35 protein-coding genes, 2 pseudogenes and 1 riboswitch are annotated in these 44782 nt (G+C 62.9%); of the genes and pseudogenes, 11 read left to right on the forward strand and 26 right to left on the reverse strand.

The features are described 5' to 3' along the window. The 10 genes and pseudogenes from ASF22_RS12085 to ASF22_RS12130 form a co-directional block, all read right to left on the reverse strand. Positions 1–681 (reverse strand): annotated as a pseudogene (locus ASF22_RS12085) (undecaprenyl-phosphate glucose phosphotransferase); the annotation flags it as partial. A gap of 189 nt (positions 682–870) precedes the next feature. Next, entirely contained in the window at positions 871–2034 is a 1164-nt protein-coding gene (locus ASF22_RS12090) for a heparan-alpha-glucosaminide N-acetyltransferase domain-containing protein (protein ID WP_056264565.1), read from the reverse strand. After that, on the reverse strand, positions 2031–2294 hold the full coding sequence (locus ASF22_RS12095) for a hypothetical protein (RefSeq protein WP_244473711.1): 264 nt from the start codon (positions 2292–2294) through the stop codon (positions 2031–2033). Before ASF22_RS12095 ends, ASF22_RS12090 begins: the two co-directional genes overlap by 4 nt. A gap of 44 nt (positions 2295–2338) precedes the next feature. Next, positions 2339–3817, reverse strand: coding sequence for an ABC transporter permease subunit (locus ASF22_RS12100; protein ID WP_056264568.1), 1479 nt, complete (start codon positions 3815–3817; stop codon positions 2339–2341). 29 nt (positions 3818–3846) lie between these two features. Next, positions 3847–5235, reverse strand: coding sequence for a DUF3526 domain-containing protein (locus tag ASF22_RS12105; protein ID WP_056264572.1), 1389 nt, complete (start codon positions 5233–5235; stop codon positions 3847–3849). Next, positions 5232–5954 carry an ABC transporter ATP-binding protein gene (locus tag ASF22_RS12110; RefSeq protein ID WP_056264578.1) on the reverse strand — a complete coding sequence of 241 codons (723 nt, stop codon included), beginning with the start codon at positions 5952–5954 and terminating at the stop codon, positions 5232–5234. The genes ASF22_RS12105 and ASF22_RS12110 overlap by 4 nt, the downstream gene beginning before the upstream one ends. Further along, complete coding sequence (locus tag ASF22_RS12115; RefSeq protein ID WP_082483665.1) at positions 5954–8098, reverse strand: TonB-dependent siderophore receptor; 2145 nt, start codon at positions 8096–8098, stop codon at positions 5954–5956. The genes ASF22_RS12110 and ASF22_RS12115 overlap by 1 nt, the downstream gene beginning before the upstream one ends. A 349-nt stretch (positions 8099–8447) precedes the next feature. After that, positions 8448–8657, reverse strand: a riboswitch (cobalamin riboswitch). 197 nt (positions 8658–8854) lie between these two features. Then, a complete protein-coding gene (locus tag ASF22_RS12120) occupies positions 8855–10576 on the reverse strand; it encodes a response regulator (protein ID WP_056264580.1) in 1722 nt (573 codons plus the stop codon). Then, positions 10576–11037: a response regulator gene (locus tag ASF22_RS12125; protein ID WP_056169090.1), complete on the reverse strand. Its 462-nt coding sequence runs from the start codon at positions 11035–11037 to the stop codon at positions 10576–10578. Before ASF22_RS12125 ends, ASF22_RS12120 begins: the two co-directional genes overlap by 1 nt. A gap of 3 nt (positions 11038–11040) precedes the next feature. Further along, on the reverse strand, positions 11041–13272 hold the full coding sequence (locus tag ASF22_RS12130; protein ID WP_244472941.1) for an ATP-binding protein: 2232 nt from the start codon (positions 13270–13272) through the stop codon (positions 11041–11043). A 353-nt stretch (positions 13273–13625) separates the two neighbouring features. Here ASF22_RS12130 and ASF22_RS12135 point away from each other — a divergent pair, with 353 nt between their 5' ends. The 4 genes from ASF22_RS12135 to ASF22_RS12150 all read left to right on the forward strand — a co-directional run bounded on the left by ASF22_RS12135 (position 13626) and on the right by ASF22_RS12150 (position 22616). After that, positions 13626–14711, forward strand: coding sequence for an efflux RND transporter periplasmic adaptor subunit (locus ASF22_RS12135; protein WP_056264587.1), 1086 nt, complete (start codon positions 13626–13628; stop codon positions 14709–14711). Next, complete coding sequence (locus ASF22_RS12140) at positions 14708–17827, forward strand: efflux RND transporter permease subunit (protein ID WP_056264590.1); 3120 nt, start codon at positions 14708–14710, stop codon at positions 17825–17827. Before ASF22_RS12135 ends, ASF22_RS12140 begins: the two co-directional genes overlap by 4 nt. A 207-nt stretch (positions 17828–18034) precedes the next feature. Continuing rightward, on the forward strand, positions 18035–18577 hold the full coding sequence (locus tag ASF22_RS12145) for a TetR family transcriptional regulator (protein WP_056169100.1): 543 nt from the start codon (positions 18035–18037) through the stop codon (positions 18575–18577). A 1324-nt stretch (positions 18578–19901) separates the two neighbouring features. After that, positions 19902–22616 (forward strand): hypothetical protein, encoded by a 2715-nt coding sequence (locus tag ASF22_RS12150; protein WP_156647683.1) that lies wholly within the window; start codon positions 19902–19904, stop codon positions 22614–22616. 372 nt (positions 22617–22988) lie between these two features. Here ASF22_RS12150 and ASF22_RS12155 read toward each other — a convergent pair whose 3' ends face one another. The 3 genes from ASF22_RS12155 to ASF22_RS23795 all read right to left on the reverse strand — a co-directional run bounded on the left by ASF22_RS12155 (position 22989) and on the right by ASF22_RS23795 (position 26007). Next, positions 22989–25487, reverse strand: coding sequence for a CheR family methyltransferase (locus ASF22_RS12155; RefSeq protein ID WP_056264596.1), 2499 nt, complete (start codon positions 25485–25487; stop codon positions 22989–22991). 91 nt (positions 25488–25578) lie between these two features. Next, positions 25579–25830 (reverse strand): hypothetical protein, encoded by a 252-nt coding sequence (locus tag ASF22_RS12160; RefSeq protein ID WP_056264600.1) that lies wholly within the window; start codon positions 25828–25830, stop codon positions 25579–25581. 33 nt (positions 25831–25863) lie between these two features. After that, complete coding sequence (locus ASF22_RS23795; protein ID WP_156630122.1) at positions 25864–26007, reverse strand: hypothetical protein; 144 nt, start codon at positions 26005–26007, stop codon at positions 25864–25866. Between the two features lie 698 nt (positions 26008–26705). Between ASF22_RS23795 and ASF22_RS12165 the strand changes: the two genes are divergently transcribed. Both ASF22_RS12165 and ASF22_RS12170 read left to right on the forward strand, forming a co-directional pair. Beyond that, a protein-coding gene (locus tag ASF22_RS12165) for an IS5 family transposase (protein WP_156647684.1) occupies positions 26706–27475 on the forward strand; the annotation gives its coding sequence in 2 pieces (ribosomal slippage) (positions 26706–27021 and positions 27021–27475; 771 coding nt in all). A gap of 162 nt (positions 27476–27637) precedes the next feature. Then, the gene (locus ASF22_RS12170) at positions 27638–28552 is read left to right on the forward strand and encodes a hypothetical protein (RefSeq protein WP_056264603.1); all 915 of its coding nucleotides are present in this window, start codon (positions 27638–27640) and stop codon (positions 28550–28552) included. A gap of 43 nt (positions 28553–28595) precedes the next feature. Here ASF22_RS12170 and ASF22_RS23800 read toward each other — a convergent pair whose 3' ends face one another. Then, the gene (locus ASF22_RS23800; protein WP_156647686.1) at positions 28596–29111 is read right to left on the reverse strand and encodes a hypothetical protein; all 516 of its coding nucleotides are present in this window, start codon (positions 29109–29111) and stop codon (positions 28596–28598) included. Positions 29112–29163: 52 nt separating this feature from the next. On the opposite strand from ASF22_RS23800, the gene ASF22_RS23805 reads away from it, so the two are divergent. Further along, positions 29164–29616, forward strand: coding sequence for a hypothetical protein (locus ASF22_RS23805; RefSeq protein ID WP_156647687.1), 453 nt, complete (start codon positions 29164–29166; stop codon positions 29614–29616). Between the two features lie 53 nt (positions 29617–29669). After that, complete coding sequence (locus tag ASF22_RS12175) at positions 29670–30569, forward strand: 3'-5' exonuclease (protein ID WP_056264606.1); 900 nt, start codon at positions 29670–29672, stop codon at positions 30567–30569. Between the two features lie 25 nt (positions 30570–30594). On the opposite strand, the gene ASF22_RS12180 is transcribed toward ASF22_RS12175, so the two are convergent. Continuing rightward, positions 30595–31455 carry a hypothetical protein gene (locus tag ASF22_RS12180; protein ID WP_056264610.1) on the reverse strand — a complete coding sequence of 287 codons (861 nt, stop codon included), beginning with the start codon at positions 31453–31455 and terminating at the stop codon, positions 30595–30597. Positions 31456–31683: 228 nt separating this feature from the next. Here ASF22_RS12180 and ASF22_RS12185 point away from each other — a divergent pair, with 228 nt between their 5' ends. Beyond that, positions 31684–32517, forward strand: a complete 834-nt coding sequence (locus ASF22_RS12185; RefSeq protein WP_056264613.1) for a hypothetical protein — start codon at positions 31684–31686, stop codon at positions 32515–32517. A 234-nt stretch (positions 32518–32751) separates the two neighbouring features. Here the strand turns inward: ASF22_RS12185 and ASF22_RS12190 are convergent, their stop codons facing one another. The 9 genes from ASF22_RS12190 to ASF22_RS23080 form a co-directional block, all read right to left on the reverse strand. Beyond that, positions 32752–33216 (reverse strand): hypothetical protein, encoded by a 465-nt coding sequence (locus tag ASF22_RS12190; RefSeq protein ID WP_056264616.1) that lies wholly within the window; start codon positions 33214–33216, stop codon positions 32752–32754. Positions 33217–33920: 704 nt separating this feature from the next. Continuing rightward, positions 33921–34166 carry a phosphopantetheine-binding protein gene (locus ASF22_RS23045; protein ID WP_082483667.1) on the reverse strand — a complete coding sequence of 82 codons (246 nt, stop codon included), beginning with the start codon at positions 34164–34166 and terminating at the stop codon, positions 33921–33923. Between the two features lie 783 nt (positions 34167–34949). Further along, positions 34950–35690 (reverse strand): SDR family oxidoreductase, encoded by a 741-nt coding sequence (locus ASF22_RS12195; RefSeq protein WP_082483669.1) that lies wholly within the window; start codon positions 35688–35690, stop codon positions 34950–34952. Between the two features lie 9 nt (positions 35691–35699). Beyond that, a complete protein-coding gene (locus tag ASF22_RS23055; protein ID WP_082483670.1) occupies positions 35700–36992 on the reverse strand; it encodes a beta-ketoacyl-[acyl-carrier-protein] synthase family protein in 1293 nt (430 codons plus the stop codon). Then, entirely contained in the window at positions 36976–37509 is a 534-nt protein-coding gene (locus ASF22_RS23060) for a 3-hydroxyacyl-ACP dehydratase FabZ family protein (RefSeq protein WP_082483671.1), read from the reverse strand. Before ASF22_RS23060 ends, ASF22_RS23055 begins: the two co-directional genes overlap by 17 nt. Continuing rightward, positions 37499–38458: an ACP S-malonyltransferase gene (locus ASF22_RS23065; RefSeq protein ID WP_156647688.1), complete on the reverse strand. Its 960-nt coding sequence runs from the start codon at positions 38456–38458 to the stop codon at positions 37499–37501. Before ASF22_RS23065 ends, ASF22_RS23060 begins: the two co-directional genes overlap by 11 nt. Positions 38459–38485: 27 nt before the next feature. Beyond that, positions 38486–39451, reverse strand: a complete 966-nt coding sequence (locus ASF22_RS23070; protein ID WP_082483673.1) for a class I SAM-dependent methyltransferase — start codon at positions 39449–39451, stop codon at positions 38486–38488. Then, positions 39448–40539, reverse strand: coding sequence for a 2-oxo acid dehydrogenase subunit E2 (locus ASF22_RS23075; protein ID WP_082483674.1), 1092 nt, complete (start codon positions 40537–40539; stop codon positions 39448–39450). The genes ASF22_RS23070 and ASF22_RS23075 overlap by 4 nt, the downstream gene beginning before the upstream one ends. A gap of 1 nt (position 40540) precedes the next feature. Continuing rightward, on the reverse strand, positions 40541–42463 hold the full coding sequence (locus ASF22_RS23080; RefSeq protein WP_082483675.1) for an alpha-ketoacid dehydrogenase subunit alpha/beta: 1923 nt from the start codon (positions 42461–42463) through the stop codon (positions 40541–40543). Between the two features lie 704 nt (positions 42464–43167). On the opposite strand from ASF22_RS23080, the gene ASF22_RS12215 reads away from it, so the two are divergent. After that, a complete protein-coding gene (locus ASF22_RS12215) occupies positions 43168–43737 on the forward strand; it encodes a site-specific integrase (RefSeq protein ID WP_056264640.1) in 570 nt (189 codons plus the stop codon). Positions 43738–43780: 43 nt separating this feature from the next. Here the strand turns inward: ASF22_RS12215 and ASF22_RS12220 are convergent, their stop codons facing one another. Then, on the reverse strand, positions 43781–44062 hold the full coding sequence (locus ASF22_RS12220) for a DUF2312 domain-containing protein (protein ID WP_056264631.1): 282 nt from the start codon (positions 44060–44062) through the stop codon (positions 43781–43783). Between the two features lie 221 nt (positions 44063–44283). On the opposite strand from ASF22_RS12220, the gene ASF22_RS24890 reads away from it, so the two are divergent. Further along, positions 44284–44544 (forward strand): hypothetical protein, encoded by a 261-nt coding sequence (locus ASF22_RS24890; RefSeq protein ID WP_244474272.1) that lies wholly within the window; start codon positions 44284–44286, stop codon positions 44542–44544. Between the two features lie 151 nt (positions 44545–44695). On the opposite strand, the pseudogene ASF22_RS23810 reads toward ASF22_RS24890, so the two are convergent. Continuing rightward, positions 44696–44782: pseudogene (locus ASF22_RS23810) on the reverse strand (IS5/IS1182 family transposase); the annotation flags it as partial.

Consider the following 44782-nt stretch of genomic DNA (forward strand, 5'->3'; position numbering starts at 1 on the left):
CCCCGCCACGACGGTGTCGGAGCGCCGGTCGCCGCGGTCGTCGAACACGCCGACGATGCGGATGCCGGACTCGGCCTGGGCGTCGAGGGCGCGGATCAGGTCCTCGGCCACGGGCCCGCCGCCCACGATGGCCGTGCGCCGGTCGAACCGGCCACGCCGCATCCGCGTGCGGATGATGCGGGCGACGGCGAAGCGTTCGGCGAGGAGAAGGCCGAGGCCAAGGGCGAAGAGGTTCGCGAGCCAAGCCCGGGTGCATGGATCGTCGGCCTCGGCCAGGACGAGGCCGGTGCCGACGACGAGGACCGTCGCCGTCCAGGCCAGGCCCAGCCGCAGGCCCGTGCGCAGGCTGCGTACGGCGTCGATGCGGTAGGCGCCGGCAGCCTGGAACAGACCGACGGCCAGAACCGCGACACCGAAGGCGGCCGCGAATTGTCGAAACGAGAGTGGGGCGAGGCAGGTGGCGGACAGGTGCCGGACCGCGACGCCGAGGGCGAGGATGAGGAGAAACTCGCCGGCCCGCACGCAATCGACGAGCACCACCGGGGACAGCGGCTCCCCCCTCCCCGCATTCCCCCGTCCCTGCGCCTCGGTTGTCCCGATGGGCTGGGTCGTGGGAGCGGCGGCCTGCCGGTCCGTCTGACCCGCCGCCTCCAACAAATCGCGGACGTCGAAGGCAGGCATCGAAGCCTCCAGATCTCAGGGCATGCGGCGTGCCCCGCGCCACGCCCGGTTCTGAAACCGGACAACAGGGCGCAGGGGGCGTTTCACGAGGGGAAACGCGACCCACAACCCCTGGCATGACCGCCTCACGGAACGTTTAACGCGATCCGCCGGATCGGCGCTCATCGCGTCGGATCTGGGGATACGCCCTCAGAAGTAGCTGACCCAGGGCGCGGTGCTGCGGCGCTTGAACCGGACCGCCCAGCGGCAGGCGGGGTAGAGCGCGAGGCTCAGGGCGGCGGCGATGAGCCAGAGATAGCCCGGACCCGGCGCCTCGATCCGTCCGGCGGAGCCGGCAAGGCCCGCCCAGAGGAGTCCGTCGTGGAGCAGGCGCAGGGCGTAGAGGTGCGTGACGTAGAAGAATAGCGGCACGCCGCCGAAGGTACAGAGCCAGGCGAGCCGACGCGGCGGAACCGCCTCCAGGCATGCCAGCAGAATCAGGCCAGGGCCGAGGGTCGCCAGGAGAAAATCGGCCGAGGGCGGGTACTTCGTCAGGTTCAGGAACGCCCTGAGCGTCGCGTCCCAGGAGGCGCCGGCTTGCCACGGCACCGGTTCGCCGTAGCCGTTGAGGCCGCGCAGGATCGCGAAGCCCGCGAGCGCCACCGCCCCGAGGCCGAGGAGCCGGCGCGTCGGCCCCGGCATCGTTCCGACGAACCACGGCCCGAGAGCGTAGCCGGCCGCGATGACGCCGATCCAGGGCAGGACGGGGTAGGAGGTGCGCGCGACACCCCACGGCAGGTCGATGAAGCCGCGCTGGTGCAGGATCGTCCACAGGATGTAGCCGGTCTCACCCGGCACGAGGGCGAAGGACGTCAGCAGGTTGTGCCCGAGCATGATCGCCAGGGCGACGCCGATGAGTGCCGCGCGGGGTAGCCACAGCAGTCCGGCCAGGGCGATCATGCTGATGCCGATGGCCCAGATCACCTGGAGGTAGAGGATCGGCGGCAGGAGGCTGCGCGTCCAGGCGACGTTCACCAGGGTGACTTCGAGGAGCACCAGGATCAGGCCCCGCTTCAGCATGAAGGCCGAGGCTTTCGCACGATCCCCGTGCTTGCCGGTGTTTTGTTTGGCCGCGTAGAGGCTGGCGGACAGGCCGGTGAGCAGGACGAAGACCGGCGCGCAGATGTGCGAGGCCGCCCGGGTCCAGAACAAGCCGGGCTCCGTCGCCGCGAGATCCATGGGGTCGCGGACCTGGGCGTGCAGGAAGAAGAACTCCCGCACGTGATCGACGAGCATGAGCAGCATCACGAGCCCGCGCAGGGCGTCGATGGCGGCGATGCGCCCTGTCGGCCGCGCCGGACCGGAGATCGTCATCGTTCCGCTCCCTCCCCCAGTGTGCGCAGCAGCTTCTGCACGCAACTCGCCGCCCAGACGGTGCTGCCGCGCGGTTTGCGGACCCCGCGCCGGGTCATGGCCCGGGCGATGCCGCTCGGCGTCGTGAATCCCTCTGCCCGGATCTCCAGCAGGACCGGCGCGAGGCCGCGCGCGAATCCCCGTGCCCGGGCGATGGCGGCGCGCCGCCCGGCATCGCCGCAACGGCGTGGTCGCGGGCCGGCACCGGAGGTCTCGGGCATGGGGTCCATGGGGTGTGCGGGCAGGGAACGCCGGGCAGTCCGCTTCACGCCGGCCAGGCTTTCAGCCGGGCCCGGGCGGACAGCGCGAGACCGCCCGCGAGGACGATGAGCCAGGCCAGGGTCATGAGGGCGACCCGGCGCCCGGCTGTCAGATCGATGCTGGGCTGGAAGCGGGGCACGGCGTCGTAGGCGTCGAAATCGAGGCGGGCCTGGCAGCCGGCGCAGACCGGCACCGGGTTCAAGGCCTGCGCGACGATGCGCGGCTCGAAGAAAGCCCGCAGGGTCCGCCGGTAGGCAGCGGCCGAGGCGAGGAAGGCGGCGTGCCGCCCGGCATCGGTGCCGGCGGCCCGCTGGAGGGCGAAGTCGAAGGTGGTGACGGGCGAGGCCAGGGCGAGCCACCGGCTCAGCGCGGCGCTCTCCCGGTCGTGCGCGCGAAAACTCTCGCGACGCGCATCGAGTTGTACGTCGTAATGGGCGTCGCGGGCGAGACGCTTGATCTCGGGCGCCTCGACGAGGTCGGTGCGCCCCGCCGCACCGGGGATCCGGGCCAACCACTGGGCCGTGAGCCGCGGTCCCGCGCCGCCGTTGGCGAAGGCGTCCTGCACCTGCCGGCTCGCATCGATGGCGGCGATGCGCGAGGGCTTGTCCGTGAGACAATCGACCGCGATGGAGGCCGCTGCCGGGACCGCCACCGTGAACAGGGTCCAGGCAAGGACGAGGATCGACAGGGCGGCCACGGCGCCCCGCCACAGGGTCGCCACGAGGGCGCAGGCCGCGACCCACACGAGGATGTAGGCGGCGAGCGCGCCCGCCATCAGCCCCAGGGTGACGCCCGAGCCGGCGAGGGACCGGATCGCGCCGGTCAGCCATAGGGCGAGACCGGTTTGCCCGAGCACCGCCACCACGAGGATCCCGGCCACGGCCCCGAACTTCGCCCCCGCCACGGCACGCGGCCCGATGGGCTGGGCCGCGATGAGCCGGAGCGTGCCGGAATCCCGTTCCACCGAGAGGCGGGTGCCGGCGAGCGCGATGATGGCGAGCGGCACGAGCACGGCGAGTACGAAGGCGAGATCGAAGGCCCCGAGCTTCAGCCGCGCCGCCGACCCGAGTTCGTACGCGACATCGTCGAAGACGGTGCTCGACCCGAAACTCACGCGCATGAACGAGGGCTGCACGTCGGACTGCCCGGTGGCCAGGGCAGCGAGCGGGGTCGGCGGCTTCACGGCGTGGACGGTGAGGAACTGCGTCATGTAGCCGAAGGCGTTGGTCGGATCCTGCCAGTAGTTGATCTTCACCGGCGTCGCCCGTGCGTAGCGGGCGTAGGCCTCGCGGGCGGCGACGATGGCCCGCCCCTCTTCCGCGGCCAGCGTCGCGAGGGCGGCGCGCTCGGCCTCCACCCGTACGGCCCCCGTATGGGCGCCGAGCAGCAGGGCGGCGAACAGGGCCGCCAGCACCGCCCAGGTCAGCCGCTCGCGCAGAACCATGCCGGTCTCGGCGGCGAGGAGGCGAAGGGCGCGCCTCACGGCGTGATCCGTTCTCCATGGCGTCAGCTTCATGGCGTCAGCCGCCGGACCGCCAGGACGGCGGCTCCGCCCAGGACGGCGAGCCATGTCGCCAGGATGGCGAGGGGCACGGCCCAGGCCGCGTCTGCCAGGGGCATCGGGCCATGATCGAAGGGCGGCACCGTCTCCCAGAGGTCGTGGTCGGCGGTGTAGCGGCGCTCTCCGCCCTGCGGATTGTCGATGATCGCCTGGTTCATCCGCCGCGAGATGCCCCGGCGGTAATGCTCGGCGGCCCAGACGAAGCGGACATGCTGGGGAAAGTCCGTTCCCGCGAGGGCGGCGGAGAGCGCCTGGAGGGCGATGCGCGGGGACAGAAGCCCGGCCCAGGCATAGGCCCGCTCCTGGCGCAGCAGGCTGTCGAAGAAGGCGCCGAACGCGGCATCCAACACCGCGAAATTGTGCTGCTCGTTCTCGCTCATCATCAGGCCGCGCAGGTCGACGGGCAGGGCGTCCGGGTCGGTGACGCCGTAGCGGGCGAGGACGGCCTTGGCCCGGTCGTCGTTCGCTTCCGCGGTGCGGTGCCCCGGGAAGGTCTCCTCGATCCGGGCGCGGGTCTCGCCGTAGGAGAGCGCCGGTGTGGTGGCGTCCACCGCGACGGTGGCGAGGCGGGGAGCGGCCACGCAGACGAGCACCCAGGCCAGCAGCGATGCCGCCAGCGCCGAGCGGGCCGTGCGGGCCGTCAGCGACAGGGTCATGGCCAGAACGAGGAACAGGGCCGCATAGGTGAGCTGTGCGGCCACCCACGGGACGAGGCGCGGCCACACCTCCCAGCCGGGCGCGTCGAGGCTCACCGCAGCGAGGCCGCCGAGGACGAGCAACGGCAGGCCGACGAGGAGGGCCAGGGCGGCGAGGAGCGCGCCGAAGCGGGCCATGAACAGCCGGCCTGGCGCAGCGCCGTTGCCGAGTGCCAGCCGCAGGGTACCGCGCTCGCGGTCGGCGGCGAAGGCGGAGAAGCCGAGGAGGATCGCGGCCAGGGGCACGATGAGCTGGACGATGTCGGCGACGCTGCCGAGGCCCGCGCGCGCGAGCGGGTTGGCGTCCTGGACCGCCCGGAAGACCGCATCGTTGAACAGGTGGGCCTCGATGCGGACCATGCGGCCGGTATAGGGCTCGATGCCGGGATCCAGGATCGCGAGCGGCGCGGACGGCTTGAACACCCACAGCCCGTAATGATCGGCCGAATGCGGGTTCTTGGCGTCCTGGCCGAGCCAGCGTCCGCGCTCGGCCTGCGCGATCGCTCTCACATCGCCGGCATCGCGCACGGCCTGTCGCCAAGCTCCGGCGAGGGCCACGCCGAGGAGCACCACCAGGACGGCGCCGATCCAGCGCAGGCGGGCGTCGCTCAGGAGCTGACCGAGTTCGGCCCGGACCAGCCTCACGACGCGAGCCGCTCGATGTAGAGGCGCTCCAGCGCCGCATGGTCGAGGTGTACCGGGCTGATCTCCTCGACGATGCGTCCGGTCTGGAGCACGCCGACCCGGTCGGCGACCTCCTTGACCCGGTAGAGGTCGTGGGTCGCCATCAGCACGGTTGTGCCGCGGGCGGCGGCCGCCCGGACCACGGCCGAGAAATCCGCCGACGCGCTCGGATCGAGGCCCGAGGTCGGCTCGTCGAGGAGCAGCAGCCGGGCCCGGCGCGCCAGGGCGATGGCGATGCCGACCTTCTGGCGCATGCCCTTCGAATAGGTCGCGGCCTTGCGCGCGTGCGCCTCGGTCGCGAGACCGGCTTGCGCCAGCAGGCGGTCGGCCGCGTCGCGAGACAGGGCGAGGCCCGCCAGAGTCGTGAAGTAGCGCAGGTTCTCCCGGCCCGAGAGCATGGGATAGAGCGCCACCTGCTCGGGGATGTAGGCGATGGCCGCCCGCGCCGCGATGGGGGCGGCGCCCGCATCGATTCCACAGACCCGGACCGTCCCGCTCTCCGCTTTCAGGAAACCCAGGATGAGGTTGATGGTCGTGGTCTTGCCGGCCCCGTTGGGGCCGAGCAGGGCGAAGACTTCGCCCGCATGTAACGTCAGGGTCAGGCCGTCGAGGGCCCTGCGACCGCCGAAGGTCATGACGACGTCGCCGATCGCCAGGACCGGTTCGTGCGACTCCAGCATCAGAACCGCACCGAGACGGTGCCGGTGAAGCGTCGCGGTGCGCCGGGATAGACCCGGAACACGTTGAGCGAGCTCTCGTAGATCTCACTGTCGAAGATATTCTCGACGTTGAAGCCGAAGCGGATGTTCTCGTAGCGGTAATACGCCAGCGCGTCGGCGACCACGTAGGCCGGCAGGACGAAACCGGTGCCGCCCGCGTCGCCGGCGCGTTCGCCGACCCCACGCACGCCGCCCCCGATTCCGAGGCCCGCGTAGGGGCCGGACTGGACTTCGTAGACGGCGAGCAGGCTGCCGCTGTGCTTGGGGATGTTGATGAGGGGGGCACCCACGGGCAGGACGTTGTCCTTCGTCACTACGGCGTCGGCGTAGACGTAGCCGCCGATGAGGCGCAGCTCCGGCGAGATCTGGCCCGTGGCCGTGAGTTCGAAGCCCTGGCTGCGCACCCCGCCCGCCGCGAGGGAGAAGCCGCTGTTGTTGGGGTCGGGCGTCAGTACGTTCTCACGCTCGATATGGAACGCCGCACCGGTGAGGCCGAGCGCCCCGCCATAGAGGTCGAGCTTGGCGCCGACCTCGTAGCCGATGCCCGTCTCGGGGGCGAACGGCACCCCGCGCGAGGCCGCCGCCGCATCTGGGCCGATGTTCGGCCGGAAGCTCGTGCCGACATTGGTGTAGAGGGAGAGTTCGGGGAGCGGCTGATAGACGAGTCCGGCGCGGGGCGTCGCGGCGGCCCGCGACTGCTCGACGTCGCTGCGCGGAATGCGCTCGCGGAACGACTGCTCGAAGAAATCGAACCGGACGCCGAGCAGCGCCTTCCATTCGGGGCTGAGCGCGATCTGGTCCTGGGCGTAGAGGGCCGTATTGGTCACCCGCTCGAGGTTGTTGCGCGGGATGGCGTACGGCGGCAGGGGCTGGCCGTAGCGCGGGTTGTAGATGTCGATGGAAAACGGGTTCTGGCGAACATTCGAGCGCAGGTAGACCGTGCGGCTGTCGGTGCTCTCGCGCTCGAAGCCGAGGAGCAGGGTATGTGCCAGGGGGCCGGTGGCGAAGCGGCCCACCACCTCGGCCTGGCCGATGGCGGTGTCCCAGCGGTAGTCCCGGAAGTTGCGGTCGCGGGCAACGGTGCGGTTGTCGGCCGCGATGCTCCGGACCTCGGCGGATTCGCCCTCGAGTGTGCCGGTGTTGAAATGTGCGCCGAGCCGCATCTGCCAATCGGCGTCGAAGCGGTGCTCCAGGCGCACCTGCATCGTGTTCGAGGTCTGCTCGGTGCTCTGGCCCGGCTCGCCGAGGAAGCGCGAGATCGGCAGGAAGCCGAGTTGCCGGTTGATGGCGATCACGCCCCGGTCGAACACGATGCGGTTGCGCACGAACTCGGTCTCGACGGTGACCTTGGTGTCGGGCGTGATCTGCCAGCTGAGGGACGGCGCCACGAACAGCCGGTCGCCGTCGACGAAATCGCGAAAGCTGTTCTGGCGCCCACCCGCGAAGTTGAAGCGGTACTGGACCGTCTTGTCCTCGTTGAGGGCGCCGCCGGCATCCACGGTGCCGCGGAACTGCTCGAAGCTGCCCCACAGGCCACCCATCTCGACGAAGCGTTCGGCGGTCGGCTGCTTGGTGATGATGTTGACGACGCCGCCCGGATCGCTGCGCCCGAACAGGGCGCCGCCCGCGCCCTTCAGGACCTCGATGCGCTCGACGTTCTGGGTGTCGGGCGGCGGCGGGAAGCCCCGGTTGATGGCGAAGCCGTTCTTAAAGATCTCGGACGTGGTCACGCCGCGCACGGCGTAGCTGAACACGGTGAGGCCGCCGAAGTTGTTCTGCTGGGCGACGCCGGGGGTGTAGTTGAACACCCGGTCGACTCGCGTCGCGGCCAGATCGGTGATGACCTCGCGCGAGGCAACCGTGACGACCTGGGGCACGTCGCGCTGGGGCGTGTCGGTCTTGGTGCTGCTCACGGCGCGCGCCGCGCTGAAACCCGGGGTCGGGCCGATGAGTCCGATGGCGCCTTCCGGCACGTTGAGGCCGATGCCGGTGCCCTCCACCGTGAGGGTGTCCAGGGTGACCGCCGTCTCCTCGGCACGGACCGACGGCGTCAGGGACAGGGCCGCGAGGGCGACGCCGAGGCGCAGGCCGTTTTTCAGGAGCATCGTATCGGGTCTCGAACGGGATGAGCGCCGCTCCAGCCCGTCGCCCGATGACGGGACGCCCCCCGGCACCGGCTCAGGAGCCTGAATGGCGTTTGAAACATTATTACGTTGCGAAGCTTGACCATGCAAGCTGAAACCTTGCACGCCGAAACCAAGCAAGCCGAGTTCGGGCACGGGCTCCGTGTCGCCGGGCCGGTTCTGAGCGGGAACGCTTTCGGGAAAGGGGTGATCGATCGCGGCCATCAACACCATCCAAATGGTTCTGGACGTGTCAGGCCGAGCAGCACGGGCGCGCGCCGACCATGACGGGCCGACGTCGATCATGCGACCCACCGGAGCACCCCGCCCGAGAGACGTTCGTCGCCAAGGCAGGTCTCCTGGCTCACGGATCGACGCCTCTGCCTGGCCTTCCCGGTGCATGGCACCAGTGACCGTTCTCGGCAGCGGCTCACCGCTCACAGTTGCGGGGGCAGCTTCGGCATCGCCCCGATGGGCTCGACCGAATTCCCTCTTAGCTCGCGATCCGAGGACCGCGAGAACCTTGACGGCTGTACGGTTCCATCCGGGTCCGGAGAAGTCAAGGCCGAGCGCCCTCGGCCGCCGATCGGAACGTCACGGCGCGAGACCTGCCGGGCCGAGACACGCAGGATCGTGGCGAGCCCCGGCGCCGCGCACACCGAGGACGAAGGCGGCGAGGTCCAGGACGCCAGCCGGCTGTCTTCCTCGAAACCCGCGGATCCGGGGCGGACGATCGATTCAGCTGCCGGAGGAGCCGCCCGAGACTAGGCGCAGACCGGGCGCGGGTCGATTCACGATGGCCTCCCCGACCTTGCGTTCCAACTCGCCGTCCCGGAACGGTTTCTGAACGATACTGTCGGCGCCGACCGCGCCGACCTTCATCAGGGCCGTGGTGTCCGCATAGCCGGTGACGAACAGAATCGGCAGGCTGGGCCAGCGTTTGCGGATCTCGGTGGCGACCTCGGCCCCATTCATGCCCGGCATCGCGAAGTCCAGCACCACGAGATCGACGCAAGGGTCCGCCTCGAGGGACGCCAGTCCCGCGAGGCCCGAGCCCGCCTCGCGCACCGCGTGACCGGCCTCCGCGAGGCGGGTGGTGGTGACCTCGCGCACAGCCGTGTCGTCATCGACGACGAGCAGGACCGATTGTCCGCCCGGCAAGCGGCCAAGCCCGCATGCGGTCATGTGGGGGGCCTCGTGGACGGCGCTCGTTCCGTCCTCGACGCGGGGCAGGTAGACTCGGATCGAGGTCCCCTCCCCGACGATCGTGTCGATGCGGATGCCGCCGCCTGACTGCTTCACGAAGCCGTAGGCCTGGGCGAGCCCGAGCCCCGAACCCTTGCCCACCTCCTTGGTGGTGAAGAACGGCTCGAAGGCGCGCGCCACCACCTCCGGCGGCATGCCCGTTCCCGTGTCGCTGACGGCCACCATCACGTACTCGCCCGGCATCGGCTGCTCGGGGCGCGTCTGGGGGCCGGTGACCGTGACGTTGGCCGTCTCGATGGTCAGACATCCCCCGACCACCATGGCGTCGCGCGCGTTGATGGCGAGGTTGAGGATGACGAGTTCGATCTGGGTCGCATCCACCAAGGCCGGCCACAGGTCGGGCTGCAGGGTCGTCTCGATGCGCACCGCGCCGCCGATGGAGCTCTGGAGCAGGTCGCGCATGGAGGCGACGGTCTGGTTCAGACTGACCGGGGTGGGCTCCAGCCTCTGGCGGCGGGAGAAGGCGAGGAGCTGCGCCGTGAGATTCGCGCCCCGATCCGCCGCTCCCTTCATCATCGCGAGCCGACGCTTCGAGCGCTCGGTCGAGACTTCGCGCCCGAGGAACTCGATGTTGCCCGAGATGACGGTGAGCAGGTTGTTGAAGTCGTGCGCGACACCGCTCGTGAGCTGCCCGACGGCCTCCAGGCGCTGGGCGAGGCGCAGGGCCTCTTCCACCCGCTCGCGCTCGACGATCTGCATCTGCAATTCGGCGTTCGAGGTGGCGAGTTCCCGCGTCCGCTCGGCGATGCGGAGTTCCAGCGTATCGTTGAGCGCCTGAAGCGCGGCCTCCGCCCGACGCTTGTCGGCCTTCGCCTGGGCCTCCGCCAACGCCCGCAGGACGGTGCGTGGAAGACGCTCGAGGCGCTGCTTCGTGATGTAGTCGACGGCGCCGTTCTTCAACGCCTCGACGGCGGTCTCCTCGCCGAGGGTGCCGGACACGAAGACGAACGGCGTGTCCGGGCACTGCTCCCGGGCGACGGCGAGGGCGCTGATGCCGTCGAAGGTCGGCAGGACGAAATCCGCAAGGATCAAGTCATGACGGCCCGGTAGGGCGGCGGCGGCGAAATCGGGGCGGTCCATCACCCGATCGATCACGTAGGGGCGCCCCATGCCGTCGAGGGCGGCCTCCACCAGTTCGGCGTCGAGATCGCTGTCCTCCAGGTGGAGGATGCGGATCGCGTCGTCGGCGTCCATCAGGTGTTCGATGGCCAGCCTCCCTTGTGCGGCGGCGGCTCGTTCAGGACGGCCCAGAACACGCCGAGTTCCTGGATGGCCGAGAAGAATTCGTTGAACCCAACGGGCTTCACCACGAATGCGTTCACCCCGAGGTCGTAGGAGCGCACCACGTCGGTCTCTTCGCGCGAGGAGGTGAGCATCACCACCGGGATGGACCGGGTCTGCGGATCGCCCTTCACCTTGGCCAGGACCTCCAAGCCATCGACCTTGGGCAGCTTCAGGTCGAGCAGGATCACGGCCGGGTCCTGCAACGCTCGGTTCACGTGTGCGCCGCGCCTGTAGACGAAATCGAGGGCCTCCGCCCCGTCCCGGCAAATGACGATTTCGTTGGCGAGCTGACCCGCTTCCAGTGCCGCGAGCGTGAGCTCGATGTCGTTGGGATTGTCTTCGACGAGAAGGATCGGTTTCAGGTTGGCCATCTCTCAGGGTGCCTCGCCCCGCAAGGGCAGCGTGAAGTGGAAGGTCGCGCCCTCGCCGAGCCGGCCCTCGGCCCAGGTCCGGCCGCCATGGCGCTCGACGATGCGGCGCACGTTGGCGAGCCCGATGCCGGTGCCCTCGAACTCCTCGACTCGGTGCAGGCGCTGGAACACGCCGAAGAGCTTGTCGACATAGGTCATGTCGAAGCCGACCCCGTTGTCGCGGACGAAGAAGACGGCCTCGCCGTCTTTTGGGGGAAGCCGTCCGATCTCGATGACCGCCTCGGGTCGGTTCCGGCTGTACTTCAGCGCGTTCGAAAGCAGGTTCTCGATGACGAGGCGCAGCATGAACGGGTCGGCGTAGGCACGGCCCAGGGGCCCGATCTCCCAGCGCACGACGTGTGCGGGCGCCGCATCGCGCAGAACCTTGCGCCGGACCTCCTCAACCAGGGCGTTCATGTCGCCCGATACCCGGTTCAGGGCGTTGCGGCCCATCTGCGAGAAGGCCAACAGGTTGTCCACGAGGGTTCCGGCCGAGAACGCCGCCTCGATGATGGTGTCGACGTAGTGCCGGCCCTTGTCCGACAGGTTGGCGCCCTCGCGCGTCTTCAGGAGGTTCGAGTAGCCGACGATGTGGCGGAACGGGGCCCGCAGGTCGTGGCTGACCGAGTAGGAGAATGCCTCCAGCTCTTTGTTGGAGCGCTGGAGCTCCTCGCTCAGCGCGGCCAGTTCCTCCGCCCGGCGCAGCACGATCCCGAGGACCGAGGCGCGCAGATCCTTGGCCGCCTCGATCTCCGGGACACTCCAGGGGAGCGCGCGCCCCTTCAGCGTTTCCTTCCAGATCTCGAACGACTTTCGCGGATGCAGGCGGTCGGGGCCGCCCTCCGGATCGGGCGTCGCCGGCTTGACCGGATTGCCGCCCCACTTCACCGTCCGCACCACCTCCGGCCGGAACCAGAGGATGTAGCTCGCGTACTTCTTGGAAACCGAGATCGCGAGCAGGCCGCTGGCCTCGGTGGCGAAAGCCGCGGCCGCCGGCAGAAGCTCCGACAGCGACTCCGTGGCGAAGACCTCCGCCGCATCGCCCTCGACCGAGAGCCAGTCGTACAGGGTCCGGACCTCGGCCTCGGAAGGCGTCGTGCCGATGACGCGGCAATGGTCGCCCGTGACGATGGCGGCTCCCGCCGCGTTCACCAGCGCCAGGACGTCGTCGGGATGCTTCAACAAACCGTCGACGAAGCTGTCCTCCTCGGCCATGAACCCGAGGAGCCGCGCCTGGACCGCCCCGAGTGCCAAGCGCTGCTCGGCCTGGGCGCCCCGCTCGCGGGCGGAGAGTTGCAGGGCGAAGATCTGGGTGAGGACGTCGCAGGCGTTGCGCGCCTGCAGGGGCACCCGGTGCGGGGTGCGGTTGTGGCAGGAGATCAGGCCCCAGAGCGTGTCGTCGACGAGGATCGACACCGACATGGACGCCATCGTGCCCATGTTGCGCATGTACTCGACGTGCACGGGCGAGACGCTGCGCAGGACGGATTGACTGAGATCGAGGGGCGTACCCGCCGGCGTCAGGGGCGGCGTGATCGGGACCGCCGCGTATCCGGCATCCGGGATGATGCGCAGGCGGTTGCGGCGGTAGAGTTCACGCGCCTGGGCCGGGATGTCGGAGGCGGGAAAGCGCAGATCGAGGTAGGACGGCAGAACCCCGTTTCCGTTCTCGGCCAGCACGGTGCCGTGCCAGTCCCGGTCGAAACGGTAGACCAGCGCCCGATCGAAGCCGGTGATGTGCCGGATGTCCTCGGCAACGATGTCGCAGAGCTCCTCGATGGAGCGGGCCACCCGCAGACGCTGTACGAAGGCACGCAGCCGTGGCGTCAGGGCATCGAGCCCTTCCTCGACGGAAGCATCCGCCTCTTCGAGTTCGAGCACGACGAGGTCGTCGACCCGGTGTGCCGCGACCTCGTAGGTCTGCCGCGCACCCGCCGGGCCGAGCGTCACCGTGCGCAGGTAGTGGGCCCCGTCCTCGGCCGGCGCAGCGTCGAGGTAACGGCGCACCACCGCGACCAACTCGGGCAGGACAGCATCGAGGCTCGCGCCGGCGACGACCCGAGCCGGCGCGTTCGCACTGGCCTGCGCCACGACGAGGCTCGCTGCGTCCAGGGTCAGCAGGAAGCCGTGGGGCTGCACGCTGCCGACGATGTGGATGGGCTCGCGGTCGCAGGCCGTGAGGTCGATCCTCGGCATCGTGTCCATCCGTGGCTTCAACCGGAACAGTCTCCCGCGATGGCGGCTCGTCGGAGCCGGAGGTTTAGGATCATGTAACACTGCGTAACTTCCCCGCCTACGCGCCAACGCCACGGATCAGTCCGTTTGTGAGGGCTCAAAAGTCACATCCGTGCGATGGGCCCGACCGAGCTCGACCGGGACCGCCATCCGGTCGCTGCGATCGGAGGTTCCGGCTTTCGTGGGAGCACGCGCCGCGCCGCCGCTCCGTCGCAGTCCCGGAAGCGCGCGCAGCGACCATTGACGGCAGCGTCGCACCATAATAAATGTCGAACATAATTTAAAACGTGCCGGTTCGGTGCGAGGAGGCAGGCATGGATGCGAGATGGGTGCTTGGGCTGGGCGCATTGGCGCTCGCGGCCTGCTCGCCGGCCGAGACAGCCGTGTCTCCGGAGCCACCGCTGGTCCAGACCGTCGCGGTCGTGCCCGGGGTGGGGGGCGTCGCCCGCTACACCGGGGTGATCCGAGCCCGCACCGAGAGCAACCTCGGCTTCCGGGTCGGCGGCAAGATCTTCGAGCGCCTCGTCGATCCGGGCGACCGGGTGACGCGTGGCCAGCCGCTGATGCGCCTCGATCGGACCGACTTCACCCTCGCGCTCACTGCCGCGCGCGCCTCCGTCGAAGCGGCGCGTGCGCAGATGATCAAGGCCCGGGCCGACGAGGAGCGCAGCCGCAAGCTCGTATCGGACGGCTGGACCTCGAAGCAGACCTACGATCAGAACAAGGGTGCCGCCGATTCCGCCATCGCCCAGTTCGCCAATGCCCAGGCCCAGGCCGGCCAGATCGAGAACCAGGCCGGTTATTCCGAGCTCAAGGCCGATGCGGACGGCGTGGTGATGGAGGTACCCTCCGAGCCCGGCCAGGTGGTTGCGGCCGGTCAGACGGTGGTGAGGCTCGCCCGCGACGGATCCCGTGAGGCCGAGGTGTTCCTGCCCGAGGGCAGCCGGCGCCTGGCGCAGGGCGAGGCTTCCGCGACGCTCTATGCGGAGGGTGAAGCGACCTACCCGGCGCGACTGCGCGAGCTGTCGGCCACCGCCGATCCCGCCACACGCACCTACCGGGCGCGGTACATCCTGTCCGGCGGCGGCGAGGACGCGCCGCTCGGTGCCACCGTCACCCTGCAGCTCAAAGCCCTCAATGCGGTCCGTTCCGAGCGGGTGGAAGTTCCCTTGGGCGCGCTGTTCGACCAAGGGCACGGCACGGCGGTCTGGCGCTACGACGCCGCCACCGAGACGGTGCGCCCGCAGGCCGTCAAGGTCGCCCGCATGGGCGAGGAACGCGCGGAGATCGTCACGGGTCTGAGCGCCGGCGACCGGATCGTGGCGCTCGGCGCCCATCTCCTCAAAGCCGACCAGAAGGTGCGCCAAGCGCCCCCGAGCCTGACCGGAGCCGTGCGATGAACGGCCTCAACCTCTCCGCCCTGGCGGTCCGCGAGCGGGCGGTCACCCTGTTCCTGATCATCGCACTCACGGGGGCCGGCTTCTTCGCCTTCGGCAAGCTCGGGCGGGCGGAGGACCCGGCCTTCACCGTCAAGGTCATGACGGTCTCGGCCGCCTGGCCCGGCGCCACGGCGGAAGAGATGCAGCGTCAGGTCGCCGACCCCCTGGAGAAGCGCCTGCAGGAGCTCGTCTACTACGACCGGGCCGAGACCACGGTACGCCCCGGCCTGATGGTGACCAAGGTCATCTTCAAGGACAACATGCCCCCGGCCAAGCTCCAATCGGAGTTCTACCAGACCCGCAAGAAGCTTTCCGACCAGGCTTCGAGCCTGCCGCGCGGGGTGCTCGGGCCTCTGTTCAACGACGAGTTCTCGGACATCTACTTCGCTCTCTACGCCGTGCAGGCCCAGGGCCTGCCCCACCGCCAGCTGGTGCTGCGCGCCGAGGACCTGCGCCAGCGTCTGCTGCGCGTGAACGGCGTCGAAAAGATCAACATCCTGGGCGAGCAGGCGCAGAAGATCTTCGTCGAGATCTCCTACCAACGCCTCGCCACCCTCGGCATCACCGGCCAGCAACTCCTGGCGGCGCTCTCCAACCAGAACGACGTGACCCCGGCCGGCTTCGTCGAGGCGGCGGGTCCGCGCGTCTACCTGCGCCTCGACGGGGCCATCGACGGGCTCGACGCGATCCGCGACCTGCCGGTCGCGGCCGGCGACCGCAGCCTCAAGCTCGGCGACATCGCCGAGGTCAAGCGCGGCTACGAGGACCCGAAGAGCTTCGAGATCCGCAACGACGGCGAGCCCGCCCTGATGCTTGGACTCGTGATGAAGCCCGGCTTCAACGGCCTCAAGCTCGGCGCAGCCCTCAACGCCGAGGAGGTGGCGATCCATCACGAGACGCCTCTCGGCATCGGCTTCACCAAGATCACCGATCAGGCCAAGGTCATCGACGACGCGATCCACGAGTTCATGGTCAAGTTCTTCACGGCACTCGGCGTGGTGATCTTCGTATCCCTGGTGGCGCTCGGCTTCCGGGTCGGCATCGTGGTGGCGCTGGCCGTGCCGCTCACCCTCTCGGCCGTGTTCGTCGTCATGATGGTCACGGGCCGCGACTTCGACCGCATCACCCTCGGTGCGCTCATCATCTCGCTCGGCCTCCTCGTCGACGACGCCATCATCGCCATCGAGATGATGGTGGTGCGCATGGAGGAAGGCGCCGACCGCATCGAGGCGGCGACCCATGCCTGGAGCGCCACGGCCGCGCCGATGCTGACCGGCACCCTGGTCACCATCGCGGGCTTCCTGCCAGTCGGCTTCGCCGCTTCCACGGCGGGCGAGTACGCAGGCAACATCTTCTGGGTGGTGGCCTTCTCGCTGATCATCTCGTGGATCGTGGCCGTGACCTTCACGCCGTATCTCGGCGTCAAGCTGCTCCCGAATATCGAAAAGGTCGAAGGCGGCCACGACGCGATCTACGCCACGAAGAACTACGAGCGCCTGCGCCGCCTCGTGCGCCTGTCCGTCGACCACAAGTGGCTCGCCGCCGGCATCACGGTCGGGCTCTTCGCCCTGGCCGTGGTGGCCATGGGCCGTGTCGAGCAGCAGTTCTTCCCGAATTCCGAACGGCCCGAACTCATCGTCGAGGTGTCCCTGCCGGCCGGTTCGGCCTTCGCCACGACGGAAGCCAGCGTCAAGCGGATCGAGACGGCCGTGCGCGACCTGCCCGAGGCGGGTGAGATCACGAGCTACATCGGCCAAGGCATGCCGCGCTTCGTGCTCTCGTTCGATCCCGAGTTGCCGGACCCCGCCTACGCGCAGATCGTGGTGCAGACCGCCGACGCCGCCGCTCGCGATGCCCTGCGGGGCAAGGTGCGAAAGCTCGTCGAAGAGGGCCGCTTCCCCGAAGCCCGCGTGCGGGTGCAGCAGATCGTGTTCGGGCCGCCCATCCGCTTCCCCGTCGCCTTCCGGGTGGTCGGGCCCGACCTCGACGTCATCCGCGGCATCGCCGCCGAGGTGCGGGAGGTCATGGCGGCGAACGCCAACATGCGCCTCGTCCACCTCGACTGGGGCGACAGGACCCCGAGCCTGCACCTCGCCCTCGACCAGGAGCGCCTGCGCCTGATCGGTCTGACTCCGAAGGAGGCCGGTCAGCAATTGCAGAGCTACCTCAACGGTACGCCCGCCACCCAGGTGCGCGAGAACCTGCGCTCCGTCGATGTCCTGCTGCGCAGCCCCGGCCCCGAGCGGCGCTCCCTCGGCGAGATCGGCGACCTGACCCTGGCGACGAAGGACGGGCGCCAGGTGCCGGTCTCTCAGGTGGCGCGGCTGGAGACCCGCACCGAGGACGCTGTGCTGAAGCGCTACAACCGCGAGACCTACATCCGGGTCCAGGGCGACGTGCTCGACGGCCGTCAGCCCCCGGACATCCACGCCCAGGTCTTCCCCCTGTTGGCACCGATCAAGGCTAAGCTGCCGCCGGGCTACCGCATCGACACGGCGGGTGCGGTGGAGGAGAGCGAGAAGGCGATGCTGTCGCTGGTGGCGGTGTTCCCGATCATGCTGATCGTGACGCTCACCGTGATCATGATCCAGGTGCGCTCGTTCGCCACGATGTTCATGGTGTTCGCCACCGCGCCGCTCGGCCTCGTGGGAGCGGCGCCGACCCTGCTGCTCTTCCACCAGCCCTTCGGCTTCAACGCGATCCTCGGGCTGATCGCGCTGTCGGGCATCCTGATGCGCAACACCCTGATCCTGGTGGACCAGATCCACCACGACCGGGCGGCGGGCCTGTCGAACTACGACGCCATCGTGGAATCCACCGTGCGACGGGCGCGGCCCGTGATCCTGACGGCGGCGGCGGCCATGCTCGCCTTCATCCCGCTCACCCATTCGGTGTTCTGGGGGGCGCTCGCCTACGTGCTCATCGGCGGGGTCGGCGTCGGCACCCTGCTGACCCTGTTGTTCCTGCCCGCCCTGTACGCCCTGTGGTTCCGGGTTGCGCGGGAGCCGCGCCGCACCGTCGCATCGGGAGGCGTACGAGGCACAATTCAGGCCGAGGCCGCGGGCCCGGCCGGATGAGAACGTGCCCCGATCGGGGGCATACACGGATCGTACGCCGTCGACGGGGCGTGCGGTACGACGACCGGCCTGCAACTCCTGCCCCCTCGTGCAGGCCGGTCGAATGTCGTTCCTCGTCGGCTTCGTGGGGTCGGCCGGGGCAGCCAGCGCTTCGTTAGATGACAGAACGCATTTATATGTCGGGTCGGGTCGTCGAAGGATGAGTGAATGCCGAGAGTTTCGCAGGAGCAGGCCAAGCTGAACCGCCAGCGCGTGGTCGAGGTCGCGGCGGCCCTGTTCCGTGAGCGGGGCCTGCACGGGGTCGGCGTCGCCGACATCATGGCCTCCGCCGGCCTCACCCATGGCGGGTTCTACGGCCAGTTCGCGAACAAGGATGCCCTGGCGGCCGAAGCGTTCGATTCCGCCCTCGCCGAGGATCGGCGCGGGGAGGTGGACGCGATCGTGGCGACTTATCTTTCCCTGGCGCACGTCCGCTCCCCTGGAAAGGGCTGCCCCCTCGCGGCCCTGGCGAACGACGTCTCCCGGGAGGCACCGGGCAGCCCCATCCGGGCGCGGTTCACGCAAGGGGTCGAGCGTCTCGCCTCCATCCTGGCGGACCTGACGCCGAAGGCGTCCCGGGAGCGCCGACGGCAACGTGCCTTGGCGACGCTGGCGACGCTCGTCGGGGCCGTCGTCCTTGCCCGCGCCATCGACGACGAGACCCTGGCGAACGACCTGATCCAGGCGGCACAAGCCGCTGCCACGGCCTGAGACGCATCGGCACACGCCCCCGAACTTTCACGAACGTGATCCGGTCCGGGATCTGCCGCACGGGATCGTCCCGCTCGCAGGAATTTCGCGTGCCCTACGGTGCGACGCGGTGTTGAGGCGCGTCCGATCATCGTTCGAGGTCCGAAGCCGGCCGCGTCGACGCCGACCCGCCTCTCTAAAAAACCCCCGTCCCCTGCGTAGCCGTGGCGATGGCCGAACGGTCGGGGGCGGCTCTCGATGCGATCGGGAACGGACCTCGGATCGCCTTCACGACGGACATGTACAGAAGAGGGCCGGGAAACGAAGAAGCCCCGGACCATCGGTCCAGGGCTTCTAAGCTAAGTCGTTCGCACGACTAAGAAACTTGGTAGCGAGGGAGAGATTTGAACTCCCGACACAAGGATTATGATCTGAGCTAGAGCATGCCTAAGTCATTGATCCAACAGGGGTCGCTGGGAACTGCGCTAGCACTGCGCTAGATAGCAATGATCCATCAGTATGTTGCGTATTTTTCCTCGAGGACGCGTATTGACAGCGCTCGCTTGTTAAGGAATGTTTACAGCAGATCAGCCACGCCAGGGTCATAGGAGCGCCCCGAGTTGGTGTCCAATCGACACCCGTCAACTATTATCGTCGTAGCCATTCGCGGTCGCGATGAGATTGTGTGACAGGCAAAGGGAGTGTGGTTCGGAGTTTAGGGGCAATATACCGCCCTTCGTATCGGTGATAGCGCAAGCGAACCGACTCCGCTGAGGGCAGAAACACCTCAGTACCTCTCGCATATAGCGGGAGGGTGAGTTTCTCGGAGTTACCGAGAGGCTTAGCCTTGATCAGGCGATCTATCGACGTGCAAGGGCACGCGGTGGATCGCCTATGCGTGCGTGCATTGTGTGGCCCCCTGCGTCTTTTGCCCGTCGTCTCTTGCAACGACGTCTGCAGAAAGGCTGCAACATGGCACGACAAGGCATCACGAACGACCCATTCCTAGTTTTTCCAGGCCCGACCTCTTCGGGTTGTGTGGTTTCGGCGATTGGATCGGTTAGATCTACGAATGACGGATCTGTCATTTTGGGTGATCGAGCCAGTAACAGGGCTCTAGTCATCCTTGATCCATCCGACTTCCCGGGTGAACACAAGGACAATCCGAATCTCATCATCCGGGACATCAGCCGTGCTGTGGCACAGCACAACATCGGTCGGAAGGTCGATCTGCCATCTTGGGCTTTGATCGACCTCGACTAACACAATGAGAAGGGGGGCCCGCACGGGCTCCCCTTTTTTGTTGCGCCAGTGCTTGTTCCCTCCCGCTGTTGAGGTCTGCTAAGTGTCTGCGGAAAATGGATTTTTCGAGTGGTGTAAAACTTCCGATGGGGATACAGGAACCGCTACACCACCCGGCGGTCGCTCATCACTCAAGACGCGCCTCCGGGCCTCATCCAAACCCTTCATTTCGCCACCCATTCACATCGCCTGCGGGATCGATGCGGAATGGGTCACGCAGGTCGATGCCGTCACGGGCAAGCCTTACAACCAGATCCTCAGCTACCAATTGGTGCTCAACCATAATGGGCAGCGCGTTGAAATCATCCGATACACCACCGGCAAAACGCGGCGGCACAGACTGACGCTGGAGCGCCTGCTGGAGCTGGGTATTCGGAAGGCGATCAAGGAAGGCGTGCTTCCGGACTGGCCAGAGCGGATTACGGTGTTTTGCCACTTCCTGCGCGCGGATATCACCGCGTTCGACAACTTTTGGCCACGCAAGCGCGAGTTCGATGGCATCGGGCGAACCTTCACAGCTGCCTCGGTGCGCTATGATCTCGACCTAGCGTCGGAAGACCCTGAGCCTTCCAAGCGAAAGAGCGATGAAGGCCGTCGAAACTCCATGAGTCTATGGGCTGGTGGTCGAGGGCGTGCTCCTCGACGCGTGTCCGTGCGCTTCGCTGACACCGTGCTTCTCACACCCGGTCGTGGGAGCCTGGATACGGCGGCCAAGCTGATTGGTATGAGCAAGGTGGTGCTGCCCGAGGGGCGTCGGATTGACCGCATGGATTCTTTCCTCGCGGCTGATCGCGAGGGGTTTGACGCGTACGCTTTGCAGGATGCGCGTATCGCTCTGGAGTATGGGCTCAAGCTTCAGAGTTTGTCCGAGGAGATGGGGCTCAAGCGTTTGCCCTCTTCTCTAGCAGGTTTTGCCATCGCCATAGCTCGACAGGAAATCCAACGAACCGGCCTTTCAATGGAGCAAGCCTTCAGCTTTGAGACGGTCAAGCAAACTATCTACAGTTCCGTCACCGGGAAATTCCGTACCAGTGTCGAGCGGCAGTCCGTTTTCTCTCGTCAGGTGTTCGATGAACTTGCGGCGTTGGGCTATCACGGTGGTCGGGGTGAGGCTTATTCGTTCGGGCCAACTGCGAATGGTGTGTTTTACGATCTCGATCTTCCCGGTGCCTACACCACCGCGATGTGTTTGTTGAAACCGCTGGACTATGCCAACGCGTACATGTCACAGCGCCTTGTTGACTACGAGCCCGATGTGATGGGGGTAGCACAGGTGCGGTTCGCTTTTCCGCCGGGTACTCGGCATCCCAGCCTGCCGGTTCGAAGCGATAGCGGACTGCTGTTTCCGCTTGAGGGCGTGAGCGTTTGCACGGCTTCAGAAATCGCTGCTGCCCGGAATCAGGGGGCCCAGCTAGAAATTCTTCTCGGGGTGATCATCCCTTGGCAGTCGAACGTTCCCATCTTCGAAAGCTTCACGCGCCGCATCCAAACCCAACGGCAACAGGCCGGTAAAGACTCGCTGAAAGGTCTTCTTTTGAAGGAGATTGGCAACAGTCTTTATGGGAAGACCGCTCAAGGCGTACAGATCAAGCGAGCGTTCAATCCTCGGCTAGGCCGTATGGATACGATGCCGCCCTCGGTGATCACATCGCCATGGTTTGCGGCCTTTGTCAGCGGTTTCGTGCGAGCCCTGTTGGGTGAGATCCTGGCTGGGGTGCCCGAGAACCGGACCGTTGTTAGTGCGACCACGGATGGGTTTCTCACGGATGCGACTCGCGAGGAATTGTGTCTCGACCGTGCACTTTGCCGAATCTTCCGGGAGGTGCGCGAACGGTTATTCCCGAATGAGGATGGTCGCCCGCTGGGACCCGAGGACATTCTCGTGGAGAAGCATCGCGTGGCGCAGCCAGTCCTGATGCGGACCCGTGGGGTGTTCACTGGCGCCTTCCTGCCCGGTTGTCCTGATCCGGTGCTGGCCAAGGCCGGTGTAAAGCCCAATGCGCCACGGGACCAGCACAACGACTACATGCTGCGACTGTTTCTGAATCGCGTGCCTGGGCAACAGCATGTCCAAACCTCGCTGATATCCCTGCAGGAGCAGTGGCACACTGAGAGTGATCTCGTAGAGGTGAAGAAGAACCCTCGGTTGAACTTGGAGTACGACTTTAAGCGACGACCGGTGCAAGCGGTGGAGCGTGCCGTACAGGGCCGGATGCACTTGGCTTTTGACAGTGTGCCCTGGCGCAATGTGGCTGAGGCGCGAGAAGCCATCGTACGCTTCAAGTCGTGGAGTCGCGGTCAGGGTAGGCCCGAGGACACGGGGTATGTGCCGGGCAGGCTACTCAAAACGCTGCCCGATTTCATGGCCTGGGAGGCCTACCACACCATGGCCGCGCCCGTGCGTGCGGCTGGCGTGGGCCTGCGTGGCGATGGCCCTCTGGGACACCTCTACCGGCAATTTCTGCGCGCATTGGTTCGCGACGAATGGGGCGTAAGTCTGACTGATCCCGATACCGGTGATCGCCGCACGTATGGGGAAATCGTGCATTGGCTCGTTACGACTGGGTTTCCCGATGCCTGCGTGGATGATCTCAAGAACGCCAAGCGCAGCACAGCTAGGCTGGCCCCGCAGACAATCTACCTCAACGATGATGTGGCGCGGCTGCTCAGGGCTATCGTGGAGCAATACCCCGACTTCGACCTTGACCAGGCCATGCATCCGGATCACCTCATGGAGGCGCAATCCCTATTCTTGTAGTTGAATCTGATGCTCGCCCCCTCTGAGGTCTACAACGGGCTGGGGGCGGGCAATGAACTTTGCGCTGAAGCGGACGTTCCGCCCCCGACCCATCCCGGCCTTACCAAGAGCAATTGGCGCATGCCAAAAGCAGTCATTGGTCGCCAGGATCACAGTTTCGGCTCGGGGCGGTAATCGGATCTTGGCCTACTACCAAAAAGCTGACGTTCCATTTTCGGATTATGCCGGCGACGCTCGCTGCTCTCTTATGGGTGGGGCCAAGCTCTACGAAGCCGTGTCGACGTTCGCTGCTCGTGAGCATGCAACCGTACCCGCGTCACGCCCGCGCAATCGGACCACCAAGGTCCTGAGCGCGGTGCTCAAACCCGTCGGTCATACCTGCTCCAGTAGATTCGTGAAGTTGGCGACGATCCCGGGTGTCCGGCTGCTCTTTCGGGACGAGGCCATTAACCGGACATGGTAGCGGGCGCCGTCTGCGCTCTCGATCGTCCGCTCCGAGGGCCGGCTCGTCGCCAGCACCGTCGGGATCTCGTCCGACAGCCACGTCAGGGGGATCGGCGCCGAGAAGTTACTCAAGGGCCGACCAACGTCGCCCGGCTGCAGGCCGAAGATCTGTGCCGCGGCGGCGGTGAACATGCGGATGTGGAGATCCGGCGTTAGCAGCACGCTAGCGACGTTCATGCCCTCGAACAGCGTGGACTGGTCGTCGCTCATCTGGTCGACGGCCTCGATTTTGGACGTCAGCTCGGCATTCACCGTATGCAGCTCCTCGTTCAGAGACTGCGTCTCCTCCTTCGATGCCTCCAGTTCCTCGTTGGCGGCCTGCATCTCCTCGTTGACGGAGTACAGCTCCTCATTCGAGGATTTGAGCTCCTCAAGGGAGGTCTCGTACTCCTCGATCACCGCCTGGAGCCGTTCGCGCGTCACGCTCAGTTCGCGTTCCAGGCCCTGGAGTGCCGTGTCCCGTTCGTTCGCCTCCAGGGCCTTCTGCCGCTCCTTCACGACAGGCACAGCAGCTTCGTTGAACACGACCAGAAAAAGCGGCTCGCCTGCGCCGGGCGCGTTCAGTGGCTTGACGACCAGGGAGATCGACTGGAGACGGCCATCCGGCAGCTCGACGCCGATGCTGTCGCGTACGACCCGGGTGTTGCCCTCGATCGCCTCGCGCAGAGCCGTTCGGAGATCCAGCCGCAAGCCCTTGCGCGCCATCGCGGCCAGTTCCCGGGTCGGCTGGCCCGGCACGACCTCCAAATGATCGCCGATCCGCGACGAGTAGTGTACGGCTTCGCCCGTCCGCGTCACGACGGCATGGGGCGGCGTGAACTCGGACAGCATCAGCGTCTCGACCGTGTGTCGCAGGGCCGTGTGCGTTGTGGCGTTGCGCCGGTGCGACTGGCCGGTACCTGCGAAGATTGGGGTGTCCAGCCCAGACATCGACGGCAACCGGGCTGGCGGGATCGCGTCGCGAGCCTGGAAGATGCGATTCCGCTTGTCGATCGTCTCGAACAGATCCTCGAAGCGCGTCACGTTCTCGGACATCCCGATGAACAGGTAGCCGCGCGGGCATAGAGCGTAGTGCAGCACCGGCATCAGCTGCTGCTGGGCTTCGACGCCGAGATAAATCATCAGGTTGCGGCAGGAGACGAGATCGAGGCGCGAGAACGGCGGGTCGCGCAGTACGCTGTGCGGGGCGAAGGTGCAGAGGTCACGCACGGCCTTGGCGACCGTTGCGCTGTCACCCTCGACGACGAAGTGCTGCGCGATCCGCTCGGGCGAGACGGCAGATAGGTAGGCCGTCGGGTAGCGGCTGGTCCGGGCCACCGTGAGCGCGCGCTCGTCGATGTCGGTGGCGAAGATCTGCACGCGCGGCGGCTCATCCAGGGTGAGCATGTGCTCGCGCAGGAGGATGGCCAGGGAGTAAACCTCCTCGCCGGTCGAGCAGGCCGGCACCCAGATCCGCACGACATCGTTCGCCGCGCGCTCGTCGAACAGCTTTGGGATTACGTGGGTGGCCAGAGCCTCGAAGGCGGCGGCGTCGCGGAAGAAGTTCGTCACACCGATCAGCAGATCCCGAAACAGCATTCCAACCTCGGCCGGATTGGAACGCAGCAGCTTTAAGTAGCTGTCCGGCCCGGCAGCGCCGACGACGATGATGCGCCGCTGCAGGCGACGTACAAAGGTGCTAGGCTTGTACCCCGAGAAGTCATGGCCGACCTGCGAGCGGAGTATGGCGAAGATCTCGTTGAGTAGCTCAGCGTCAAGCTCCCCCGCGACCGCCTCGGCCTGCGCATCCGGCACGGCGGCGATGTGCGCGGCGATCCGGTCGCCCATCCGTACAGCCGTCTCGCCGAAATCGATGAAGCCGGTGCGCAGCGAGCTGAGCGGCATGTCGGCGGTCTCGGGGCCGTCGCCATCCGCGGTCTGGGCCAAGGTCAGGCCACCTCGCTCCTTGATCACCTTGATGCCGATAGCGCCGTCTCCGTCGCCGCCGGACAGGATCACGCCGACCGCACGATCTCCCTGGTCGAGAGCCAAGGCAGTCAGGAAGATGTCGATCGGCTTGGTCTCTCGGCCCTCCCCGAGCGGCGTCAACGTCAGCCGACCGTCCACGATGCCCATGACGAAACCGGCCGGCATGACGTAGACGCGGCCAGGTCGGACCGACACACCATCGGTAGCAGGCTCGACCTCCAGATGCGTGAACCCGGCAAGCACGTCCGGTAGCAGGCTCTTATGCTCCCGGTTGAGATGCGTGACGACGATGAAGGCCGCCTCCAGCGTTGCCGGCAGCCCACGGAAGAAGCCCCGCATCGCCTCGATGCCGCCCGCGGACGCACCGATGCCGACGATCGGGAAGTGGTCCTTGTTCATCACTGCGTCCTGAGCCTTCGGATCAATGCCGCGCCATTCGTCGACCTCAGCTTCATGCGTTCTCGCCCAATGTCGAAGATGGCCGCGCGGATCAGCCGTCGTTCGTGGCTTCCTGCACGACGTAGGCGAGGCAGCGGGCTCGTGCCTCGGGGCTCTTCAGCCGCACGAACAAACGCATCAGCGCCATCACTTCGGAGAGTTGATCCAGCCCCGCCAGGGCGGTTTCTGTGTCCGGTGCCTCATCCGGGTAGGCTGTCTGAAAGGTCGCGACAGGAACACCCAGAGACTGGGCGATGCGGTCTAGCATAACGAGGTAGTCGCCCTTCGGATCGTCACCGTTCATCGTGGCTTTCCGCTGATCCCTGCGCCGCGTCGATCAATGCATGGCGATCCCGGCCGCCCGCGGTCCCATCTCGCAAACGATGCGATGCCCGACATGATGGAGCACGCGAGCGAGGAGCAGGCGGGTCTGGGTGTCGGACTCGTCTTCCGCGGCCTCGTAGGCTTCGATGAGAGACATCACCAACTTATTCGAGGGGCCGGGGTCGCCGCTGTCGCGGGATGCTTGCGGCCCTACGGCGGTTTGCTCACGCGAGCGCCGGACCAGTTCGCGCGAGGTCTGGAGCGTCCGCCGTGTCTCTTCGGCCGCCGCGCGCAATTCACGGGCAACCTCAAGGCAGCGACCTGCGTGTACGCGGTCCATCAAGAGCGCTCCAATTTCCGATACAAGCCCACACGTAGATCACTTTGGTGCGATCGCGAGAAAGTGCACCTAATTCCTAAGATTTGCAATCCGGAGACCGATTTCGACGGCGGTTGGGAGGAGCATACGTCGGCACCTGATGCACGTCGCGCATTCTGTTATTTTCGTATAAATTGGGAAACCTTATCAGGCAAACTCAATCACTATGAATTTATCCACCAAGGTGCAGGGAGGTGAGCCCTCCGAACTTTTGTGAGGGAGGCGCAAACGGGCGCAACGATGGCCAGCGCTTTCAGCAAATCGCGCTTGAAAGCGGACCAGCTTCAATCCACCCGACCCGGACGTTGAGCGTCTTCTACCAAGCTTCCCCCAAGCGGACCTTCCGAGGGTTCACGACGAGCCGCAAGCGTTTCTTCCTAGTAAATGTCAGCTTCAGATTTCGATAACTAGGGCCTGTCATCGCCTGAACGGATTGCCGGGGCTCGCGTTTTCATCTTTCTGAGGTAGGAGGGATGATGCTGAGCGACGCGCAATGGTCTGAACTGGAGCCCCTGGTTGAGGCCTGCCGGCCCAAGGCCAAGACGCCGCCGCAGGACCTGCAACGCATGCTCTCGGCCATCCTTTGGCGGCATCAGAACGGGGCGAAATGGCGGGCCATTCCGGAGGATCTGGGTCCCTGGTGGCGGGCCGCCCAGATCTTCATCCGCTGGGCGCGTGCCGGCGTTTGGGAGCGGCTCCTCAGCTTGGTGCAGGAGCGAGGCGTCCAACTTGGCATGGTGTTCCTCGACGGCACGAACGTGCGGGCACACCAGAAGGCGGCGGGGGCTGCCAAAAGGGGGGATCTGGGGCCGAGCGAGACACTCGTGAGGCTCTTGGCCGCTCGCGTGGTGGCTATGGCACCAAGGCCTGCGTGATCGCGGACGGCAGCGGACGGGCCATCGCCTTCCGACTGGCGCCCGGACAGGCTCATGAACTGCCCCACGCCGTTCCCCTGCTCGACCAGTTGCCGGGTGTACCCAAATGGGTGGTGGGGGATCGCGGCTACACCAGCCACGCCTTCCGTGAGCACATCTGGGACATCGGCGCACGGCCTGCGATCCCAACTCAGCGCTACGAGGCACCCGTCGCCTGCCCGGATTGGATCTACAACAACCGCAATCAGGTCGAGCGCTTCTGGGCCAGGCTCAAGGAATGGCGCGCCATCGCCACCCGATACGAGAAAACCGCCGCCAGCTTCATCGGCGTCCTCTGCCTCGCGGCCGCCCTCGACTGGCTCAAGCGATGACACGCCCTAGTGGTCCGATTAATTGATCTGTACAGGCGTATGACCCGTCAGGCGTGAGACTGGCGGGTCATATGTTTCCGCCAACCCCGTTGGTGGATTTCACCCTGTGAATGACCGGATCGGACATGGCTAAATACCTCAGGCGAAACTGAGGAGCACCCGATGTCGTATGAGAGGATGAGAGAATTCCGTGCCGCGCTGATCCGAGTGTTCGAGCCATGGGAGCGGCGTCAGATCCGATGGCTGAGTCCGGGTATGCAGGCACAACGGGCGCAGGTGTTGGCAGCGCTGGGCATGATGAACCCTCTGTACGAGAGGATGGCTGCCTGCGGTGATATGGACGAAAACCGCAACAACATGCGGGTGTGCGGGGTACCGCTGTGCCCGAGGTGCTTTCTACGTCGCCGAGGCAAGGAAACGGGCCGGGCACTGGGGCATGCGTTTGCCGGGGTGGCCAATGATCAGCTGGCGTTCCTAACGCTGCTGCTGGAGCCCACGCTGGACCTGAGCAGGGTGGACCCCGCCATCGCTGCGACCAAGCGACGAATCCGGAACATGATCGCGTATCAACGGGGGCAGAACCCGCGCTGGAATGCCGTGCAGTTGACGGGGTGGTGGGAGATGGACCGGGACGACTACGGGGATCTCACCGGGTTCGGCCGGAACAAGCGGCTCGCCATGCAGGGGTTGGGATGGCCGCTGTTCGCGAAAAGTCACGAGAGCACGGTGTGGCGACCGCATCTGCACGGGATCGTTGGTTTGGGTGAAGTGACGGCGCAGGAGTTCGCTGATGCGTTGAGAGCCAGGGGGCATGGTGCGCCCTACCAGGTGAACGTGAAGCCGTTCGATCGCGACCGGAGCGTGGTGAGGAACATCAAAGGGGTGATCCGATACGCATTGAAATTCCGCATTGAACGGGACTTCAAAGGCGCAAGCCAGGAAAACTGTGTTGCCACAAGGGGTTTGGGATTTGTTCGTAGTTGGTGGAGTCAAGAGGACATACGTGAGTACGTGGAGTGGTTGATGTGTAAGAGAAGTGGGTTTGAGAGATTGAGGTTCGTAGTTCGTGCGTTGTGACAGTCAGTACTTTTACATACATGATACTAACTGGTTGGTTTACTCAAAGCTGCGGTCCATGTTCTGGAGATTGCCATGTATTAAAAAATTCCCAAACATCTTCCCAAAGTAAGGCTGCCGCGAACCGACCCGCTCCGCCCCATAGCCAGCTTTCTTGCAGATAAAGTATTGATCGAACTTTTCTCCGATTGGATGTTCCGTCGAGGAAGTTCCGCTTGAAGGATTCTGGATCGATCCCTGCGTCCCAGTCTGAGAATAATTCTTCGAGGATTAGGCAAATAGGCGTCCAGCCATATGTGACGCCAAGAACATACTTGAGCTCAAAGAGACTAACGGTGTTTCGCTTCGGGGAGGTATCAATTACAATAGATCGATTTGGGTTTATTCCCCCTGCTTGCAGCATTTCTCTATTGGAAACGGCCCAAGGACCCTCGCATTCATGATGGGTCCGTTTCCATGCTTTCTGGATTAGGCCATTACCTGCTAGTTTTATTGGTTGTCGATTGAGATAACGATGCTCGTTACCCGCATCTTCTATTTCGTATGTATAAAACGGCATAAGTCATTTCCCCGGTTAATTTGCGCTGTAGGGAAGGCTTTGAAGACTGTTTGTGCCGAAGGCAAATTTTTTCACCATGGAAATGCCTTATACCATTGCTCCATCTTCTAGGTATCAACTTTTTAGTACCCTGCCTGGTATTGCCTTATTCCCTGAGAATAGGTGGTCAATGGCAAGCGTAATCGAACTTCTAAACAGACTGGATGCGGCTGGTCTCCTTGGGATATCCGCCAAAGGTCAGCGAGTCCTAAAAATAACAGGCGATCGTTGCGATGAGATAGAGCAATCTATGCTTGCGCAGGGCTATGGATTTGGCGCAATATTTGTCCGCGATGGTGCTGAGATTGTCATGATATGTCTGATGGTTCCTGAGTATGGCGTTCAGCAAGCAGATGGCGATGTATTCAATAAAGCATTCATGCGCTTCAAACTCGCAGAGCAAATTCTATTTGATAGCTGGCTTATCCCAGCAGGTTTCAAGGCTGTCCCAGGTGGATATTATTAACCAAATATCTACGGGTGCACTGGACCCAAGGGCACTGCCGGAGAGGAACGTTTTTGAACCAGCCTCTCGATAGCATCGCTGCAGTGCTCGAAGCCACTGGCGACTACCGCGTGCTGCGTCGGTTGGAGCCCCTGATAGCGTGCTCGGATGCGCTCGACGAGCCCACCTTCATTGGCTTGATCCTCGACACCGAGACCACTGGCACCGACTGCGTCGCGGATGAGGTGATCGAATTGGGCATCCTCAAATTCGAGTATGGCGCCAGCGGCCGTATCTACCGTCTGCTGGAGACCTTCAATCAGCTTCATCAACCGGCAAAACCCATCCCTGCCGAGATTACCCGGATCACCGGTATCACCGACGCCGATGTGGCCGGGCAGCGCATCAATGACGCCGCTGTGCAGGCCCTGGCAGCCGACGCCGCCGTGGTGATCGCGCACAATGCCAGCTTTGATCGTCAGATGTGCGAAGCTCGCTGGCCGGTGTTCACGGAGAAAAACTGGGCCTGCTCTTGCCATCAGATCCCGTGGCGGGCGGAGGGGCATGAAGGCATGAAACTGGGCTACCTACTGATCGACTACGGGTTTTTTCATAAGGGCCACCGGGCGATTGATGATTGCCACGCCCTCATGGCTCTGCTGGCGCAACCGCTACAGGCCTCTGGAAGGCTGGCCCTGTCGGCCCTGCTTGAAACTGCCCGCCGGCCCACTGTTCGTCTATGGGCGCAAGGAGCCCCGTTCGAGTCCAAGGACACTCTGAAACGACGCAGCTTCCGGTGGAGCGGCACGCGGCGGTGTTGGTATTCAGATTGCGACGAGGCGCAGCTGGAGATTGAGCGGGTCTTCCTGGAGCAGGAAGTGTTTGGGCGTGCAATGCCCGATCTCCCGACCGACCGGATCACAGCACGTGACCGATATTCCGTACGCACCAACCCGGAGGCTCCGGCAGTGTGAAGCGGCGACCCTGTTGACGCGCTGGTCAATGGCTCCACGAAGCCTCTTTCACGGCGCAGCTTGTGATGCTGCGACCGGCAAAAAGCTGGGTGTTGTAGAGGGTTATTCGCTGCTCAGGTGGCACGCGATAGCTGGTGCCGTCCGCGTACAGAGGGATCACCCGCAGATCCTGCTTGTGAGGGCGGCTGCCACTCGCAGCGTTCAGGACCCAGCAGGAAAAACTGACCCGTGTGAGGTTGGCATCACCGCGCGTGTTGGTGACATTGAACACGTAGCGGTTGTCCCTATCCTTGGCGAAGGTGAACGCGGGTTTGAATTCGGGGTCCGCGTAGAAATCGGCGGAGCCAATGCTACAGGTGGTGAGCGTCATGATCATGCCGGGTTCCCACAGGATTCCGTCACTCGTCAGCAACCGCTGCTCCACCCCCTCACCGGGTGCCAGCCATCCGCCAGCACCGACGGAGATCTCTCGCACCCGCTGGCTGGGCTTGCCATTGGCGTATGCCGGCGTGCAGCGGACCATGGCCAGGCGCAGCCAGTCCCGGGCATGCCGATTGATGATGCGCCCATACAGGTGAGATCCCTCGATCCGGGTCTCCAGACCCACGGGGGCATCAGCGCCGTAGTGCTGGAAGGCTCCGCTGGGTTTGATCTCCCCCTGCAGGATGCGCTCGCTGTAGCCCATGGCCAGGGGGAGCGCTCCCACCACCAGCAGTATGAGGGTGGAACTGCCGAGCACGCCGGCCACGAGAATGAGAAAGCCCGCGCCGAACACCAACGCGCCGAGGATGATGAACTCGTACAGGTAGGGGGCGAATGGATCGAGGCCCGAGTACCATGCCGCAAGCGTGCCAATGGCCGTGCTGGTGAGCCAGAGCCTCCGCATCGGTTACCCTCGCATGCCCTGGGGGATCAGATGGGCACGGCCACACCTCCCTATGCGCCCTCCCCCGGAGCGACAGCTGTCATCCTGCGCCCAGGAAGCCCCAGCACCGGCGGGCATCGAGTTCAGCACTCCTGCAGCACGAAAGCCCTTCGATTGCGCGGGTGAGCGTTCTGAAGCAGCGCTGAAAGCCCTGGCCACGACCGCCGGTGCGGTGGCACATATTCTCGTATGACGACGCTCACCCACCCGCCGGTCTGGAGCCTTCTCACGCACGCCAGCTTGGATGCTTTGTTGGATCGCCCGGGCAGGGGAATGCCGGAGGTGATCGCAATTGATGCCGGCGGGGATGCCGCGATGGCCGCGCCGCTGGTCGCGACCACGCGTCAGATGATCGAGCGAGCTCAGGCTCACACCGGCCTCACGCTCACTGCCACGGGGGCGCTGTGCCGCGCCGACGTTCGTGCGATGTTCGATGCCATGAGCTGGCCCGACTATGACAAGGCCCAGGTGCTCGTAATGAACAAAGTGCTCAACGAGATCGACGTGATGCCCGTGGAGGCCACCCGGCTCATCGCTCAGACCGCCAAGCTGATGCGCAAGCGGGAGAAGCGCCTGCTCGTGACCAAAGCCGGTGTGGCCCTGGGCCGTGAGGAGCAGGCCAGTGAGCTGTTCCGCTGCCTGTTCCAGACGGTGTTCTGGAGGATCAACCTCGGATATTTCGACCGCGTGCCCGTGGAGGCCTGGCCGCAGAACCACATCGGCATCGTGCTGTGGTGCTTGTCCCTGATGTCGCCGGAGTGGGTCGCTCGCGAGGACCTGATGCGCAGCTGCACCGTGTGGGACCCTGCGCTGGACCAAGGCCCGGCGGATTTCGCGGGCTATGCATTCGAGAGCCGGGTGCTGCGGCCACTCACGTGGTTGGGTCTTTTCGAAACGCAGTTGGTTGGTGATAAGAGCGCCCCCTCGTGGCGGCGTGATCGGCAATACCGAAAAGCTCCGTTGTTCGATCAGGCTATCCGCTTCCGCGTGGATCTCACCAAACCATTGGGTCTCGCGCACTGACCAGCGGCCGGGAATGGGCTGCGAAGGCCATTGGTGGTCTCGCGAGCAATGGATCTCGCATTTCTGCACCCAAGCTGCTGGCCACGATATCGGCGCGCCTAAGCTCTTGAGAATACGCTCATAAAAACCGGCAGAACGCAGTCTTTGGTGGCAGGCGCGGTGAACCCGCCGTGCGTGCCATACGGAGTGGTGAGCGGCACGATCAACCATGCCGCTCACCGCCACCGCTAGCGCTCAAGCTGCCCGGGGCTTGCGGCGCTCCGCCATCATCAGCCCGCGTGCCTCGGCAGCGGTGGCGATCTGCGCGTCCAGCTCCCCCGCGCGAACCGCCTCGATCAGCGTATCGATGACCGACTGCAGCTTGTCCAAGGTGCCCACTTCCACCGCTTGCTTGCCCTTGGCCAGCTCCAGCGGCTTGCCGGCCACTCGGGCCGCGAAATGCACGGTGCCCGTGCCGTCCTCGAACCAACCCTTGCGCATTCGGCGGCTCACCTCCACACGAACCCGTTCGCCTGCTTCGTTCTTGCGGCTTACGAGGTTCTTGGGCGGCGTGTAGAGTTCCCCGGCCACTACCGCGCTGGCAAAGGCCCGCTGATCGGCCAAGCTGCCTAGCAGCTTGTCACGAGCACGTGCCAGTGGATCGTTGGCCGTGGCGACGGGGGCGGCATTGCTGAGCTTGAGGGTCTTAAGCACCGACATCTGCATCTCCGATGGAGCCTCTGTGGCCCTCATGCCGAAACGCTACTACCGTTATCCCGTAGTTCAACCTCAGATTGACATCGGATTATCTGGTTCAGGGTCATCGTGGTGTTCCGATCGCTCAACCTATTCGTGATTTGCGTGTCAAATTAACGACCATAATCAACGGATTTCAGCCAATCTGCCTTTGAGCGTTAAACTTGAAAAGCTCACGTCCGACGTCCGGCAGGATCGAGTCGTGTGCTCCCTGTCTATCTAAGGACCGGCATTGCAATGAAACGGACGTTCAATTTCTCACGCTTCCGGCCTGTGAATGTCATCCCTATGCTACTGCCAAGATCGACGATAGGGGGATCCAAATGGAACGACAAACCAAACTTCCAGCAGTACCAAGCGTCGCTGGACCCTGCGGTGCGACGGTCTCTCCATTGGGGGACGACCGTTCACGCCATCCCGTTACATGAAAAAAGTTACTGCTCGCGGTGGAACCCGCATGCACATTCAGGTCAGCACGAGCCACCTCTAAAGCAACACGTACCTTCGGTTTAAACTTTTCAAGTAGCGCTTATTATCTGGGATGGGGGGCGCTATAGGTGTCAGTTCAGTTGCTCAATGAGCAACCGAACTGACACTTACGGAGATCTTAACCTCTTATGCGATAAAATATATCAAATCATATATCGGCATGATGACGGCTAAGTTCGCTATTTGGCGCCCGAATTTATGAGCAAGTCAACTAAGGCGTCTACGGTCTTAATGGTGCTCAGTTCTGATCGAGGAATTTTTACCTTTAGCTCGCGCATCATTGCAGATACGAGTTCCACAAGATCCAAGCTTGACGCTCCGTATTCTTGTAATGACTTAGACGAATCAATCGATCCTGGGTCGAGGTCTGGGATGATTTCTGACGCTTTCGTCTTTACAAGATCAAGAATCTCTTGGCGATCCATCGTTCGTCTCCGTTAGGATGGTTACGTTAGGAAAAGGAGTATCCCCGGTCCGCAGTTATCACTTGCCCAGAGACGGCATCCATGTACCCGCTACACAATGCGACAACAACGTTGGCTACATCACGAGGCTGCATAAGTGGGCCACGTAAGCGTGCTTTGATGGTTTCGATGTGCTCTAGACCCAATGTGGCCTCAAGCGATGCAGTGTGCACCATACCAGCCCGTACTACATTCACTTTTGTACCCTGCGGTGCATAGTGATGGGCAAGGTACTTGGCGATTGTCTCAAGAACGGCTTTAGCACAAGCTACAAGGTCGTAACCCGGAATGAAGTGATCCGGTCCATGCGACGAGAGGCCTATGACATACTCAGGCAGAGCGCCAAACTCAGACAAAATAGCTTGACTATAACTGACTATTGGCCAAGCGCTATACTCGATTCCGGACAAAAGTCCGCGACGAGTATACTCTTCCGGCCCTGACGTAACTTGGCCGAAGGCGACGTTGGATACCAAGACGTCGACTGCGCTAAGCTCTCGCTTTAAATCACGAACAAGCCGTAGCGTATCCTCGTCTCGACCAGCATCCGCTTCGACGATTAAGGGTTCCGCAGCGCCATTGTCAGCGAACAGTTTTCTAATCTCGGCGTCGTCGGCCGATCCCCAACGATGCGTAAGGACGCATCGAGCACCGAGCCGGCCAAACGCTAAGCCCGTCGCTAAACCTATACCCTGTGTACCGCCTGTGATCAGCACAGCTCGCTCTTTGAAGTCTGCAGGCATGTCACGGAATCCAGTTCATGCCGCCGGTCAGGAAAACTTCCTGACCATTCACGAAGGACGCAGCATCCGAGGCAAGGTAGTCCACCATTCCGAAAACTTCTCCGAGGTCGCCCTCTCGGCGCGCTGGGCAAAGCGATTTCCACGTCTTGCGATTATCTTCACTCGCATCCTTCAGCGACATACCCCCCGCGAGCATGCCGAGAACGAGCACATTGCTTGTGATGCCCCTCGACCCATACTCCCGTGCCAACGTCCCAGACAAGCCGGCGAGTCCCGCTTTGCTCGCCGCATAGCAGATCTGTCCAGTCGCACCGTTGCTAGCGACAGAGGACATGTGGATGAAGCGGCCTCGGCGTTGCCCGAGGAAGCAGGGTAATAATTGCCGAGAGAGATAAAATGGCCCCGACAAGTTCGTGTCTAGAACTTCCTTCCAATCCTCGTCGCTGACTGACATCGCTAAGCCGTTGCGATTAACTCCCGCATTGTTGATCAGCACATCGACTCCGTCGAACTTATCGATGATGTACGAGCACACGTCTTCGACCATGGCGGGATCACGCTGATCAAGCTTCACAGCAACGCAAACGCCAGAAGGATGAAGCTGGCGCGCTTCGCTTTCAACTTCCGCGGCGGCCGCTTCATCGGCTAGAAATGTGAACGCGACAGAATGACCAGCCTCGACCAAATCTAGTACAAGCCTACGGCCAAGCCCTCGAGATCCTCCGGTGACTAGGTACTTCAAAAAAACCTCCTAAACCGCGGTGTTTCGAACCAAAATAGACGCATTCAGCCCCCCAAACCCAAAAGTATTCTTCAAGAAGTGTTGAACTGGCCAGGTGACGGAACTATTCGCGCATACGTCGAGATCGATTTCAGAGTCAGGCTCATCGACATTTATAGTTGGATGCAACCGGCTAGCTCGCATTTGAAGGATAGCGCCAATCAATTCAACGATAGCTGAGCCACTCATAGTATGGCCTGTCATAGATTTTGTAGCATTAAGCTTAAGTTGGTTGGCATGATCGGCAAAGACGCGCTTAACAGCGCGAATTTCCGCGATGTCGCCTAGCGGCGTCGACGTGAAGTGCCCGTTGATATAGTCGATCTGGCTCGGCGAGACACCGCAGGCTTCGAGAACGCGGGTCATAGCTCTAACCTCGCCTTCTTCAGATGGTGTCGGTAGATAGCTTCCGTCGATACATGTTTCGACACCGAGCACTTCGGCGTAGATCTGGGCGCCTCTTCGCTCCGCGTGGCTAGCTTCCTCGATCACAATGGCGCCGCCGCCGTGCGCCGGCACGAAACCTTCGCGGCGTCTATCAAAAGGTCGGCTCGCTTTCTCCGGGCAGTCATTGAAGCTGTCTTGACTAATTGCGCCGATCAGCGCCATGGCGTGCATATCCATGGGTGCGAAATCCCAAACTGCACCCACAACGACCGCGGCGGGCGCGTCGTGCCACCTGATTTCATCCACCGCCGCGCGCAAGGCATAGGCACCCGTGGCGCACGCTGCGCCTACGAGCATCCCTGAGCCGCGTAGTCTGAGAGCGTCAGAGACGCATCCTATGTGTGTGGTGTCGTGTGAATGGATGGCATAGAGCGCGTCGATGTAATCTGGTTCTTCCTCAAACGTCTGCTGATTGGCGACGCGGTACCTGTTCTGTATGTTTTGTCCTCCAACGATCGCGCAAACGCGATCCGCGTCAATGTCACTACCAAATAATGAGGCGTCTCGCCATGCGTCTAAAGCTAAGAGGACTGAAAGACTCACCGACCAAGGCGCTTTAGCGATGATTTTACGCGACCGTTCTATGTAGTCTAGCGGAACACCGCTATCCGCGAGCGCGGCAAGCCTTGATTTGATGTTATAATCACCAAGGTCTCCGCCTATTTTGCTATAGATCCTGCTTGCGTCGAAGCTTTTCCATTTTGAGATCGCGGATTGTCCGGCAAGTAGCGCGTCCAGGTAACCAGTCAAGGAGTCTGATAGCGGCGTATTGACCGCCATACCAGTGACTACGACGCGCTTAGGAACTAGCGACATAGAACTCTCCCACGGTTAGGCAGCATAGGAGACCCTTCGCCCAGACTTGACCAACGAATGTACAAGTAATAGAATCTAATTCAAGAATAGCTACTTGAACTTCAAGGGTGTAACCCGGCCGGACAATGTGAAAGAAGGAAGCGTGGTGCAGGCGGGTAGCTCTAATCTGCGGAGTCGCCCCGATTTCTTCGTCCTGTTGATACAAAAGATTAGCGAGACAGACTGCTGTTTGACCAGCGGTTTCGACAAGCAGGACCCCGGGGTAGACCGGATCGCCGGGAAAATGTCCCTCGAAAATCGGATTGTCCCGCCTAACGACGTATTCTGCGCGAAGCCGCTGACCCAGCAGATCCGCTTCGAGAATTTTGTCGACGAGCAGGAAGGGATCGCGGTGGGGGAGCAAATCCGTGACAGGTCCCACGTCTATGCAATAGTTGTTGGCTGCGTCGCTTGCATGCGGCCAGATCTGCACGTTACGGGTTCGCCGAACGACTGCAATGACATGCTCAGGCCGCATGCGCCATATCCTTCAGAGCTACAGCGATTGCGGCGAAATCAGGCGCAGCTCCACTCTCACCATCAGTTTTTAGCTTCCTGTTAGAAACCCATTTCGACTGAAGGAGATTGTACAGGACGCGGCGCGGTCCAACTTCAATGAATACGGCATCAGGGTGCCGCGCCACGACCGCCTCAACCGATTGGCGCCAGAGCACGGGGCTATGAACGTGTGCCGTGAGGAGTTCAGTCAGAACCGCGGGCGAAGGATCCTCAATCGGAACCGCTGTCACGTTCGACAGGTAGAAGCCGCGCGCTTGACGCCAAGCCCCCCGCGCTAGGTGTTCACCGAACTTTTGTGCCACTCCGACGAACAGGCTCGAGTGCATTGGGATGTTGTGATCAATCACAACGCCCTGAACAAAGTATTCATCCTCCAAAATTTCGAGTGCGGCTTCGACGCCCTGTCGTGTTCCAGAGATTACATGCTGCGACGGCGAATTTTGATTTGAGATTTCGACTAGGCCAGCCTGCTGAGCTTTCGCAATGACAACCGATAAATCCTCTAGCGACAACGGGCCGACTGCGGCCATAAGTCCGGCCGGTCCGCAGTCGTATGCCTCCCCACGGTTAGCGACTAGCCGCAGAGCGTCTCCGAAAGAGAGCGCGCCAATTTCAACGAGGTGATTGTACTCGCCCAAGCTTAAACCAAGCGACGCCTTCGCATGGACTCCGTGAACGTTTAGCATCCGTGCATGAATATGGTTAGCTACGAATATTCCCGTTTGAACGTCGCGATTTGATTGGAAGAGCGTTGCACTCTCTGGGTTGAAACGCCGACGAATATCATCGTGCAAGACCTCCGATGCCTCGTCGAGGATATGACGACAATCACCCCCCATTTTCTCAAATTTTGAGAGCAGTGCGGGGCACTTTGACGACTGCCCAGGAAACATAAATACGACAGTCACGCGCCCCTCCAATTTATCAAGATGTCGTTAGGCTGACTTTTCGATGCGTAAATAACCGATCTCGTCGAGGTCGCTACGATACGTGATCGAGGAAATCTCATGGATCGGTATCTCGGTTGCGAAATCGCGAATTTGATGTTCGTCCCGGTATATAAGCCACCAATCCATGAGGGCTTCCATTGCGCCTGCGCCCAACGTCGAAGTGAGAAAATTGGGGATGATCAGCACACCATTGGGTTTCACCATCTCGAAAAGGCAGCGAGATACGCGGCGCGCCACGTCTTGCGGCAGGTAGTCGTACAAGCCAGCCGCGTAGACTAAGTCGAAGTGACCGATATCGTTGTCCATAGCCAAAAGACTGAAGGCCGATCCGCATAGGGTTTCTAAACCCGTGATGTGAGCGAAACGGTTTTTCGCAAAGGTGAGGCTTAACTCATCCTGGTCAAGGCCAACAATTCGGCAGGATTGACTGTTGAACTGAGTACGACACAATGCTAATTCTTGAAAATGACCGCAGGCAACGGCCAGCACAGAACCACCGGATGAACTATTTCCCACGGCGTCTATCTCGGCGGCGAAGAACTCACGTCGCCTTCTAACTGCTTCAGCCGGGCGCATGTTTACGAAGGGGTTGCAGTAGGTCTCGCCCGCTTCAGTGTCGGTGCGAAGATATTCAGCAGGGATCGGCTCGCGGTAAATAAAGTCTATAAGCACAGCGTCGCCTGGGTAACCGCGTGGCTTCAAGTAGCAGTGACGGACGAAAGGGCTTTGGTGTACCAAGGCTAATATCGGATGCTCCCTTGCGACGGAGATGCACCTTCGCCACCGGCTCTCCTCCATAGTGGCGCGAATGGACGCGAGCTCGCTGAATAGAAGATGCGACGCCTCTTCTACCGAGTTCAATTTGAACAGATCACCTGCTCGATTCAGGCAATCGTCAATGGCAGAAGCTTCTGCTGCTCCGTCAGGCGTAACGGCAGTTCCACTGGTCATCTTACTGCCTCGCTCAATTCGTCGAAGGCCGACTCATCAGCCGACAAGAAGTCGACAATGTCGGCTAGGAAATGGGCCGCTGTGGCGCCGTTGATGAGGGCGTGATCGAATCCGAGAACTAGTCGGCAGGAGCGCTTCCAAACGATCTCGTCCTTGTCGCCGCGATCCGGTACCCACTCGGGAGCCCCAATGAACAGGGTTGCCACACTGGGCAAGACCACCGCGGGCGTGGCGCTGATCACCCCGAACGTGGACATGTCGCTGATGATCAATGATACATTTGTGGCCGAAGCCAATCCCTCGGTGTTCGCGACAGCTGCCCGCATATCTGAGACCAAGGCCTGTAAATCTCGGGCGTCAGCGGCCAGCAGGGGCACAGTAGCAAGTTCGCCTTCCGGCAGCGCGACCGCAATGCCGAGGTTGGCCTGGAGACCTATCTGGTATCCACCCTGACGCGATCGAAGCGCTCGAAATTGGGGGTGGGCGACCATGCTCCTCGCGGTGGCCCAGGCAACAAGTTCCAATCCGCTCGGCTTGAGTTGTAAGCTCCTTGCTCTGCGTAATTTTTCCACACCGGACCAGTTGAGTTTCATTTCGATAGTAGCATGTGGGACAGACAGCGACTCATGGAGCAGTCGAGCGATAGCGCTCTGACGCGCCGTGAGGACGTGCTTGGGTGGGTGTGCTCCTCCTAGGACGTCCTCTCCCTCACCTTCAATGATCGCTCGATTTGGCTGTCTCCTTTGGCCTGTCCGGACCTGATCGCTTCGTCCAATAAGAACAGAGAATGGATGCTCTGCCAGCCTGTTCGTGTTGAGGTCGCGCTCGTGCTTCGGCGTCTGCTCCTCGGCGGTGCCAATAGCGATCATGGGGGTGCCAACGCGGAGTACGTCGCCTGGCCGGCAAAGTATCTCCCTGAGCGTCCCTGATTCGGGGCTCTCGATAGTCAGCGTCGCTTTGTCGGTTTCGACTTCCGCTAACGGCTGATCCTTAGCCACGGTGTCGTTCAGATCCGCAAGCAATTGAACGACACGAACTTCCTCGATGCCCTCGCCCAGCCGGGGCACGGCGACCACTACCCGCCTCATGTTAATGCTCCATAACGCGTTTCACCGCGTGAAGGATGTCAATGACGCTTGGGAGTACAGCTGCCTCAAGCGCAACGTGGAAGCCGACGTGTACGTCGCCGCGAGACACGTGTTGAGGCGGGGCGAACATCGCGTCCCAGGTCTTTGCATCACCCATAAGTTCCGTGATAATATTCTGCCCGAAGCTACAGGTCCGATTATCTTCCTGCACTACGATGAGACGACCGGTTCTGCGGACACTTGCGTGGATAGTTTTCCAGTCGCAAGGAACAATAGAACGAAGATCGATGACCTCGACGCTTATGTTTTGGAATGAAGCAATCCGTGCTGTTTCGATTGCCAGCTCTACTGTGTTGCCCCAGGCTAGGATGGTGACCTCGTCGCCGGGGACACAGACTCGCGCTTCTCCAATCCGCAACGGATCATCTCCGGCAACAGGCTGACGTATGCGAAGGAGGTGCTTGGGTACGAGGAATAGAACGGGATCATCGCCATAGGCCGAGGCACGTAGCATCGCGGCGGCGTCAGTAGGCGTACTAGGCATCACTACCTGGAGACCTGGCGCATGAGCGAACCAAGCCTCATTGGTCTGACTGTGCCAGGGACCACCCGAGGGAAGATATGCTCCGCAGGGAGCAATAATCGTCAATGGGCACGACCACTTACCTACCGTCCGCCATCTCAACGTGGCAATCTGATTTACAATTTGGTTGAACGCAGGACCGACAAAATCGATGAACTGAAGCTCCACGACGGGGCGGAAGCCCGCAATGGCGAGTCCAGCGGCGGCCCCGGCAATCGTCGCCTCAGCTAAAGGTGAGTTGAAGACGCGCTGCGGATATCGCGTTGAAAGACCTTTGGTTAGCCCAAATACTCCTCCTTTAGGATCCTCCACATCTTCGCCAAACAGCAAAATGCGGTCGTCTGTATCGAGCATGCTGCCTAGCGTTTCGTTGATCGCCTGTAGCATCGTGGCGCTGCTGCTTGGCTTCAAGCTTGGAGTAAACTCCCGAAGAGGTCGAGCAGAGAAAGTGTGCTCGAAAGCAGTCAAAGGATCGGGATCGGCGGCACAGAAAGCATCTTCATAATCTTTATCGATACAATGCGCGGCATCGCTAATTTCTGAGTTGCACTGCTCGCGAGTGAGGGTGCCTGCCTCAATAAGCTGACGGCTCAAAGCTTTGATTGGGTCGCGCTCTTCTGCGAGAGCCAGTTCCTCGGGCGTCCGATAGACTCTATGGTCGTCTGACAAAGTATGAGAGTAAAGCCTGTCGACCTCCGCCCAGACGACAGTAGGACCTCTACCAGATCTCGCTTTCCGGGCCGCATTTTCGAACGCTCTGTCGACGGCGCTCGTCTCCCGGCCATCAACATTGACGCAATGTTCGCTGGATAAGCTCTTCAGAGTATAAGGATTAAGTTTTTTAGTTGGAGTGCTGATTCCGTATCCGTTATCTTCTACAAGAAATATTATCGGCAGCCTCAGCTGGATAGCGAACGAAATAGCCTCGTAATACTCTCCCTCGCGCGTTGTAGCGTCGCCAAGGCTGCAAACGACTAAGTTCGAAGAACCATCGAGTTGCAGGGCCCACGCGACGCCCGCCGCAGGAAGGCACTGCATCCCTGTTGGAGATCCACACGAAACGACATTTCGTGCCCGATCACTGAAGTGACTGGACAACTGCCTTCCACCGCAGCTTGACTCGGCTTTCGCAAAAAAGGCCAGCGCAAGTTCCCGATTCGGGACGCCGAGAGCCAACATGATTGCGCGGTCGCGATAATGCGGGAAGACATAATCGCCCGGTCGGATATGCCTTACCAATGCGGCGAGAGCTTCATGGCCTGCGCCCGGTAGCTGAAACGCCGCCTTACCTTGACGAAAATATATACCCTCGCGGCGATCGCCCGCACGCGAGGCCGCCATGAGCCGCAAAAGCTCTAATGTCAATGTTTCACCCAATTCTAAGTATGTTGGAATCGGAGCCTAAGGGTGTTCTGCAATGAGAGCAGCGCCATCCTATGTTTTTTGCGCAGATTCGCCGACAGCAATGGCAGCTTAGCTTACAAGAGTTGGCGCGAGCTGTTCATTTTTGGCGGATTTGATCCTGTAAAGGTTAGTCGGCGGCGCAATAGCAAAACTCATCTGATTACCCCTTTACAGCTCGGCAGAGCAGGTTTGGATGCTCGCTCAATGCACTCTTCTGGGGCAGCTTAACCGATCATAAATCCTGTTGGGTAGTGCAAATTTAGCACTTGGATCCCGTTTCTTCTCGTCGGTTAACGCATGGAATTTATCAATATTTCAGGCTGAGATCACAAATAGAAAATATAATTTAGTTTTTTTATTATCTGTCATTTCTCTGATAAACAGTTGCTGATATATATCTCAGCTAACTACGTCGTACGGTTGCGGGAGCATAATTGTTACCGCAGATGCGTCCGGTGGCTGTGCGGGCACAACAAAAAGGTGAGCTGCAGGCCAACCCATAACATCACAAAAGCTGTGTTTGATGATGTTTGATATCAAGCTAAGTCCTTGCTGTTGCTGATTTTGTTCCAGGCCTCGCCCTTTCAGGCAATTGGAAACAGCATGCTTTGTCGCTGATCCGCACAAAGCATGAGGTTCTAATGAAGCAGGCTAGGGTGCCTACCGAGGCGGAGTTCCGGCGGCTTGCAGCGGTGGTGAGTCAGGGCAAATACGGGCCTCGCAACCGAATGGCCCTCATGCTGAGCTACTTGGCCGGGCTACGCGTGGGAGAGATTGCATCCCTCAGGTGGGGTGACCTCGTCGAGGGCGACGGGAAGGTTCGCGAGCAACTGCGGCTCAGCGCGGCCGTCACCAAGGGGGGCCACGCGCGAGTGGTGTTCCTGAACGTTCGGCTCCGCAAGGAGGTGGAGCAGTACCGAAGCAGCCTCGCTCAGCCCCCTACCCTGCTGCAGCCGGTGCTGATCACTCAGAAGCGCTCGGCGTTCAGCGCGAACACGCTGTGTCAGCTTATGCGAGGCTGGTACGACCTAGCGGGTTTAGATGGCGGATCGAGCCACAGTGGCCGGCGATGGTTCATCACGCGCCTGGCCCACGCCGGTATCTCGCCCAAGGCCATTATGATGCTCGCCGGGCACCGCCATCTCTCGACCACGCAGCGCTACATCGACGTCAACGATGAGATGATGCGCGCTGCCGTGGAAATCCTCTGACCCCCACGGCAGCTTATCGCTCGGTAATGTTCTCGACTGCCGCTCAGGCCGCCTCCGCCATTGGAGCCGGGCTGGGAGCATCCATCGCGCGCATGTAGACGTCGGGGAGCGTCTCGTGCTCGTCCCGCTCGTCCTGATCCAGCTTGCGCAGCTTGAGAATCTCCTTGAGGATCTTCACGTCCAGGCCCTCGCCCTTGGCCTCCAGGAAGATTTCCTTCTTGGCTTCCATGAGGTCCTTGATCTCTTCCTCAACCTTCTCCACGCGCTCGATGATCGAGCGGATACGGTCGCCGGCAATCCCAACGGTGTCGATGGTGTCGGACATGCTGTCTCTTCAGCGAATGCAGGCCCGCAACCTCGCGGGTTTGGGTAAGCGAGAGGTTAAGGTGAGGCATCGGATGCGCGTAGATTCACCGGCCAGAAGGGAGACGTCGCGCGCTGCTGTCGTTGCGGTTCGAACCTCGGCTGTTACATGGCTTTGACTCCTAGGCGATAGGGTTGCGCAAGGCTGACTCACGCAGGCGCTCCGTTCGGGGCCGACTTTGGTTGGAACGGATCATCAACGTGAGCCTGCGGTGGATCTTCGTGACGGCGGGCGGGATCCTGGCCGGTTTGGCTCTGATCAACGCCTCCGCTCAGCATCGTGGCCGGCAAGATCGAAGTGTGTATTTGGGCCGGCTCGCAGCCAGGCAGGTTCGAGTCAACGGCCGGACCATGCATGCCCGCGTCTCGATTGACGCCGTACCGGATGACCGCCTGCCCGTGATCCTGGTGCACGGGCTTAGAATGTCGAGCCGCTACATATGACCCCGCTCTTGAGATATCTCGCCCCTCATTTCCGGGGTTACGCGCCAGACCTGCCTGAATTCGGCGCTAGCGAAAAGCCTCGACAAGCGCTTACGGTTCGCGAACTCACGGATGTAGAACACTGACGCTGCCTTAGAGTCCGTCCGATAAGTCATGACGCTCGGCCCAGCCTTCGGACGAGGATCATGATGGCGGCGGCGTAGAGGAAGGCCTGAGCTGAGGCGAGGGTCGCTTCCGG

Source organism: Methylobacterium sp. Leaf87 (assembly GCF_001422775.1).
Lineage (GTDB): Bacteria > Pseudomonadota > Alphaproteobacteria > Rhizobiales > Beijerinckiaceae > Methylobacterium.

Bases quoted from the DNA above. Each gene is read 5' to 3' on its own strand.
- ASF22_RS12090 (WP_056264565.1), bottom strand. From the start codon at position 2,034: ATGACGATCTCCGGTCCGGCGCGGCCGACAGGGCGCATCGCCGCCATC.
- ASF22_RS12095 (WP_244473711.1), bottom strand. From the start codon at position 2,294: ATGCCCGAGACCTCCGGTGCCGGCCCGCGACCACGCCGTTGCGGCGAT.
- ASF22_RS12110 (WP_056264578.1), bottom strand. From the start codon at position 5,954: ATGCTGGAGTCGCACGAACCGGTCCTGGCGATCGGCGACGTCGTCATG.
- ASF22_RS12115 (WP_082483665.1), bottom strand. From the start codon at position 8,098: ATGCTCCTGAAAAACGGCCTGCGCCTCGGCGTCGCCCTCGCGGCCCTG.
- ASF22_RS12120 (WP_056264580.1), bottom strand. From the start codon at position 10,576: ATGGACGCCGACGACGCGATCCGCATCCTCCACCTGGAGGACAGCGAT.
- ASF22_RS12125 (WP_056169090.1), bottom strand. From the start codon at position 11,037: ATGGCCAACCTGAAACCGATCCTTCTCGTCGAAGACAATCCCAACGAC.
- ASF22_RS12130 (WP_244472941.1), bottom strand. From the start codon at position 13,272: ATGCCGAGGATCGACCTCACGGCCTGCGACCGCGAGCCCATCCACATC.
- ASF22_RS12135 (WP_056264587.1), top strand. From the start codon at position 13,626: ATGGATGCGAGATGGGTGCTTGGGCTGGGCGCATTGGCGCTCGCGGCC.
- ASF22_RS12140 (WP_056264590.1), top strand. From the start codon at position 14,708: ATGAACGGCCTCAACCTCTCCGCCCTGGCGGTCCGCGAGCGGGCGGTC.
- ASF22_RS12145 (WP_056169100.1), top strand. From the start codon at position 18,035: ATGCCGAGAGTTTCGCAGGAGCAGGCCAAGCTGAACCGCCAGCGCGTG.
- ASF22_RS12155 (WP_056264596.1), bottom strand. From the start codon at position 25,487: ATGAACAAGGACCACTTCCCGATCGTCGGCATCGGTGCGTCCGCGGGC.
- ASF22_RS12160 (WP_056264600.1), bottom strand. From the start codon at position 25,830: ATGAACGGTGACGATCCGAAGGGCGACTACCTCGTTATGCTAGACCGC.
- ASF22_RS23795 (WP_156630122.1), bottom strand. From the start codon at position 26,007: ATGTCTCTCATCGAAGCCTACGAGGCCGCGGAAGACGAGTCCGACACC.
- ASF22_RS12170 (WP_056264603.1), top strand. From the start codon at position 27,638: ATGTCGTATGAGAGGATGAGAGAATTCCGTGCCGCGCTGATCCGAGTG.
- ASF22_RS23800 (WP_156647686.1), bottom strand. From the start codon at position 29,111: ATGCCGTTTTATACATACGAAATAGAAGATGCGGGTAACGAGCATCGT.
- ASF22_RS12180 (WP_056264610.1), bottom strand. From the start codon at position 31,455: ATGCGGAGGCTCTGGCTCACCAGCACGGCCATTGGCACGCTTGCGGCA.
- ASF22_RS12185 (WP_056264613.1), top strand. From the start codon at position 31,684: ATGACGACGCTCACCCACCCGCCGGTCTGGAGCCTTCTCACGCACGCC.
- ASF22_RS12190 (WP_056264616.1), bottom strand. From the start codon at position 33,216: ATGTCGGTGCTTAAGACCCTCAAGCTCAGCAATGCCGCCCCCGTCGCC.
- ASF22_RS23045 (WP_082483667.1), bottom strand. From the start codon at position 34,166: ATGGATCGCCAAGAGATTCTTGATCTTGTAAAGACGAAAGCGTCAGAA.
- ASF22_RS23055 (WP_082483670.1), bottom strand. From the start codon at position 36,992: ATGTCGCTAGTTCCTAAGCGCGTCGTAGTCACTGGTATGGCGGTCAAT.
- ASF22_RS23060 (WP_082483671.1), bottom strand. From the start codon at position 37,509: ATGCGGCCTGAGCATGTCATTGCAGTCGTTCGGCGAACCCGTAACGTG.
- ASF22_RS23070 (WP_082483673.1), bottom strand. From the start codon at position 39,451: ATGACCAGTGGAACTGCCGTTACGCCTGACGGAGCAGCAGAAGCTTCT.
- ASF22_RS23075 (WP_082483674.1), bottom strand. From the start codon at position 40,539: ATGAGGCGGGTAGTGGTCGCCGTGCCCCGGCTGGGCGAGGGCATCGAG.
- ASF22_RS23080 (WP_082483675.1), bottom strand. From the start codon at position 42,463: ATGGCGGCCTCGCGTGCGGGCGATCGCCGCGAGGGTATATATTTTCGT.
- ASF22_RS12215 (WP_056264640.1), top strand. From the start codon at position 43,168: ATGAAGCAGGCTAGGGTGCCTACCGAGGCGGAGTTCCGGCGGCTTGCA.
- ASF22_RS12220 (WP_056264631.1), bottom strand. From the start codon at position 44,062: ATGTCCGACACCATCGACACCGTTGGGATTGCCGGCGACCGTATCCGC.